The sequence below is a fragment of the Paenibacillus sp. CMM36 genome, from assembly GCF_053570945.1.
The window spans coordinates 461,372-519,042 of sequence record NZ_JBSEDY010000002.1 but is presented as its reverse complement, the minus strand read 5'-3'; the positions used below and the strand labels follow the sequence as shown (position 1 = coordinate 519,042).

General features: G+C 46.3%; 51 protein-coding genes and 1 riboswitch (2 of these 52 running past the window's edge). Of the genes, 37 read left to right on the top strand and 14 right to left on the bottom strand.

Translation table 11 applies throughout. The annotated features are described in order from the left end of the window. The 16 genes from ACWA2B_RS06415 to ACWA2B_RS06340 all read left to right on the top strand — a co-directional run. Positions 1-72, top strand: partial view of a xanthine phosphoribosyltransferase gene (locus ACWA2B_RS06415; RefSeq protein WP_318627752.1) — the 3' end only. 546 nt of this gene lie to the left of the window's left edge; only the last 72 of its 618 coding nucleotides appear in the window; its start codon lies beyond the left edge, outside the window; it ends in the stop codon at positions 70-72. Then, positions 66-1,373 (top strand): nucleobase:cation symporter-2 family protein, encoded by a 1,308-nt coding sequence (locus ACWA2B_RS06410; protein WP_318627751.1) that lies wholly within the window; start codon positions 66-68, stop codon positions 1,371-1,373. Before ACWA2B_RS06415 ends, ACWA2B_RS06410 begins: the two co-directional genes overlap by 7 nt. A gap of 755 nt (positions 1,374-2,128) precedes the next feature. Continuing rightward, a riboswitch (cobalamin riboswitch) is annotated at positions 2,129-2,326 on the top strand. A 214-nt stretch (positions 2,327-2,540) separates the two neighbouring features. After that, positions 2,541-4,121, top strand: a complete 1,581-nt coding sequence (locus ACWA2B_RS06405) for an ABC transporter substrate-binding protein (protein ID WP_318627750.1) — start codon at positions 2,541-2,543, stop codon at positions 4,119-4,121. 15 nt (positions 4,122-4,136) lie between these two features. Beyond that, on the top strand, positions 4,137-5,066 hold the full coding sequence (gene nikB / locus ACWA2B_RS06400) for a nickel ABC transporter permease (RefSeq protein WP_069012274.1): 930 nt from the start codon (positions 4,137-4,139) through the stop codon (positions 5,064-5,066). A gap of 14 nt (positions 5,067-5,080) precedes the next feature. After that, on the top strand, positions 5,081-5,896 hold the full coding sequence (locus ACWA2B_RS06395) for an ABC transporter permease (RefSeq protein WP_318627749.1): 816 nt from the start codon (positions 5,081-5,083) through the stop codon (positions 5,894-5,896). Beyond that, complete coding sequence (locus ACWA2B_RS06390; protein ID WP_449291810.1) at positions 5,896-6,813, top strand: ATP-binding cassette domain-containing protein; 918 nt, start codon at positions 5,896-5,898, stop codon at positions 6,811-6,813. The genes ACWA2B_RS06395 and ACWA2B_RS06390 overlap by 1 nt, the downstream gene beginning before the upstream one ends. Next, positions 6,810-7,586: an ABC transporter ATP-binding protein gene (locus ACWA2B_RS06385; protein ID WP_318627747.1), complete on the top strand. Its 777-nt coding sequence runs from the start codon at positions 6,810-6,812 to the stop codon at positions 7,584-7,586. Before ACWA2B_RS06390 ends, ACWA2B_RS06385 begins: the two co-directional genes overlap by 4 nt. Positions 7,587-7,744: 158 nt before the next feature. After that, entirely contained in the window at positions 7,745-9,370 is a 1,626-nt protein-coding gene (gene nikA, locus ACWA2B_RS06380; protein WP_069012270.1) for a nickel ABC transporter substrate-binding protein, read from the top strand. 46 nt (positions 9,371-9,416) lie between these two features. After that, positions 9,417-10,361, top strand: a complete 945-nt coding sequence (gene nikB / locus ACWA2B_RS06375) for a nickel ABC transporter permease subunit NikB (RefSeq protein ID WP_340957414.1) — start codon at positions 9,417-9,419, stop codon at positions 10,359-10,361. Continuing rightward, on the top strand, positions 10,361-11,191 hold the full coding sequence (nikC, locus tag ACWA2B_RS06370) for a nickel ABC transporter permease subunit NikC (protein ID WP_080658671.1): 831 nt from the start codon (positions 10,361-10,363) through the stop codon (positions 11,189-11,191). Before nikB (ACWA2B_RS06375) ends, nikC begins: the two co-directional genes overlap by 1 nt. Before the next feature lie 20 nt (positions 11,192-11,211). Further along, a complete protein-coding gene (locus ACWA2B_RS06365; protein WP_342434648.1) occupies positions 11,212-12,036 on the top strand; it encodes an ABC transporter ATP-binding protein in 825 nt (274 codons plus the stop codon). A gap of 38 nt (positions 12,037-12,074) precedes the next feature. Continuing rightward, positions 12,075-12,884 (top strand): nickel import ATP-binding protein NikE, encoded by an 810-nt coding sequence (gene nikE, locus ACWA2B_RS06360; RefSeq protein WP_342434647.1) that lies wholly within the window; start codon positions 12,075-12,077, stop codon positions 12,882-12,884. A 143-nt stretch (positions 12,885-13,027) separates the two neighbouring features. Then, positions 13,028-13,837: a transporter substrate-binding domain-containing protein gene (locus ACWA2B_RS06355; RefSeq protein WP_165145665.1), complete on the top strand. Its 810-nt coding sequence runs from the start codon at positions 13,028-13,030 to the stop codon at positions 13,835-13,837. Between the two features lie 30 nt (positions 13,838-13,867). Next, on the top strand, positions 13,868-14,584 hold the full coding sequence (locus ACWA2B_RS06350) for an amino acid ABC transporter permease (protein WP_013312615.1): 717 nt from the start codon (positions 13,868-13,870) through the stop codon (positions 14,582-14,584). Positions 14,585-14,588: 4 nt separating this feature from the next. Continuing rightward, positions 14,589-15,356, top strand: a complete 768-nt coding sequence (locus tag ACWA2B_RS06345) for an amino acid ABC transporter ATP-binding protein (RefSeq protein ID WP_340933681.1) — start codon at positions 14,589-14,591, stop codon at positions 15,354-15,356. Between the two features lie 230 nt (positions 15,357-15,586). Next, complete coding sequence (locus ACWA2B_RS06340; protein WP_209947588.1) at positions 15,587-16,603, top strand: asparaginase; 1,017 nt, start codon at positions 15,587-15,589, stop codon at positions 16,601-16,603. Positions 16,604-16,645: 42 nt separating this feature from the next. Here ACWA2B_RS06340 and ACWA2B_RS06335 read toward each other — a convergent pair whose 3' ends face one another. Then, positions 16,646-17,593 (bottom strand): Gfo/Idh/MocA family protein, encoded by a 948-nt coding sequence (locus ACWA2B_RS06335; RefSeq protein WP_449291809.1) that lies wholly within the window; start codon positions 17,591-17,593, stop codon positions 16,646-16,648. 112 nt (positions 17,594-17,705) lie between these two features. Between ACWA2B_RS06335 and ACWA2B_RS06330 the strand changes: the two genes are divergently transcribed. Next, a complete protein-coding gene (locus ACWA2B_RS06330) occupies positions 17,706-18,665 on the top strand; it encodes a helix-turn-helix transcriptional regulator (protein ID WP_449291808.1) in 960 nt (319 codons plus the stop codon). 42 nt (positions 18,666-18,707) lie between these two features. Here ACWA2B_RS06330 and ACWA2B_RS06325 read toward each other — a convergent pair whose 3' ends face one another. Next, entirely contained in the window at positions 18,708-18,953 is a 246-nt protein-coding gene (locus ACWA2B_RS06325) for a DUF6953 family protein (protein ID WP_069012262.1), read from the bottom strand. Between the two features lie 213 nt (positions 18,954-19,166). Here ACWA2B_RS06325 and ACWA2B_RS06320 point away from each other — a divergent pair, with 213 nt between their 5' ends. Next, entirely contained in the window at positions 19,167-20,567 is a 1,401-nt protein-coding gene (locus ACWA2B_RS06320) for a transcriptional regulator (protein ID WP_069012261.1), read from the top strand. Positions 20,568-20,776: 209 nt separating this feature from the next. Here ACWA2B_RS06320 and ACWA2B_RS06315 read toward each other — a convergent pair whose 3' ends face one another. After that, the gene (locus ACWA2B_RS06315; protein WP_069012260.1) at positions 20,777-22,513 is read right to left on the bottom strand and encodes an ABC transporter substrate-binding protein; all 1,737 of its coding nucleotides are present in this window, start codon (positions 22,511-22,513) and stop codon (positions 20,777-20,779) included. 147 nt (positions 22,514-22,660) lie between these two features. Here ACWA2B_RS06315 and ACWA2B_RS06310 point away from each other — a divergent pair, with 147 nt between their 5' ends. The 4 genes from ACWA2B_RS06310 (at position 22,661) to ACWA2B_RS06295 (ending at position 25,437) form a co-directional block, all read left to right on the top strand. Beyond that, positions 22,661-24,172, top strand: a complete 1,512-nt coding sequence (locus ACWA2B_RS06310; protein WP_029518789.1) for a DUF4153 domain-containing protein — start codon at positions 22,661-22,663, stop codon at positions 24,170-24,172. A gap of 13 nt (positions 24,173-24,185) precedes the next feature. After that, complete coding sequence (locus ACWA2B_RS06305) at positions 24,186-24,752, top strand: hypothetical protein (RefSeq protein WP_029518788.1); 567 nt, start codon at positions 24,186-24,188, stop codon at positions 24,750-24,752. Between the two features lie 9 nt (positions 24,753-24,761). Next, the gene (locus ACWA2B_RS06300) at positions 24,762-24,920 is read left to right on the top strand and encodes a hypothetical protein (RefSeq protein WP_176715748.1); all 159 of its coding nucleotides are present in this window, start codon (positions 24,762-24,764) and stop codon (positions 24,918-24,920) included. A gap of 268 nt (positions 24,921-25,188) precedes the next feature. Beyond that, entirely contained in the window at positions 25,189-25,437 is a 249-nt protein-coding gene (locus ACWA2B_RS06295) for an AbrB/MazE/SpoVT family DNA-binding domain-containing protein (RefSeq protein ID WP_209947591.1), read from the top strand. 84 nt (positions 25,438-25,521) lie between these two features. On the opposite strand, the gene ACWA2B_RS06290 is transcribed toward ACWA2B_RS06295, so the two are convergent. Beyond that, entirely contained in the window at positions 25,522-25,701 is a 180-nt protein-coding gene (locus ACWA2B_RS06290) for an aspartyl-phosphate phosphatase Spo0E family protein (RefSeq protein WP_209947593.1), read from the bottom strand. 810 nt (positions 25,702-26,511) lie between these two features. Between ACWA2B_RS06290 and ACWA2B_RS06285 the strand changes: the two genes are divergently transcribed. Both ACWA2B_RS06285 and ACWA2B_RS06280 read left to right on the top strand, forming a co-directional pair. Then, the gene (locus tag ACWA2B_RS06285; RefSeq protein WP_209947595.1) at positions 26,512-27,042 is read left to right on the top strand and encodes a matrixin family metalloprotease; all 531 of its coding nucleotides are present in this window, start codon (positions 26,512-26,514) and stop codon (positions 27,040-27,042) included. A gap of 17 nt (positions 27,043-27,059) precedes the next feature. Continuing rightward, positions 27,060-27,737, top strand: a complete 678-nt coding sequence (locus ACWA2B_RS06280) for a cell surface protein (RefSeq protein WP_209947597.1) — start codon at positions 27,060-27,062, stop codon at positions 27,735-27,737. Between the two features lie 732 nt (positions 27,738-28,469). Here ACWA2B_RS06280 and ACWA2B_RS06275 read toward each other — a convergent pair. Further along, the gene (locus ACWA2B_RS06275) at positions 28,470-29,855 is read right to left on the bottom strand and encodes a transcriptional regulator (RefSeq protein ID WP_209947599.1); all 1,386 of its coding nucleotides are present in this window, start codon (positions 29,853-29,855) and stop codon (positions 28,470-28,472) included. 327 nt (positions 29,856-30,182) lie between these two features. Between ACWA2B_RS06275 and ACWA2B_RS06270 the strand changes: the two genes are divergently transcribed. Then, on the top strand, positions 30,183-30,620 hold the full coding sequence (locus ACWA2B_RS06270) for a hypothetical protein (RefSeq protein ID WP_165145680.1): 438 nt from the start codon (positions 30,183-30,185) through the stop codon (positions 30,618-30,620). A gap of 73 nt (positions 30,621-30,693) precedes the next feature. On the opposite strand, the gene ACWA2B_RS06265 is transcribed toward ACWA2B_RS06270, so the two are convergent. Continuing rightward, a complete protein-coding gene (locus ACWA2B_RS06265) occupies positions 30,694-31,809 on the bottom strand; it encodes a WG repeat-containing protein (RefSeq protein WP_029518774.1) in 1,116 nt (371 codons plus the stop codon). Positions 31,810-32,139: 330 nt separating this feature from the next. Between ACWA2B_RS06265 and ACWA2B_RS06260 the strand changes: the two genes are divergently transcribed. From ACWA2B_RS06260 to ACWA2B_RS06240, 5 genes are all read left to right on the top strand, one after another. Further along, entirely contained in the window at positions 32,140-32,457 is a 318-nt protein-coding gene (locus tag ACWA2B_RS06260; RefSeq protein ID WP_029518773.1) for a PTS sugar transporter subunit IIB, read from the top strand. Further along, positions 32,450-32,782 (top strand): PTS lactose/cellobiose transporter subunit IIA, encoded by a 333-nt coding sequence (locus tag ACWA2B_RS06255; protein ID WP_013312602.1) that lies wholly within the window; start codon positions 32,450-32,452, stop codon positions 32,780-32,782. The genes ACWA2B_RS06260 and ACWA2B_RS06255 overlap by 8 nt, the downstream gene beginning before the upstream one ends. Positions 32,783-32,866: 84 nt before the next feature. Next, entirely contained in the window at positions 32,867-34,195 is a 1,329-nt protein-coding gene (gene celB, locus ACWA2B_RS06250) for a PTS cellobiose transporter subunit IIC (protein ID WP_029518772.1), read from the top strand. 72 nt (positions 34,196-34,267) lie between these two features. After that, entirely contained in the window at positions 34,268-35,677 is a 1,410-nt protein-coding gene (locus tag ACWA2B_RS06245; protein ID WP_049817047.1) for a glycoside hydrolase family 1 protein, read from the top strand. A 208-nt stretch (positions 35,678-35,885) separates the two neighbouring features. Continuing rightward, complete coding sequence (locus ACWA2B_RS06240) at positions 35,886-36,596, top strand: GntR family transcriptional regulator (RefSeq protein WP_029518770.1); 711 nt, start codon at positions 35,886-35,888, stop codon at positions 36,594-36,596. A 94-nt stretch (positions 36,597-36,690) separates the two neighbouring features. Here the strand turns inward: ACWA2B_RS06240 and ACWA2B_RS06235 are convergent, their stop codons facing one another. Further along, positions 36,691-38,232, bottom strand: a complete 1,542-nt coding sequence (locus ACWA2B_RS06235; protein WP_449291807.1) for a family 43 glycosylhydrolase — start codon at positions 38,230-38,232, stop codon at positions 36,691-36,693. A 344-nt stretch (positions 38,233-38,576) separates the two neighbouring features. Between ACWA2B_RS06235 and hmpA the strand changes: the two genes are divergently transcribed. Beyond that, the gene (gene hmpA / locus ACWA2B_RS06230) at positions 38,577-39,806 is read left to right on the top strand and encodes an NO-inducible flavohemoprotein (RefSeq protein WP_069012254.1); all 1,230 of its coding nucleotides are present in this window, start codon (positions 38,577-38,579) and stop codon (positions 39,804-39,806) included. A 110-nt stretch (positions 39,807-39,916) separates the two neighbouring features. Here hmpA and serS read toward each other — a convergent pair whose 3' ends face one another. Both serS and ACWA2B_RS06220 read right to left on the bottom strand, forming a co-directional pair. Beyond that, positions 39,917-41,206 (bottom strand): serine--tRNA ligase, encoded by a 1,290-nt coding sequence (gene serS / locus ACWA2B_RS06225; protein WP_069012253.1) that lies wholly within the window; start codon positions 41,204-41,206, stop codon positions 39,917-39,919. A gap of 185 nt (positions 41,207-41,391) precedes the next feature. Beyond that, positions 41,392-41,526 carry a hypothetical protein gene (locus tag ACWA2B_RS06220; RefSeq protein WP_275041151.1) on the bottom strand — a complete coding sequence of 45 codons (135 nt, stop codon included), beginning with the start codon at positions 41,524-41,526 and terminating at the stop codon, positions 41,392-41,394. Between the two features lie 203 nt (positions 41,527-41,729). On the opposite strand from ACWA2B_RS06220, the gene ACWA2B_RS06215 reads away from it, so the two are divergent. From ACWA2B_RS06215 to ACWA2B_RS06200, 4 genes are all read left to right on the top strand, one after another. Beyond that, a complete protein-coding gene (locus ACWA2B_RS06215; RefSeq protein ID WP_318627738.1) occupies positions 41,730-44,282 on the top strand; it encodes a DUF2339 domain-containing protein in 2,553 nt (850 codons plus the stop codon). Between the two features lie 162 nt (positions 44,283-44,444). Next, positions 44,445-45,794: a sodium-dependent transporter gene (locus tag ACWA2B_RS06210; RefSeq protein ID WP_013312591.1), complete on the top strand. Its 1,350-nt coding sequence runs from the start codon at positions 44,445-44,447 to the stop codon at positions 45,792-45,794. A 168-nt stretch (positions 45,795-45,962) separates the two neighbouring features. Then, positions 45,963-48,029, top strand: coding sequence for an acyltransferase family protein (locus ACWA2B_RS06205; protein WP_318627737.1), 2,067 nt, complete (start codon positions 45,963-45,965; stop codon positions 48,027-48,029). A 196-nt stretch (positions 48,030-48,225) separates the two neighbouring features. Then, complete coding sequence (locus tag ACWA2B_RS06200; RefSeq protein WP_318627736.1) at positions 48,226-49,173, top strand: polysaccharide deacetylase family protein; 948 nt, start codon at positions 48,226-48,228, stop codon at positions 49,171-49,173. An 82-nt stretch (positions 49,174-49,255) separates the two neighbouring features. Here ACWA2B_RS06200 and ACWA2B_RS06195 read toward each other — a convergent pair whose 3' ends face one another. The 3 genes from ACWA2B_RS06195 to ACWA2B_RS06185 all read right to left on the bottom strand — a co-directional run bounded on the left by ACWA2B_RS06195 (position 49,256) and on the right by ACWA2B_RS06185 (position 53,430). Beyond that, positions 49,256-50,383 carry a glycoside hydrolase family 88/105 protein gene (locus tag ACWA2B_RS06195; RefSeq protein WP_029518761.1) on the bottom strand — a complete coding sequence of 376 codons (1,128 nt, stop codon included), beginning with the start codon at positions 50,381-50,383 and terminating at the stop codon, positions 49,256-49,258. Positions 50,384-50,432: 49 nt separating this feature from the next. Further along, entirely contained in the window at positions 50,433-51,965 is a 1,533-nt protein-coding gene (locus ACWA2B_RS06190) for an MFS transporter (RefSeq protein WP_069012248.1), read from the bottom strand. A 112-nt stretch (positions 51,966-52,077) separates the two neighbouring features. Then, positions 52,078-53,430: a right-handed parallel beta-helix repeat-containing protein gene (locus tag ACWA2B_RS06185; RefSeq protein WP_165145725.1), complete on the bottom strand. Its 1,353-nt coding sequence runs from the start codon at positions 53,428-53,430 to the stop codon at positions 52,078-52,080. A 331-nt stretch (positions 53,431-53,761) separates the two neighbouring features. On the opposite strand from ACWA2B_RS06185, the gene lepB reads away from it, so the two are divergent. Then, complete coding sequence (gene lepB / locus ACWA2B_RS06180; protein ID WP_029518758.1) at positions 53,762-54,382, top strand: signal peptidase I; 621 nt, start codon at positions 53,762-53,764, stop codon at positions 54,380-54,382. 94 nt (positions 54,383-54,476) lie between these two features. Here lepB and ACWA2B_RS06175 read toward each other — a convergent pair whose 3' ends face one another. Further along, complete coding sequence (locus ACWA2B_RS06175; protein ID WP_039271872.1) at positions 54,477-55,307, bottom strand: carbohydrate ABC transporter permease; 831 nt, start codon at positions 55,305-55,307, stop codon at positions 54,477-54,479. Then, the gene (locus ACWA2B_RS06170) at positions 55,307-56,203 is read right to left on the bottom strand and encodes a carbohydrate ABC transporter permease (protein WP_029518756.1); all 897 of its coding nucleotides are present in this window, start codon (positions 56,201-56,203) and stop codon (positions 55,307-55,309) included. The genes ACWA2B_RS06175 and ACWA2B_RS06170 overlap by 1 nt, the downstream gene beginning before the upstream one ends. Before the next feature lie 121 nt (positions 56,204-56,324). Here ACWA2B_RS06170 and ACWA2B_RS06165 point away from each other — a divergent pair, with 121 nt between their 5' ends. Next, positions 56,325-57,671 carry the 5' portion of a cache domain-containing sensor histidine kinase gene (locus tag ACWA2B_RS06165; RefSeq protein WP_449291856.1) on the top strand. Its footprint extends 519 nt past the window's final position, so only the first 1,347 of its 1,866 coding nucleotides appear in the window; the start codon lies at positions 56,325-56,327; its stop codon lies beyond the right edge, outside the window.

Genomic DNA, 57,671 nt, shown 5'->3' with positions numbered 1-57,671 from the left:
CCGGGCGAGGTCCATTTTATAGAGGAAGCTGGCACGGTGATTCCTCCCGTTAAGGAGAATGTGGGATGTTAAGTAAACAAAAATTATTTGCACTGGGCTTTCAGCATGTCATGGCAATGTACGCTGGAGCGATTGCTGTTCCTCTGATTGTAGGGGGAGCATTGCATCTGACGCCAGCCCAGATGGCCTATCTGGTGGCTGCCGATCTGTTCACTTGTGGGATTGCTACGTTATTGCAGATTATGGGCACACGTTTTTTTGGTAGTAGACTGCCTGTCATTTTAGGCTGTACGTTTACGGCAGTAGGCCCCATTATCGCGATTGCTTCGACCTCGAATTTGGCGACAGCGTACGGTGCCATTATTTTGTCTGGTATATTCGTGGTGCTTGCGGCACCGCTGTATGGCAAGCTGCTACGCTTTTTCCCGACGGTCGTTACGGGTTCGGTCGTTACGATTATCGGTCTATCTCTTATTCCGGTGGCGATGAACAATGTAGCAGGGGGCCAGGGCAGTTCAGACTTTGGACAGCCACGTAATTTGCTGTTGGCGCTGGTTACTTTGCTGGTTATTTTGCTTGTGAATCGGTTGGCAAAAGGCTTTATGCGCTCGATTTCCGTGCTCATCGGTCTGTTTGCAGGCACGGTGGTTGCTTATGCGATGGGAATGGTGCATTTTGCTCCCGTGGCCGATGCGTCATGGGTGAGTGTTGCGCAGCCGTTTTATTTTGGTAAGCCAGAGTTTAGCATTATGGCGGTATGTACAATGATTATTGTCAATATTGTCAGCATGGTCGAGTCTACGGGCGTTTATCTGGCAGTAGGCAAAGCGATTGATCAGAAGGTGGAGCAAAAGCAGATCGTCAATGGACTTCGTTCGGAAGGACTTGCGATTATGCTTGGGGGTATTTTTAACGCGTTTCCTTATACAGCTTTTTCGCAAAATGTTGGCCTGATCTCACTCACACGCGTCAAATCGCGGAACGTTATTTTTGCTGCGGGCGGTATCATGGTTGTTCTCGGTTTGCTGCCTAAGCTGGCTGCCTTAACGACAGTGATTCCTAACGCTGTGCTGGGCGGGGCGATGATCGTCATGTTTGGCTCGGTCGCTGCATCAGGCATGTCTATTTTGTCAGAAGTGGATCTGCGAAAGGAAAGCAATCTGCTGATCGCAGCATGCAGTATTGCTGTGGGCCTAGGTTCTGCCGTTCTGCCACAAATGTTCGACCAGCTGCCGAGCTTTGCCAAAATGTTGTTGCAAAATGGTATTGTTTCGGGCTCGATTACAGCGATTGTCTTGAACATCGTTTTGACGAGAAAACAAGGGGAATCGGTCAAAAGCGTGACGATTCAGGAGGTTCCACAGAAGGTTTGATGATTAGAAATAAATAAAGATAGCCGGAGAGAGGACGTATGCCTCTTTTCCGGCTGTTTGGCATGGGGTTATCCAGATAGTAGATCCCCTTGCTGTCTGGGGATATATAGATAAACTGCGGAATGAAATGGGTAGCTCTAATTTGGTGCGTTTTCCAGTTTACTTACTAGAAGAATTTGCTAGAGCAGCGGGCGATATCATGGTATAATTTACCTTATGGATTTTGAATAGTGGTGGATGTTTTCGGACCACGGTGCAGCTTCCCGAAAGGGGGTGAAGCCGATGGTCAACCTTGTGTCGTGCTACGATGTGTTGCGTTGGATGGTTACGTTACTAAGCCTGGTGTTTAGTATTCGTAAACTTTATCGCTGGCTACGTCGGAAATTTCGGAACAAGCGAAAACCCACCGCGTAATTAGGTTGGCCCCTAACGGTGGGTTTCGTTTGCATTAACCATTAGTTATGCAGCGCGCCGTGGGTGATCCACAGCCTTTCAAGTCCTAAGAGTCTTTGCCGTTGGCGCGGCGAAGACTCTTTTTAGTATACGGACACGGTGGTTTACTCTATACCTAATTTTAACACTTCAATTGCGTACACGCAATTGGAGGTTAGGTCTTGTTTCTACCTTATCGTTCAAATTTAAATTATTGTGCAGCCTTTATTGACAAGCCTGTGACAACAAAATAAGATCGTAATGAAAAGAAATAAAGGAAGAAAACAGGTGTGAGCCGGACAACTCTATGTATGGGGTTTCGTAGAGACGATGTACATAGTTGTTGAGCATGTTCACTTAAAAGGGAAGTTCGGTTGATTCCGACACGGGCCCGCCACTGTATACAGGCATCAGCAGGATACTGCTGGAGCTTTCAGAACAGCCACTGGAATTGTGAAGAACCGGGAAGGCCTGAAAGATACGCCTGGAGTCAGGAGACCTGCCTGTTTTGACATCACTGTCAGACCCACGGGATTGCTGGGGAGGTGGTTAGGCGTGCTGCATACGGAATGTCTGAAACCGATCCCTTCTATATTATTAGAGTTGGCTTCGAGGTGAGTTTTGGCATTTTATATTGAAGGCATTTCTGACTGCTAATCAAGTGGTCCGGAATGCTTTTTTTGGCGTTTTACGTTAGGTTTATATGTTTTTACAAGATAGAGGGGGACTCATGAAATGATTAGCAATCGTAGTAGGCGTTCATGGTTCGTATGTACAGGGGTGATGCTGCTGCTAGCAGTTATGGCTCTTTCGGGATGTGCCAGCAATAAGACGGCGGATAGCTCCGGCAAGGGGGAGAACGCGTCAGCACAACAAACAGCGACAGATAAAAAGCTAGTAATGGCGTATACGTGGAAACCGTCAGGCGTTGACCCGCACGGAGATAATAGCTGGGATGTAATGCGATCCGGTGCAGGCGAGACGCTGGTACGTTTGAATGAAAAGCTGGAACCTGTGGCTTGGTTGGCAAAGGAGTGGAAGCAGGACAGCCCTACAGTTTGGACGTTCAGCTTGCAGGATAAAGTCACTTTTCATAATGGAAAAAGTATGGATGCAGCAAGTGTAAAAGCGTCTTTGTTACGCTCTATTGAGAAAAGCCATCTGGCGAAGGATTTACTGAATGTGAAGTCCATTGATGTAAGCGGCCCGCTGGCCTTGAAGATCACGACAAACCAGCCGAATGCGGCGTTGGTGTCTAATCTAGCTGATCCATCGACGATTGTACTGGATGTGGCATCGATGAAAGATGAACAGAGTTACCCAGCGATGACAGGCGCCTTTAAAGTCAAAGCGTTCAACAAGGACCAATCGTTGGTCGTAGAGCGTTATGACGGATACTGGGGCGAGAAGGCACGATTGGCTGAAGCGACGATGAAGTTCATTACGGACGGGAATTCGCGCCTGATGGCACTGCAATCCGGTGAGGTGGACGTAGCAACGGATATTCCGGTTGATAACGCAGAGGTACTGAAAAAGAACGGCAAGCTGCAAGTGCTGTCAGCTCCGTCCTTGCGCACCCATATGATCGTGTACAATATGGAATCGCCAGTATTCAAGGATGTGGCGAACCGTAAGGTGGTGGACAGCCTGATTCCACGCGCATCGATTGTGAGCGCCGTCATGAGGGACTTCGGTACGGAGGCAAGCAGCCCGTTCCCGAGCATTCTTCCCTTCGGTAAAGTTGAGCGTAAAGCGCTGGACGGAACGGCAGAGCAACTGTTGACGAAGGATGGCTGGCAGAAGGACGCCCAAGGGACATGGACTAAGCAAGGCAAGCCGTTCGAGGTTACGCTGCTGACTTTCCCTCAGCGTCCGGAGCTCTCTGTTATGGCTGAGGTCATCCAAAGCCAATTGCTGAAAGAGGGAATCCAGGTCAAGATTCGCAAGGTGGAAAATATCGACGAGGCGTTGACCAAAAACGATTGGGATTTTGCTATGTACAGTATGCTTACTGCTCATACAGGAGAGCCGCAATATTTTATGGACATGTTTTATTCTTCGAAAAGCGAAGCAAATGTAAGCCGTTATAGTTCCAAACCGCTAGAGAGTATTCTTAACAGCTTGAAGCTGGCGAAGGATACAGCGCAGCGTAATGCTGTGACACTACAAGCGCTGGATATCATCAATACGGATTTGCCACAGTCGTTCATTGTGCATCCTGATAATGTGTTTGGCGTGAAAAAAGGGGTGGAGGGTTTTACACCCCATCCGATCGAGTATTACTACATTACGACGCAATCCGATATTGCGGAATAACGAGCTGCGTATCCTATGATTCGTTTTATACTGGAACGTGTGGCGCAGCTGCTTATCATTGTATTCGTGGTATCCACGCTGACTTTTGTACTGATGCGGCTGGCCCCTGGAGACCCTGCTACCATTTTGCTCACCGCGCATAATATCCCTGCCTCTGAGGAAGCCTTGACGACGCTACGAAAGGAACTGGGCTTAAACGAACCGCTTCATATTCAATATGTGAACTGGCTGCGGGATGTGTCCACAGGGCATTGGGGCACTTCGTATGTATCCAAGGAGTCGGTGCTAGCCGAACTGTGGAACAGACTGCCCGCTACTGTGGAGCTAGCTGCTGCGGGCTTCGCCGTCATGACGGTGCTTACGCTGGGGCTGGGGCTGGCTGCCTCGCTAAAAATCAGCGGCCCACTGGATCGTCTGGGCAGGCTGTTCGCCCTGCTGGGATCGTCGATCCCCTCTTTTTGGTTTGGTTTTCTGTTGATCTATCTATTCTCCGTTCGCTTGGGCTGGCTCCCATCCATGGGAAGGGAGGACTGGACACATCTAGTGCTCCCAGCGCTGACTCTTGGCGCAGGTTTGGGAGCTGTGCAAGCACGCGTACTGCGCGCTCAAATGCTGGAGCTGGGTGACCGGAATTTTGTGAAAGCAGCGAAGGCTCGAGGCTTTTCACGTTTGCATATCCTGTTTTTTGAGATATTTAGGCATGCGGTTCTGCCTATAATTACACTGCTAGGTACCAATCTATCATTTATGCTGGCAGGTAATGTGATTGTAGAGACCATTTTTTCATGGCCGGGGTTGGGCAAGTATTTTATAGATGCGATTACACAGCGAGATTATCCGGTGATTCAGGGGTATGTTATTTTTGCCGTATTTTTAATTGTAGGAGTTCAGTGTTTGGTGGATGTGGTCCAGACGGCGATAGATCCGAGGCTGCGTTTGCGTTAAGGAGGAAGCTGAAAATGAAAAAGATACGGCTTTCCTTTCAAGGGAGTTTGCTGGCAGGAGGCGTACTGTTTGGTCTGATCGTGCTGCTTGGGTTATTGGCTCCATGGGTCGCTCCTCATGATCCTCTCCAAGTGGACCTTTTGAACCGTCTGGCACCACCCAGCCGGAAATATCCTTTCGGTACGGATCATCTGGGCCGGGATGTGCTATCACGGCTAATTTACGGGATTCGGATGAGCGTGCTAATCGCATGTGCGATTACTGTAGCTACGTTGTGCTTCAGTCTGCCTATAGGGTTGCTTATTGGTTATGTGCGCGGACGCGTGGACCAGCTGGTTATGCGAGGAATCGACGGGGTACTGGCTTTTCCTGATATTATTTTAACGGTGGCGATTGTCGGTATTTTGGGTCCGGGTTTTGTTAACATGACCCTTGCCATTATTGCGGTACGGTGGGCGGGCTATGTCCGATATATCCGTAGTCTGGTTCAAAAAGCTTGTCAGGAGGACTACGTTCGGTATGCCCGTTTATCCGGCAATTCACACGTACGTATACTGAGTCGTTATGTATTGCCACAAGCGTTGCCGCAGTTGTTGGTTTATACGGTATGGGATATCGGACGCGTGGTGCTGATGATCGCTGGGCTGTCCTTTCTTGGACTGGGTGTACAGCCGCCCAGGCCAGAATGGGGCGTGATGCTGCATGATGCCACCTCATATTTTCAGGTGGCTCCGCATGTCATGATTTTCCCAGGCTTGGCGATTATGCTATTCGTACTTGCCTGCCAGCTTTTGGGTGACCGCTTTTCGGAAAAGGAGGCGGCCAAATAGTGGAGGATCAAACAGCCCTTGGGGGCAAGGATACGATAGAACAAGTGGCAGGTCGAAAACCGTTGTTACACGTGGAACATTTGGAAATCTGCCGCACAGGCGTAGGAGCAAGCAGAAGTGGGAGCAAACCACTGCTGCGTGATGTGAGCTTTTCCATATATTCAGGGGAGATTGTGGTCCTGACTGGACCGAGCGGATGCGGCAAGAGCCTGACCGCTCACGCAATCGCAGGCATGCTGGAGCCAGGTATCGGTGTTACGCATGGGCGTATCTACTATAACGGGGAAGACATTCTCCCGTTCCAGGAACGGCGCTGGCAAAGGCTGCGCCGAGAGGATATTGCCCTGCTCATTCAACAATCGCTGAGCGGGTTAAACCCGATCCGGACTGTCCGCGCCCAGCTGATGGATACGCTTAGACTGCACGGGCGGCGTTGGATGCCGCATGACCAGATGGAGCCGGAGCACGCTGGTGCTGCATTATCCCACAATGCACCGCAGCAAGTCCACCCACTGGGCGTGCTGCCACGGATGCGGCAGATGCTGAGCCGTGTCTTAGAAATAGCCAGAGGAGGCGCTACTCCAGTGCGGGAGGCCTATTTGCGCTCTCTGCTCTGCAAGGTAGGGTTTGCAGATCCTGAGCATACTTTGTCGTCATATCCTTTTGAACTAAGTGGAGGCATGTGTCAAAGGGTGCTGCTGGCTGCCATGCTAAGCTCCGGTCCTCGCCTCTTTATTGCCGACGAGCCTACTACGGCGCTGGATGTGATCAACCGCGACAAGGTCTTGGCATTGCTGCAACAGTTGAGAGAAGACTTTGATCTCACCATATTGTTGATCTCACATGATCGCAAGGGTATGAGTCGCATAGCAGATCGAGTGTTGGAGATGAGCCCGGAAGGAAGGATGCACCAGTGATGCTGGAATTGAAGAATGTGACCAAAGCATACCCTGTCCGCAAACGGAGAAAAGGTTGGTTCAGCACGCAAGATAGCGAACAGGCCGTGAAGAAGGTGAGTCTGGAGATACGACAAGGAGAATGTCTTGGACTGGTTGGAGAAAGTGGAAGTGGCAAAAGCACGCTGGCACAATGTATTCTGGGGCTGGAGTCGTTGACCTCAGGAGAGATTTGGCTGGATGAACAGCCCATTCACACCGGAAAGATGAAGGATGTTCAGCTGTACAAGCGAATCCAGTTGGTTGCACAGGATTCGTCCTCCTCGCTACATCCCCGTATGACCATTCGAGATATTTTAATGGAGCCAATCCACAACTATTTCCCTGAGCGAAAAGCGCAGGCGCTGGATATTTGTCTGTCTCTATTGGAATCGGTAGGATTAGAGGCTGACAGTCTGGAAAAATACCCAGCTCAGCTGAGTGGCGGGCAAAAGCAGCGGGTATGTATTGCCCGAGCTTTGGCGGTGGAGCCAAATATTATCTTGTTCGATGAATCGATCGCCAATCTGGATACGACAACGCAGTCTTCTGTACTGGACATGCTCAAGAGAATGCAGGTGGAACGTCAGTTGTCCTACCTATTTATCACTCACGATCTCCCATCTACTCGTCAGTTTTGTGACCGCGTTGCCGTCATGGTTCAGGGGGAGATTGTGGAAATATTTAGGGAATGGGATGAAGACTTGTTACAGCATGAGTACACGCGTACTCTATTTCAAACGTTGGCGAATTAAGCCATAAGTTTAGGATTTTTCAAAATCCTCATTCTACAAATTCAAAAGAAATAAGAGGGTTGCTTGTCGAATAGTGTTGACAAAATTGAGCGTGATACCTATTCTAAATATGATTATGATAATCATTATCACATATATAGAAAAGGGGAAATACATTGATGTCCGTTCGACACCGCAAGACTGCTACCCTTATGTTGGTGGCGCTCCTCTTATTATCCGTTGTTTTGGGCTGCGCAAAGCAGGAGAACACACCTGCATCCACCTCTACTGACGGAGCTGCCAATGAAAAGTCGATCACGCTATCGTGGCCGCGTGACATTGGCACGATGAATCCTCATGTATACAATCCTTCCCAACTTTTTGCACAATCCATGGTTTATGAGCCGTTAGTCAGCTACAAGCAAGGAGGCAAGCTGGAACCTGCTTTGGCTGAATCCTGGACTATTTCCAAGGACGGTAAGACATATACGTTTAAGCTGCGCAAAGATGTGAAATTTTCGGATGGTACGCTATTTAATGCGGCCATTGTCAAAAAGAACTTTGACGCTATCATGAAAAATGAGAAGACGCACAGCTGGCTTGGTATAGTAGGCGTTCTCGACAAAACTGAAGCCGTAGATGACAGCACCTTCCGAATGACGCTCAAAGAGCCATACTACCCAGTGCTTCAGGATTTGTCTGTCGTTCGCCCGTTCCGTTTTCTGGGTGAAGCTGGGTTCCCGGATGATGGAGATACGTCCAAAGGAATCAAGAAACCTGTAGGTACAGGACCTTGGATGCTGGATGAATACAAGCAAGATGAGTATGCAACCTTTAAGCGTAATCCGAACTATTGGGGTACTGCACCGAAGGTGGATAAAATTACGGTAAAAATCATTCCCGATGGCGAAACCCGTGTGATGGCCTTTGAAAAAGGCGACCTGGATCTGATTTATGGAGAGGGTGTCATTAGTCTGGATGCCTTCAAACAGCTTCGCGACACGAATCAGTATGTTACCACGCTGTCCGAGCCTGTCGGAACAAGAAGTCTGTTGCTCAACTCGTCCAATCCCAAGCTGGCAGACCTTCGGGTACGTCTGGCCCTCCAGCATGGCTTCAACAAGCAGGCAATGGTGGAAGGTGTGACTTCAGGGCTGGAGGAAAAAGCGGATACGGTTTTATCCAAAAACTATCCGTATACGAATGTAAACCTACAGCCTGTTGGCTATGATGTGGAAAAATCCAAAGCGTTGCTGGATGAGGCTGGCTGGAAGCTGCCCGCAGGCGGTACAGTACGGGAAAAAGACGGACAACAGCTGGATTTTGAGCTGATTTTTGATAAAACCGATCCAATCCAAAAGGCGATGGCTGAAACCATTCAGGCTGAATGGGGAGAACTGGGTGTCAAAGTGAACCTGACCGGACTGGAGCTGACGGTTCAAATTAAGCGCCTTAGATCCAACCAGTTTGATCTGTACTTCTGGTATAACTATGGTGCGCCTTATGATCCGCATTCCTTTATTAACGTCATTGCCAAGAAGAGCTTCGGAATTTCCGAGACGCTGAGCGCCCTTCCGATGAAGAAAGATCTGGATCAGCAAGTACACGAGGCGCTCTCATCGACAGATGAAACCAAGCGCCAAGAGCTGTATGCTTCGATTCTGAAGACGCTTCAGGAGCAATCTGCCATTGTGCCTATTTCGTATATTAAGAAAACGGCAGTGTATCAGAAAAAGATTACGAACTTTGTATTCCCGGCCAACCGGGATGAAAATCCGTTTGGTGGGCTTGAAATCGGGAAGTAGTTAAAAACGAAGGGTAACGTTCGTTTACAGGATAGGAGGACAACTCATGATCAGCTATATCGGGAAGCGAATGGTAGCGGTCATTCCTATTGTTCTCTTTGCCACCCTCGTTACCTTTGCACTGATTCATATTTCACCAGTTGATCCGGCCGAGGCCTATTTGACGGCTGCTCATATTTATCCTACTCCAGAGATTCTGGAGCAGAAAAGACATGAGTTCGGGCTGGATGAGCCTTTGCTGACGCAGTATATGCATACACTTCAAAGAATCAGTCAATTGGACTTTGGTACTTCGTATCTGACCAACAAGCCGGTATGGGATGAGGTCAAAGTTCGGCTGCCCGCCACTTTTGAATTGGCTGTGAGCAGTATGGTGCTATCTATTCTAGTGAGTATCCCGTTGGGCGTGCTAGCGGCGATGCGTAAAAATGGCTGGATCGACATGCTTAGTCGAGGAATTTCATATTTTGGGGCGTCTATTCCCCAGTTCTGGCTGGGATATTTATTAATCTTCTTTTTCTCTGTCCGATTGGATTGGCTCCCTGTAGAGGGGCGAGGAACGTGGCAGCATCTGGTGCTGCCCACGTTAACCCTGTCGCTGGTTCTGATTGCTTTATATACGCGCCTGCTGCGTTCCAGTGTGTTGGAGCAGCTGCAGGAAACGTATGTGCAGTATGCCAGAACTAGAGGACTCCGTGAGCGGGTGATCATGCTCAAGCATGTACTGAAAATTGCCATTGCTCCACTGATTACAAGTATGGGTATGAACCTGGGCAAACTTTTGACCGGAACGATTATTGTGGAGCAGGTGTTTTCATGGCCCGGGTTTGGCCGTTATTTTGTGGAGGCGATTTTTAACCGGGATATTCCCGTCATACAATGCTATGTGTTTTTGGCGGCATGCCTGTTCATCGTATGCAATTTGCTCGTTGATCTGGTGCATTTGTATATGGACCCCCGAATTTCATCGAAGGGACGAGCAGAGCAGTGATGATAAGATTGCGTACAATGTTCAAAGGTCAAAAGGTAATCGTGGTCTGCTCTGTCGTACTGGCTGCTCTTTTTATTATTATGGCGCTAGCTCCTTGGCTGGCTCCCCATGATCCGGTTAAAGTCAGTTTACTGCACAAGCTGGAGGGACCTTCCAAAGAGTACTGGTTGGGAACCGATCATTTGGGTCGGTGCAATTTATCCCGGTTGCTGTATGGCGCACGGATTTCGCTAGGCTTTGCAACCTTAATTTTCCTGTCCTCGCTTAGCATCGGCGTTGTGGTCGGGTCGCTTGCGGGTTATGTGGGCGGCTGGGTCGATAGTGTGCTGATGCGGTTTTGCGAAGGTATTATGGCGTTTCCGAATTTGGTGCTTGTGCTGGGCATTGTCGGTATTTTTGGACCGGGCCTCATGCAGGTGCTGCTTGCATTAATGATGGTGCAGTGGGTGTATTATGCCAGAATGTGCCGCAATATGGTCGTCAGTCTGAAAGAACGGAATTTTATAGCTGCCGCAAGGATCAGCGGGTCCTCCTCAGGAGCCATTATCCGGCGGCATATTATTCCGAATGTGCTGCGGCCGATTGTGGTCATTGGTACGCTGGAAATGGGCTGGGCGATCATGGATATTTCCGCGTTGTCGTTCCTCGGTTTGGGCATCCAACCGCCGACTCCCGAATGGGGAGCGATGATTCATGAGGGAACGGGATACATCCGCAGCCATCCGGAATTAATGATCTATCCGGGGGTCATGATTCTGGTGGTGGTGATGGCCTTCAATATATTGGGGGAGGCGCTGTCCGACCGATACGGAATTGCCAAACGTCAGTAAAACAGGAGTGAGTTACAACGATGGACGACAGGACGAAGGTGCTGGAGGTCAGCGGCTTACAGGTGAAGCTCAAAACCGATGCCGGGGCGGTATCTCTGCTGGAGCCAACTCATTTTGAGCTGAAAAGGGGACAAGTTCTGGGTCTTGTTGGCGAGAGTGGAAGCGGCAAAACGGTGACTTGTAAAGCGTTGCTCCAATTGCTGGATCTCCAGACGATGGACGTGGAAGGAAGTGTCCGTCTGAACGGGCGTGAGCTTAACGGAATGGCGGCTGAGGAGATGCGCCGTATTCGGGGCAAGGAAATCGCGTTTATTATGCAAAATCCGATGAGCGCCTTTACGCCAGTGTATACGATCGGAGCTCAGTTTATGGAAACGGTCCGCACGCACACCGGATTAACCAAACGACAGGCCCGTGATCTTGCCATAACGGCTCTGGAAAATATGAATTTGCCCGATCCAGCCAAGCTGATGAAGCGTTATTCATTTCAGTTGAGTGGCGGGATGCTGCAACGAGTCATGATCGCCATTTCCATGTGCCTGCGGCCAGCAGTGGTTATTGCCGATGAACCAACGACGGCGCTTGATGTGGTCAATCAGCTACAGGTGCTAAGAGAGCTGGATCGCTTGCGTACGGAATACAATACGTCCATTTTGCTGATCTCGCATGATCTGGGCGTCATTTCCCAATTGGCGGATGAAGTGGCTGTCATGCAGCAGGGACGTATTGTTGAGCAGGCTGAAGTCCATCAGTTGTTCAATCACCCGCAGGATGAATATACGAAAATGCTGCTGCATGTCAGACCCAAGTTGTTCCTCCGAGGCATAAATCAGGTAGGTGGTTAGTCGCCTGTTCGACAACTACACTTTCAAAAGGGGAGCGAATGCGCATGCTACAAGTGAAGGAAGTAACCCATAGCTATGGAAGGCGCAAATGGCTAGGCCGCTCTGAACCACGTCCCCCTGTGTTGGCTAACGTTTCGCTTACTATAGAGAGTGGATTTTGCCTAGGCTTACTTGGAACCAGTGGAGCCGGTAAAAGCACGCTGGGCAAGATTATTCTAGGGCTGGAGAAGCCGCAGGAGGGTCAGGTTCTGTTCCAGGGACAGGACATTTATAATGCGAGTCCCCAGGTCCTCAGGGGACTGCGACGGGATATGCAAGTCGTATTTCAGGACTGCTACTCTGCTGTAAACCCCCGAATGACCGCCGGGCAGATTATTGGGGAGCCATTGGACAATTACGAACGGTTATCGGTGAAGGAACAAAAAAGAACGGTCGAAAGCCTGCTGGAACGGGTTGGCCTCAAGCCGGAGGATCGGATTAAATATCCGCATCAGTTCAGTGGCGGACAATTGCAGCGGATCAATATTGCACGGGCGATTGCGCTCAAACCAAAGCTGATCGTGCTGGATGAGTCCGTCAGCAGCCTCGATATGGTTCACCAGATGCACATTTTATCCCTGCTGGGAGAACTGAAATCTTCGTTTGGATTGTCATATCTGTTCATCACGCATGATATTCGGGCAGCTTATGCTGTCTGCGATGGCATTGCTGTGATGGAGCAGGGGAGACTGATCGAGCGCTGTGATGAGAAGGATCAGATTTTTGAATCTGCTCATCCGGCTGTACGACGGTTGATCTCGTCCATTTTGCCGGAACATCCAGCAGAGCGTTTTCCGCTTCATGGATGACATTGGACCCGCAAGGGTCCTTTTTTTGTGCAACATATAGCTAAATAATCAATATGAAATTTACTTGTTGTATTATTTGAATAACCCGTTATAATATAAAATCATAGTAAATTACTTGGATATTAAAAAGGGGATGTCATAATATGAAGAAATCTGCTTTGGTAGCAGCGATTGGCCTATCTCTTGTGTTATTAACGGGTGCCTTGAGTGGATGTTCCTCGAAGGATGCGGCATCGGGGGATAAGGTCATCTATGTCGGCACACAAAATGACTACCCACCGTTTGCCTTTACGAATGATAAAAATGAGCTGACCGGATACGATGTGGAAGTAGTCAAGGAGATCGACAAGAAGCTGGACGGGTATAAGATTGAATTTGTACCTTCGGGTTGGGATGCGATATTCCTTGCCCTGGATTCGAATAAAGTTCAGATGATTGCAGATGAAGTTGCCAAAAATCCTGAACGTGAGAAGAAGTATTTGTTCTCGGATGAGTCCTATTTCTCGGCTCAGTCGGTTATTATTGTGAAAAAGGGTAGAACGGATATTCATTCCCTCAAGGATTTGGAAGGCAAGAAGGTAGCAGCCTCGGTAGGCGACTCCTACACACAGTTGCTGGAACAGTATAATGCGAAGAACGGGAATAAAATTATTTTAAAATACAATGATACAGGCACTTCGTCCGATAACCTTCAAGACGTGCAAAATGGCCGAGTGGACGCTTATGTGAATGATCCGGTTATGGCGGCGGCAACGATCAAGAAGGAAGGTTTGCAGGTGGAAGCTGTGGGCGAGCCGGTGCAAAGCGATAACATTAATCTGGTGTTCAAAAAGGATAAGCAGGGCGAAGAGCTGAAAGCTAAAATCGACCCGATCATTAAAGAGTTGAAAACGGACGGAACACTGAAAAAATTGTCTGAACAGTGGACAGGTGGAGAATTTATTCCTCAGTAATAACAATGTAAAGGGTAAAGTGGGGTTCCTATGGAAAAGCTGTTTGATCTTGATTATATGTTGAAAAGCCTTCCCCAGATCGTCGAGTATCTCCCCGTGACCTTATGGATTGCGTTTGTGTCCATGCTGCTGGGTGGGATCATCGGGTTGGCTACGGCCTTAATCCGGATATACAAGGTGCCTGTCTTGGCACCGTTATCTACGTTGTATGTCTCGTACATTCGGGGAACACCGCTCATTGTGCAGCTGTTTCTCGTATATTACGGAATACCCAAGTTTCTGTATTATTTCCAGAGCGAATATGGGTTCTTACAGCAGTTCAATGTCTATGTCATTCCGCCCGAGCTGTTTGCGTTGCTCTCATTTTCATTGAATCTCGGGGGATACCTGTCGGAGACATTTAGGGCGGCGATTCATTCGGTCGATCGGGGACAATTTGAGGCTGCTAATTCCATCGGCATGAGCCAAACACAAATTATGCTCAAAATTGTACTGCCGCAGGCGTTGACGGTGGCTTTGCCCAATTTGGGAAACACGCTGATCAGTACAGTGAAGGATACGTCTTTTATTTTTATGATTGGTGTCGTCGATATGATGGGACAGGCTAAAATTATGGGCGCGCGGGCGCTGGCTTTTTTTGAGGTGTATGTTGCGGTGTCTCTGATTTACTGGTTGGTGTGCATTATTATTGAGCGCGGACTTGTCGTGCTGGAGAAGCGTATTCGAATTTACGAAAGAAGTGAGTAAGGGTATGATTCAACTTCATCAAATTCATAAGCATTTTGGACAGCATCACGTGTTGAAGGGCATAGACCTGACGGTGGGCAAGGGAGAAGTCGTGGTGATCCTGGGCCCAAGCGGATCGGGGAAGTCCACGCTGCTGCGCAGCATTAATTTTTTGGAACAGCCGACCAGTGGTGTCATTGAAATTGACGGTGTAAAGGTAGACGCGGCCAAGGCGGGAAAAAAGGATATTCTCGGACTACGGATGGCAACGGCCATGGTATTTCAGCAATATCAGTTGTTTAAAAATTTGAATGCACTCCACAATGTGATGATTGGTCTGACCAGTGTGAAAAAGCTGGATCGTAAGCAGGCGAGGGAGATCAGTGAAGGCATTCTGGAAAAGGTCGGGTTAAAGGATCGTATGACTTATTATCCTGCCCAGCTTTCGGGTGGACAGCAGCAGCGAGTTGCGATTGCCCGTGCTTTGGCACTAAATCCGCAGGTGTTGTTGTTCGATGAACCGACATCTTCACTTGATCCTGAACTGGTAGATGAAGTGCTGTCCGTGATTCAAAAGGTGGCGAGTGAAGGCAATACGATGATTATTGTCACGCATGAGCTTGGTTTTGCGAGAGATGTAGCGGATCGGGTTGTGCTGATGGAGCATGGCGTGATCGTGGAGCAGGGACCCGTGGAGCAGTTTTTCACCAATCCGAAGGAAGAACGGACACGGCAGTTTCTGGGCAAAGCGTTGGTACAGAGAGTGCCACAGGAGCAGCCTGTATCCCCATAAGAAGTACGTGGATGGCTTATAGGTATGTGCAGCGCTGTAGACTTATTGCACCTATGTAAAAAGCACGTTAGACAAGTCGCAGGAGGAAGGAAAGCCCGCGCTTGTTTGTCGTGCTTTTTTGGCCCCTCATATCTCCGATTCTTTTCCATTGCAAAGTAGCTTATCACACTTATTCATGATAAATTCTAAGAACAATACAGTGAAGATGTAATCGGGAAGGAACATTGGATATGAAAAAGGTTTTGTTCATTAATACCGGAGGGACCATTTCTTCCTCCTATCAGGAAAACGGCCTGACACCGACCCAATCGGCTGAAAATATTTTGGCGGAAATTCCGGAACTGAAGGAGATTTGCGAGATTGATGCCCATAATCTGATGAGCATTGATAGCACAAATACACAACCTGAGGATTGGGCTTCCATCGCCCGGATGGTACATCGTTCGCTCGATCAATACGACGGTATTGTCATTGCACACGGCACGGACACGATGGCTTATACAGCATCAGCCTTGAGCTTCATGTTGGGAACTGTAGACAAACCCGTCGTCGTGACAGGTTCGCAGGTTTCTATTTTGGCGGAGCACAGCGATTCCAAAAAGAATGTAATCGACTCATTCCTGACCGCATGTGGCGAGGTGGCCGGGGTTTTTGTCGTGTTTAACGGCAAAATTATCAACGGTAGCCGCAGTTCAAAAATCAGAACACGCAGCTATAATGCTTTTGAGAGTATTAACTATCCGTATATCGGACTCGTGGAGAACGGTAAGGTGATCTATACGGAGGGCGTATTTGCAAATCGCGGTACCGCTCGTCACCCATACAACGACGGGTATGCTTCGGAGGTATTTCTGCTCAGGCTGATTCCGGGTACGAATCCGGCGATTTTCGATGCCATTCAGGGCTTGGGCTATAAAGGTATCGTCATTGAGGGCTTTGGTATGGGCGGCGTCCCGTTTAAAGAAAGGAGCCTAATCAGCAAAATCGAGGAATTGATGAAGGACGGTATGAGTATTGTCGTGACTACTCAATGTCCTTATGAGGGCGGGGATTTGACGATTTACGAGGTGGGGCAAAAGGTACTGGAGAAGGGTGTTATTCCGGGGTATGACATGACAACGGAAGCGCTGGTGACGAAAATGATGTGGGCGTTGGGGCAGACGACCGATCCGGCAGGGGTAGCCAAGATTATGGCAACGAACTACGCGGACGAAGTTTCCTTGCCTGCGGATACAGCTTCCTTATAGGAAGCTGATTTCCGTAGATGAGGATTTTGCAAAAATACCGGGTTAACGCTGGGCTTGCCCCAGTCTGCTTTTAATCTCAATAGCTACTTTCAGCGCTTGTACAGCCGATTCCAGTGGAATCAGGCTTTCCGGATGTCCACCAAAGCATTCAAGTGCATGATCCAAGCTTTTTTCATATGGATTGGCAGATTCGAGGTTGATTTCTTGCTGTCCTGATACGGTATACTCATATAATGCGGTAGGTATAAGATCGTTTTCGTCGCTTTCATGAAATACCAGCTTGGCCTTTTCAAAATAAGCCTCATAGGCCACTGTGAATGGGTAGCTTCCCGGCAAGTGGGATGAGGCGATGACTTCTGTGAAAGTATCCCGATGCTGAAAGTAAGCCCGAATCTGTGCTTGTTCAGGATGAGTAACTTCTGTACCCCAGACTGTACAAGGATCACAGGGGCCTAATAGCCAGGTCAATAAATCCAGTTCATGAATCATGAACTGAGTAGGAATGGAGCTTAGTCCAAGATCCCCCCACAGAGGAGGCGTTTCTCTTTTCAAAGATAAGGAGATGAGCTTCCCGTATTTCTGTTGGCGGTATGCCTCATACAGATAGGTATAGGCGGGATCAAACTTAATGAACTGGTTGACCAGAATCTTTTTGCCATATTGCTTCTCAGCCTGTTGCATAAGGAGAGCGTCTTCGAGATTAAAGCAAACCGGCGTTTCACAAAATACATGCTTACCGTGCTTCAGCGAATCCACCGCATATGACCTATGTAGGTGGGAAGGTAGGCATAGATCGACGATATCCACATCTGGATCCAGCAGAATATCCTCTATATTTTGTGTGACTTCTACGTTTAGCTCCTCTTTCAGCTTTTGCAGCTTGGTTTCGTTCCTTCCAAATACCATGATTCTGTTTACCTTGGGATGGTTGTTTAACAGTGAGGCATGATACGCGCCGAATCCCGTCCCCAATATTCCAATATTCATCATCCATCACACCCCTTTACTTCTATGATACACACCTATTACTGCCAACAGGGTGTCAACAATCTTTGCATTATCTTTTCAATTCGGGTTAACCATCTATTGTGGAGGAATGATTGTGAGACTGCATCGTTTAATCGCGATTTTATTATGTATCGAATCTAGAGGGAGAATGAAGGCCAAGGAATTGGCGTTGGCACTGGAAACCTCTGTACGCTCCATCTACAGGGATATCGACCTCCTGGCTGAAGCCGGCGTTCCGATTGTTACCGCTTCCGGCCCGAAGGGCGGAATTTATTTAATGGAGGGTTATACGGCGAACCTGAAACAGTTGAATGGCGGGGATGTCATTCAGTTGTATTTAACAGGGATGGGCATTTATACAGGCGGGCCCACGGAATCGGGTTTGAAGTTAAAGAATGCTCTGCTCAAACTGGAACAGACGATGCCAGACTCGTATCAGTCCGATATTAAGAAAGCCAAAGCGCGGTTTTATTTTGATGATACGCCGTGGTGGACGGAACGTATAGCCATTCCTTGTCTTGAGTCCGTAAGAGCTGCGGTGTGGGGGTCCCATAAAATAAACATTCAATATGAAAAAGCTGACGGAATCTGTTCTTCCCGTCATGTGCATCCCTACGGACTTGTGGTGAAAAAAGGAGATTGGTACCTCATTGCCTTCTGTGAAGTTGGGCGGGAGGTTCGGACCTTTAAGTGTGAGCGAATCAAGGAGGTTCAGCCGTCTGCGGAAGTCTTTGAGGTTCCGGAGGATTTTTCGCTGGAGCATCATTGGATGAGACAAGAAACCGCGTTTAAGCAGCTTTGTGCAGAGAAAGAATACTATCCCGTTCTGATCCGAACGAATAAGAAGCAAGCGGAAATCATAGCGAAAAGGATGGAAATCATCCAGTCTGTACAGGAAGGCGCTCATTTCATTCTAACGGTCAACATGTATAGTTATGAAGCGGCCTGCCGCGATGCTATGGATTGGATTGGCAGGGTTGAAGTTGTGGAGCCTGTAATACTCCGACAGTTTGTGAAGGAAGAAATTAACCGACTCCAGAGGATATATGGATAAATCATTAAAAAAACACCTGCCTAGGGCAGATGCTTTTGCTTGTTAAGTCCAGGCCCAGAGAAATCCGTCACGATCCCAGGCGATTCTGCCACCATGAAGCTTGCGAAATGCTTTTTTGATTTCTTTTTCCAGAGATACATGACCATGCTCGCTTATAAACACATACTGCTCTCCATACTCAGAGCGTACATATGCAATTGCATCTTCTTGTTTCAGGGTGCCCACTTCACGGATCTGCGCGACCATCCATTGTGCAATTTCTTGTTCTGCTGTAGGGGTGTTGTCCATTTGTCGTATCCTTTCCTGCGTACCGATTGGGTGTAGCTGCTCGGCTCACCTCCCCGTAGTATACGGCAATTCGGAGAATTATTGAATTTTTTGATATAAATTTACTGGAGCGGTTGGCTAAGCGAGCTTTCTTTTGTATAATTAAGGGAATATTCACGGGAATTTTCTTTTTTTGTATTGTAATCATGCAAGTAATCCCTGGGGGTGCCTGGTTTGAAGGAAACAACCACAATTCGCGCAGAGCTGGAACAGTACATCAGACGAGAAGGAATTACGATTAGTAAGTTTGGGGAGAACACAGGTATTAATGCAGGAACGATCAGTGCCATTATTAACGGTAATCGTCCGATTGCGATGCTGCTGTTGGATAGGATTGGTGCAGGCATGGGGCTTGAAGAAGGGAGCCTCTATGAGTTATACATTGATGAATTTATACGGAATACGGCACCGAATTGGCGACGGGTTCGTCCCTTTTTGCATCGCTGTGCAGAGCTGAACAAACTGGATTGTATTAAGCAAGTCGTGGAGTTTATGATGGACTATCTCATATACGCCCCAGCTTTGTTTGAGACAGCAGAAGAATTATTCAGCGAAGGTAAGCTCGAGGCTGCTGCAATTATTTATAAAAATGTTTCGGAAAGTGAGAAGTACCAACATTCAGAGCGTCTGGCGCTCTGCCAATACCGTTTATTTACGATTGCCGTTGGTGATGACCAGGACGAAAATTTATGGGCAGCCACACATTTCGAAAGCTTTGTGGACCGACTGGGTGAAGCAGACCAACTGGATGCCTTAAGAGACTTGGCTAATACCTATGCCTCCTTGCGGCGTTGGGATAAAGTAGAATGGTATGCTGAAAAAATGGCTCAAAAAGCCAAGGTACAATACGAGCAAAAATACGGAAATACCAGAAGACCGGAGCGTGGCAAGGAACCTAAGGGTCCTTTGTTTATGTATATTGTATATTCTTACGTGCTGCGTGCCGGGGTGTGGGATGAGCGCGGGGATTATCAGAAGGCACTGGAATTTGTATCCCTATACTCTGATTTGAGCTGGGTGCAAGAGGATACGGAAGAAGCTCGGCGTTTGAAGGCCCTTTGTAGCAACTGGGCTGAGGCCAACGGGTATTTATACCAGTTGATGTCCGGCAGTCTGGATGTGATTCCACAGTATGTAGATTATTTGGAAAAAAACGAAGGCGAAATTCTCGTGGGGTTACATAAAATTATGGTAGCGGCCAACCGTTATGATTTTAATGTAGACCATGTACTGCAACGTTTTGAAAAACAAATTGAGGCATTTGCAGATCAGCATGTTAAGGTAGGCACTTATACGGAGCAAATGTCAGCAGATCTCTATGCACGATTTTTGGCAGAGATGGCTTGTTATGATCTCAACAAACACCGTTATACCAAAGGTATGAAATTCTTGCTTGAGAGCCTTTCTTATTCCGTCGTGCTGAATGGTAATCCTGTCACCATCAAATGTGTAGGATTATTTGAAAAGTATCGGCATACTGCCACTTCTCAGGACAAAGAGGAATATAAAAACTTACTTGGAGAGGTAGAGTACATCCATGATAAAAAAGATCGTTTTTTCTCTGCTCGCATTTAATGTTTTTATCCTGTTGAATTTTCCACCCGTTACCCCTCCTATGGAAGATCCTAGCGATGTCCACAGTCATGGGTTGGGGGGATGGGCGCTTTCATCCCTTGAACCATCTACTTGAAAAGGTCTGGATTGTCGTAACCCAAAAGGTATCCTCTTGTGAAAAGAGGATACCTTTTTTTGGTCATCCGATGCGCTTGAATGGACCGCTTGGCTCAAGGCTTGGATGATGGAGGTACAGCAGGTGGAAACCAGACATGACGCAGATCCACCCAGCCCTGACTGTTAAAAGATACGCCGCGCACAGAAGGGAGATAGGCCGTCTGAACGGGTTTTTCATATAAAATATGCAGCTGGTGCTCATCCATGAGCCGAGTTTCGATATGTTCAAATTGCTGCGCCCTAACAGTGTGATCGGCCTCCCGTGCAATTTCACGCAGCAGTCTTTCGATATCCACACGGCTATGAGGCTCAACATGTCCGGATACATTCAGATACAAGTCAAACAGGCGTAATTGCTCATCACGGTCACGAAAGAGAGAAAAGATGATTAAGTCTGACTCCATACGGATAGATGAGCTTTTGAATTCATTCATAGATGCGGCCACGATGTTACAGGTATACCCACAGGATTCGAGCTGAGCCGCAACCCGGTCTGCGTCCGCTTTATACTCGGGAATGGTAGCAATTTGCAGTGCCGCCAGTGGTTCAAAAGAATCGTTAGATGAATTTACTGCTGGAGGAAGGGAGCGATGATCCAGACATGCTACAATGCGGGCACGTATTTCTGGGTTACGCAGCGGTCCATCCTTGTGTGTATTACATGTGATAAATTTGCGTACCGAAGCCGCTGAGTGAATCTGGCTCCATGCGGTATCCGTATCTCCCGCCGATACGGGATTATGGATAATGTGAAAAGAAGAAGCGGTGTCTTCCGTATCCGGCGATTCCAGCTTAGTCGCCCACGGGAGTTGGACAATTTCCACTCGGTCCAGATGAGCTCGGCCTTGAAAATAAGGTGCGAAAGCCTCCAGTGTACACAGGCTCTCGTTCATTTCCGTGACTTTGAATGCCCCTGTACCGACAGGGTGGATGCCAAAGGCGGCTTCACCCACCTGATTAAGCTCACGCGGCACAATCGCAGCCCGGCTGGTACACAGGAAGGATAGAAATAGCTCGTTTGGCTCCTTTAGTACGAAACGTACCATCGTCGGACTTAACGCCTGGACGTGCTGAATTTGCCGGACGATAAAATGGTAAAGTCTCCTTCCCGGGGCCCGACTCAGTCGCTCAAAGGTATAGACGACGTCTTCAGCGGTGAGTATTTTTCCGTTATGAAACAGCACTTCTTTACGCAGGAAAAAAGTCCACTGTGTACGAGTGGTGTCCACCTCCCAAGCGTGCGCCAATCCCGGCAAAATCTCGCCGCTTTCGTTCGCCCGACGGGCCAGGCCATCAAAGACGTGGCTGGATACGAAGGACTCGGCAAGCCAGTTCAAGTACAACGGGTCCAGCGTATAAAGTTGCTGGCGAATAGGCAGACGCAGCGTGTCGATCTGCTGCTGATCACTGCGCACCTCCGCGTGGTGCCCAAAATAATTTAGCAGCCAGCCTTGCAAATGCTCTTGCATGGTGGAGGAGCGCGAATGAACTCGGATCTCATCCAGCGCGCGTTTGATATCATGGCGGTCTATGGCTTGCATCATGGATTGCACGGCAATGTCTTCCGGCTGAATAAGGAAGCGCAGACTGGAGCGGCGGCCTCTGCCTCGGCGGGGAGTCCATTGTATCCAGTCATGCTGCTCCATTTTCTGAATGATCATCAAGGCGTTGCGGTGAGTACAGTCAAAAATAGCTGCTAGCTCATCCAGCGTCGTCTCTATAGTATGGTTTTCGTCCTTGTCGTCAGCTGCGTGTGAGTGAAGTCGTAAAAATTGGGCATGGAGTTTCATTCAAGGTTGCTCCGTTTCCCCTATATTTGATTAAAAGCGTAGCCACTTTTATAAAATAGGAAATTTTGTTTGAATTAATTTCTCTTTATCTTCTTATTTTATCATCTACAATAAGGGTTATAAAGCATATTTGCGGAGGTATTTATCATGCATGACAAGATGAATGGAACGTCTTTGCCGAAAACGTCGTTTCTGTCTGCCTTTGCTGGCGCAATTGTGTTGGCGCTGGTTCATCAATATCTGTTCTTCGGACATGGGCTGGGCGTGTCTATGCCCATTTTTGTTATTGGGTTTTACGCCTATATGTATGCCTTTAATCGAGATCGTTTCCAGCTCAAATCATGGATAGGGCGTTTGCTGTTTGTGATCATTTTCATGCTGGCATTGACATACGTGCTGTTCAATAATCCGATCCTATATGTGTTAAATGCGCTGGCGATACCTGCTCTGATTAGCGTACATATGGTGCTGCTGTTCGGGGAGAAAAGGCATGGCTGGTCAGAACCCGGTATTATCGGTCAGGCGCTAAGCCATTGGTTTTATCAAAATTTTCGCCATATCGTGACTCCGTTTCGAATGTTTAAGACGGCAGCCTTTCGGAATGTAAAGGATGAGCGTAAGCGTGTATTGGGTAAAGTGATAATCGGTCTACTTATTGCCTTGCCGTTGCTACTCATTATTATATCTCTGCTGGCTTCGGCAGACGGGATGTTCGAAAAGTTGTTATCTGGCATACCCGAATGGATTGGCACATTGACCTTTGGGAGTGGTTTGCCGCGGCTGATCTGGATCTGCTTTTTCACCTTCTGTTTCTTCTGTTACTTGTGGGGATTTGTACAGCCTGCTCCGCGTAATACGCAGAGAGAAACTCAGTCATCAACAGTACCTTACCACGAGCCGGTTGCGATCAAGTTTGATCCTGTAATTACCGCTACGGTGCTGATTGTCATGAATTTGGTGTATGTTGTGTTCGTCGTGTTGCAGTTCGGATATTTGTTTGGTGCATGGGAAGGTGCTCTGCCCGAAGGAACCTCGTATGCCGAATATGCGAGAAGAGGATTCGGGGAGCTGGTTATGGTAACAGGTATCAACTTTGTGCTGATGATCAGTGTATTGAAGTGGACTGAATTTGGCTCAGGTATAGTGCAAAAAATGAACAGCGGCCTGCTGTACATACTCGTGGGTTGTTCGGGTGTGATGCTGTATTCGGGATATACCCGGCTGGTTATGTACGAAGAAGCATACGGCTATACGTACACCCGCTATTTGGTACACGCGTTTATGATTTTTCTGGGCTTGCTACTGCTTATTGCAGCAATGCGCATTCATTTCCGTCAACTGCCGTTGGCGAAATATTATATTGTACTCGCTCTGGTCGCCTATGTCGTCGTGAACTATGTGGGCATTGATATACGGATTGCTGAAAATAATCTCGAACGGTATCGCACGACATCGGTGATAGATAAGGAATATTTGAGTGAGCTATCGGCGGACGCGATTCCGCTGCTGATTGACTTTAGCCGTAAGGAACATGGAGCGCTGGATGAGTTTTTACAAGCCCGTTTGACGAGCATGACGAGAGAAGAATCGGCTTGGTCTGAATTCAATTGGGCAAAGTATCGAGCGCAACGAGAATTGCACAACTATATTTTGGAATGAGAGGTGTTTGGGAATGATCGGAACAGATACAGTGGAGGGTATGGTATTGGAGCTACAGGATGAGATGTCACAGTATCAGCATCAATTTGGTGTAAGACGAAACCATTTTCTTGCGGAGGCGATGTCCTACGGAATGAGTGAGGAGGAAGCTCGGTCTTATGCTATCCAGAGTATCGGTCCGGTCGTTCCCGTCGCCTATATGCCTACGTTGGCCCCGGGTAAAACCCGACCGCTCAGTCCGATGCTGGCAGCGCGGTACCGATATGCGGGGGATTGGAAGGACATCGACGAGCACCTGCTCCTGCCGGATGAGGTGCTGCGGATCGCAGGTACAGAGCAGTTTCGCAGCTGGATCAGCGATATGCGGAATTACTGGGTGGAATCGGCTCCATACCGATTCGGGGATGATCGTCTTTCGCTGCTGTCGGTTGCAAGCGAGGAAGAGGGTCACTTTTCCATGCTCGTCTGGAAGGAACCCGGTGAAGAGCCTGAAGTATGGACGTATGCTTTGCAGCATGAATACCGATTCAGTCATCTGCTCCATTGGTTCAAGTGGCTGAACGGGCGAAGTGAAGAATGAGAGGTACAGATGATAAAAAAGAATCGTAATTGGATCGTGCTATTTATCGGCATCGCTCTGATGGTGGGGGCAGCAGACTATTTAACACAAGCTAAGCCTACGACTACTCCTGAGCTTATCGTTCCAACCGTAATCAGTGAAGAAAGCCTTCAGTTAAGTGATGATTAGGCTTTTTCTTCTGCCCGCTCGTATCGTTGGATATTCGGGAGGGAGTCTCGCTTATTAAGGCAAAAAGCATGAACGTACCTATGATTCTCCTTTAGCGCGTAACTGTGCGCTTTGCTGGGAAGTTTCCCCCGGCAAGGCGCTGTATATTTTCTCCATGTTGAACACGGTTTTTTCCGGTTCTTTCCATGTGATGATAAATATTTCCTTATTTCAAGCATTTATGCCTATTTTTGAGCTACTGATATTTTTGAAATAAGGAGGTTGTTTTTTGGATCGCGTAGGAATGGTCAGGGACTTGGATAGCTTAGGTCGGATTGTCATCCCCGTGGATATAAGAAAGCGTCTGGGGATTGGCAAGCATACAGCGATGGAGTTTTGGATGACGGAGAGTGGTTTGATCATGCGACAATGCACGGGGAAAGTTTGTACCTTATGTGGCGAACCTCAACATCTTACATATTTTAAAAATGCTTGGATCTGTATCTCTTGTATGAATGAATTGAAAAATAAACGATAAAGCTGGCAATCGGATTATTTGGCATGTATGTTACAATAAAAGGGCGAGTGACCCACCACAAGTTTCTCGCCCGGTCGATTGCCTTCAAGCAATCGGCTTTTTTAATTTTGCATAGTATATCCGATTGTATTGATTAATCAGTTCGTCCAAGACCATAGATTGACGGAGTACATAGATATGCTCTAGTCCATATTTCGCTTGCAAATCATAGAGCCGCTGTCGATTTTTCTCCAATCGTTGTTGCAAAGTTTCTTCACTTCCCATCATACACCCCTCCTTAGGTGATACTTATTTTAGGATGCCATGTGTATTTATGGGAAAAGTGAAAGTACATGAGGAATATCTTTTCTAAAAATTAAAAACCAGCTTTAGGAGCTGTAAGACGATCTAATTGTACGGTTGCCCGTGACGATCCCGCTTACCGTGCCTGGATTTATGTCTGCTACCAGACCGAATGGGTAATGTTTAACCCAAGAGTTGAATATACGGGAGGTTTTATCCTATTTGATCATGGAAATACCTAGTTGGAACCGATGATTTGGGCTACCAATCCCATCAATCACTAAAGGAACATTCAGATTTTTTTGAATTAATATTTTTAAAGATTACTGAATATAACCCAAAGTACGACTACTCTTTTAAACTCAAATTATTATAAAAGGCTTGTTGCATCAAGCTTGGATGGAATTACCTGCATACGTTCAGACGGATAATAGAGCATAAAACAAGGTACATAAACATGTCATATATTTTGGTATTTTCATAGTTTTATAGTCAATGACATAAAGAGGTGTTACTGCTATAGTTTGGGATAAGGGGCGATTTAATCCTCTCCGCTCACCTTAGAACTACAACAATGAGTGTCTAATGAATAGAGGGACTCAAAGGGCTGTGTGCAAACCTCATGCATCTTAATGGGAGCACACCATAAAAGGAGGTGTTCATGTATGGAAAATTAGAGGTATGGGGCTAACTATAAACCTCAACGTTTTAAGAAATATATAGTTCAAATTTAATCTATAAAATCATTTTGTGAAAAAAGTAGATTATATTAAAATTTAGGGAGGATATAGAATGAAGAAGGGGAATATTCGCAAAGTTACGACTAAAAAAATTGTTACAATTGCTGCACTTACTATTTTATCATTACACAGTTCATTGTTTTTTTCTTTGCAAGCATCTGCTGCTACCACATCCTTATTGTCGTGGGATTTAGTTGATTCTACTAAGCACCTAGAATGGGGAGGAAGTACAGCTTATCAAAATTCATTTAATGCAGGAGTAAATTCTTGGGAAAATTATAAGTTTGGTATTATTAGGCCAGACTATGTATCAACTATTGAAGATGTTACATTATCCGATTATTACGAAGTCAGTACAACTGCCGGTGTAACTTCTTCAGCGGGTACATTGAAATTCAATGAATATCGAATGAATACCTATAGCTCTAATCAAAAGCAAAATGTTGCTACTCATGAGCTTGGTCATGCTCTTGGATTGGGTCATAATACAAGTAGTGATGTAATGTATATGTATGTTACGTCTATAACAACGCTCAGCGCTAATGATAAAGCTTCATACGATCTCGCTTATAAAAAATACTAATTAAGGAGGTACAATCAATGATAATTAACATGAAGAAAAGTTTTATTTTCTTGTCTCTTTTCGCAATGATTTCCATGCTGGCTTCCGGTTGCTCCAATAGTAATGTAGACAAGAATATAACGAAGGCTGGCGAGGTTCCAACCAGTTATTTACATGCTTCATTTGATATAAATGTAGATAACCCTAAAGAGGTTGTAGGTTTTGCAGATTATGTATTTGTAGGATTTGTAGAAGAAATGACTGGAACTGATTATAAATTTCCTGTAACGAAAGAAACGGAAGATGGGCCAAAAGAATTGAAAAGTCCCTATACGAATTATTCCATTAAAGTGCTTGATAATATAAAGGGTAATCTAAAGAAAGATGTTTCCATTCCTCTTCAAAAGTCCGGGGGATTGAGTGAAGATAAGAGCACATATCTTTTATATGAAGATGACTTTCTCCCACAAAAAGGGAAGGCATACGTATTTACTGCTGCAACTCAGCCCGATGGTTCGTTGTTAGTATCAGGGCCAAATTCTAATATAGAAGTAAAAACAGATTTCTTTTCGAAAAACAGTATCCAGAAACTTAGTGAAGAGAGCATTGCTAATGAACTAACCAAAACAGATGAGTATAAAAAGTATCAGGATGCGTATAAAAACGAAATTGATAAAGATCGAAAAAGATTTACTTCCAAGTATGAAGCTTCTTAATATGAGCATTCTGCATAAATTTCCGGAGGGACTTCAATCGGATGATGCGAAACTCTGAATACCAATTTGTGATATAGATTTTTGTAAAGCAGTCTAAACCTCAAATATAGGGGATTTAGACTGCTTTAATCTAAAAACCTAATTCAGCTACCCGCCTTGAACCACCTTCAAAAGTAACGAAGGCAACAATTCTACAGGAGAACTAGAGGGCAATTTAACTGTAAGTCGATCAGGCTTATATAGATATTCTCGATAGAAAGCGCCCAAGGATTGAAGAGGGAAGCCCCGTTTCTCGAAGCAGTTCATTTGTTACCATAAAAGATCCTCTTCAATAAAAACAAAAGATTAGCTCAAATGAAAAAGCTAAAATGAATCATTTAGGACGCCTTCATTGGAAATCCAATCTCTTAGTTAAGACGCTTTATGTTATTCTTTGAAGATGCAATATAAAATTGGCGTGTAGTTCTCAATTATGGCCCGCTTACTAGCATTACTATTCACCATTATTTTTCTAAAAAGAGTAGGTTATAAATCCTATATAAAAAACCCAGCTCAAAAAGCCGGGCTTACATTATAAAGGATTTTTGTATGCTTATATAAATCCATCCGCAATAAAATAGATCTACTTACAAGAATGGTCTTAAAATTAATTAGCCACCATGTTGTTCCATAAGCTGTTGGGTAGGTAATTTTTCTTGGGGATGTATTGGGATGAACAATCCCCACACAAAGCTAGTTGCTAGAAGAATTATTCCTAGTTTTTTTTTCATCTTTATACACCTCATCAATCAGATTTTGGTAGGTTGCTATAGTTTCAGAAGATGCATGCTTTCTAAAACGTTCAAATACTCCTACGCACCTAATTATACATTCTTTACTTTTCAGCTTAGAAGATTTTTCTAGACTACTTAAAACAAAGTCTAAACCCACGCTATACATACCTTTACGTAAATAGTAATCAGCTAATTCATTTAGATAACGAGCAAAACGTTCTGAAATAAATTGTTTAGTATACACACGTTCATCTTTATGCTGTTCAGCTAATGTTTTGATCTCAATTTTGAATTTCTGTAATATATGATCCACATTAATATCAAATCGATTGGCTGCTTCTATTATATTTAATAAAGCAGGAAGCAATTCATCTTTTTTAGATTCAATATACGCTACATATTCAGGAAGTATACTTATATCTCCAGATAACAGCTTATTTACATAAGTATTAGCTTGTGCCCATTCTTTAAATCGGTTTATCCAATATTGAGTTTCCTTATCCTTCTCCCTCACCCAACTTAAATCGCTATAAGCGTAAGTATGTTGTAATGCCTGCTTATAATCCCCAGTCGCTTCACTAACACAAGCACGTAGTAAATGCGGAAGGGCGCGATAGAAGAATAACGGCATTTTGGATTTTTTTCTTGTTTCGCGTTTCTCATTCAATGAATATTGAATTTCGGCCTTACTCTCCAATACAGGTATCAGTTCCTCTAGTTTGTTAAATAATCGCAATGAACGGTATGTGTTGGCTAAATCTCTTAAGGCATCCAATTGATCTATGTCATCCAGACGTTCGATGAAAGGTTCAAACTGAGTAGCAGCCTGATGGTTTTTCTGTTGATCGTCTCCTTGCTTTGCCATAAAAATGCGGTACTGACAAAGGGCTAGTCGCTCGGAGTGCTGCTTTTTCTCACCAACGGCTACGCTCTCATAAAGACTGATGGACGCTGCAAACTTTCCTTGTTGGAAAAAGTCCTCAGCTATGGTAAACAGGGCATCGCCGTATGCCAGCTTTTCCATGAGCAGGTTAACGACCTGCTCAATGCAGTCCAACATGTTCAATTCTGCACAATGATAGAAAAGGGGCCTGACTCTACGTATGTTAGGGGTTGTTGCACTCAAAAATTCCTCAATATAATTCTTGTAAAAATGTCCTTTGGGGTGACCCAACGTGGCTGTAATACGATCTAATTGTTGAACGGAAAGTGTACGGTTGCCTGTGACGATCCCGCTTACTGTACCCGGGTTTATACCTGCCACCAGACCGAATTGAGTAATGTTTAACTCGTTCTGTTTCATGAAGTTTTCCAATTCTGCGCGTATCGTGGTTGTAGGTTCCAAGTGTAACAACCCCTTTAACGTAACATTTTATGTATTCCGTTAGATAGCGATCTATAAGGATATTTATTGGGACAATCCGATGCTAAAATATAAATCCATTCTGGGAGATATTATACCATCTTATGGATGTATTATATATACTTTTCTACTAATTACTTTTTTGTGAATTAGGATTATTTCCTTGCGTATTGCGTTGTTAAAGTAAGGCGGAAATCACCCTAATAGTTGAGAGGGAATGGAGGCCAACATCAATTGAATGTGGAGCCATTCAGATGTTCAAGCGACTCCGTTCATTTCCTCTACAACTTATATTCAGGGGGAATTTCAATGGCTAGAAGTGCAAGTACTTACGCATCTGTAATTGACGGTTTTAAGGTAGAAACGAACAAGAAGTATTCGCCAGTAGGTGGAACGAAATGTAATATTTTCGCTCAAGACGTGATGTCTGCGATGTCAGCACCCTTGCCAAGCGGCTTAGCCAATCAAATGGCTGATGCTTTACTGAATAAAAAAGCGCCGGGCTGGTACTCTGTAACCTTTCAGGATGCTCAAAAAAGAGCTAATCTCGGGTATCCTACGATCGGGATCAAAAAAGAGGATGGACATGGTCATGTAGTCGTTGTCAGACCGAAGGGTTCATCGATTACGATTTTGAAAGAAGTACAGGTTGCTCAGGCGGGGACCAAGAATTATAACAGTAACACCATTAACTATTCGTGGGTGGCAGCAGATCTGCCTGGAGTGAAATTCTACACACACGACTAATTATATTCGATATATTGGAAATTTAATGACCCCGGAAGCAGATCCACTCGATCTGTTTCCGGGGTCGTCTTTTTTATTTTGAAACGGAATGTTTAGATACAATGAAAGCTTTGCCTGGCTTGATAAAAGCAACAGCATAGCCATTGGAGAAGGAGGAGGATTCCGCTCTGTACTCAAGTTTAGTCAGCAGTTGCCCTTGACGATTGATGTAGCCAAATTTGCCGTCTGAGACGGATGATTGTGTTTGTTTACCGACTAAAGCAAAGCCTTCTTTGAACGGAGAGGTAACATCATATTTAAGTTGATATTTAATGACCAGCGTTCCGTTTTTATCAATAAATCCGATTTCGTTTTTTGCATTTTTCACACTCGCCAGGCCTTCACTAAAATTCTGAGCATCCGTAAATTTAAAGGGAATCACGACTTTCCCCTGTTTATTGATGAATCCCCATTTCCCCTTGGTATTTTGCACCGGGGCCAATCCCTCCGAGAAGTCTCCGCCAGATTTATATTGAAGAGGAATGACTTCTTTCCCTGCTGTATTGATATACCCGTAGAGCTCTTTGCTATTTTGAACAATAGCCAAGCCATCCGAGAAACCACGACTGTATTTGTATTTATAAGGAATCGCTAGTTGACCAGAGGCATTCACAAAACCGATCTTGCCAGTGTTGGGGGCGTAGGCAAGAGCCAGACCGTCCGTAAATATATATTCTGAATCCACATTTTCTTTAAAATGAGAAAGGATTTTTCCCGTTCGATCTATAATTGCATTTTCTTTGGTGTCTGCTATGGTGACCTTGGCTTTTCCTTCTGAAAAGAAATTGGCTTCGGTATATTGGCAAGGGATGACTAGTGTTCCTTTGGTGTTCATGTACCCATAGAGATTGGTTTTTGTATTTTTGACGACGGCTCGCTGCTCATGAAAATCGCCAACGGGTTTAAGCTCGGCGGGAAGTGAGAAAGCTTTTGCTCCTTTGGTATTGTAATACACAAGGTTTCCAGCGGATGTTTCAGCGGCCAATAAGCCATCATGAAAAGCACCATCGCTCAGCGGGCGAGCAATGTTGTAATCCAGAGCAGTTTTAGAAACTTCAATGGTTGTTGTGCTGGATGCGGCCCAGCCTGTTCCAATAACGGAGAGGCTAGTAACCAGAATCAATGCAGCTAATCCTAACTTTTTTAACATGCATAAGCTCCTTTATGAGTTGATTTTTTAACTTTGGGCTTCGGAAAATCTTACCCTCATACGTAAGGTCTTCCATAATATAGACGATAAAAATGTAGGAATGTTTCTTGATATTCTAAATTTTTCTAATTTTCAGCTATTACTGAGAGATTAAAGATAAGAGATCACGTTCATTTTTAAGAAAAAAAGTGGAGAAGTCGTGTCATTTTAAAAAAAGTCTATACATATAACCTAAATGTATAGACAAATCAAAAGACTGGATTTATAATTACGCTGTAAACGTTTTCTAGTACTTAACATCCAATAATACCTTGAAGGGAAGGAATAATCATGAAAAAAATTTTACTGGCGTGCAGCTCAGGTATGTCTACAAGTTTGCTGGTTACTAAGATGCAGGAATATGCTAAGTCCATTGGGGACGAGGCTGAAATTTGGGCAGTAGGTCAAGATCAGGCGGCAGAAGACATGGCTAAGGCTGACGCGGTATTGATTGGACCACAAATGAGTTTTCTGAAAGGACAACTGGAAAAGGAAGCAGCTCCATATGGTATTCACGTAGAAGTGATCGACATGATGGCCTACGGAATGGTTGACGGTAAGAAAGCCTATGAACAGGCCGTGAAGCTGGTGGAACGCAAAAATGGATAAAGTCAATATAGCTGAACTGACGGAAGAACAGATTAGTTTCCAACTTATTCTTCATAGTGGAAGCGCTCGCAGTAAAGTAATTCAGGCGCTGACCGAATACCGAAATGAGAATGTAGAAGGTGCGGACGAACTGCTCAAACAAGCCAAGCAGGATTTACGTGCTGCACATGATATCCATTTTCAAATGGTTAAGAAGGAAGCGGGAGGTACCCAAACTCCCTTCTCGCTCCTTCTGATGCATGCCGAGGATCATCTGATGTCCACGGTTACCATGAAAGACCTGGTTCTAGAATTGCTGGAGCTGTTCAAATCCAGAAATTTATAACGAAACATATAAGTATGTGAAATTGAGGACATGAAAAGCTTGCAACCCTATTGATGCAAGTCACTTCGCGGGGAGGAATAGGCTTTGTTTGAGAAATTAAGCCGGATACTGATACCTATTGCCGGTAAACTGAACAACAACCGCTATCTTACTGTACTGCGTGATGCATTTATGCTGTCATTTCCATTAACAGTTTTTGGCTCCATCATTGTCGTTATTATCAATCTGCCGTTTCTAAAAGGTTGGATGGGCGACGGTAATTATGCGACTTTTAACAGTCTGCTGAACATTGCGCCGAGTGCGACCCTGAACATCATGACCTTATTCGTGGTTGTCGGGATCGGCTATTATTTATCCCGAAGTTATAAGGTCGAGCCCATATTCGGCGGCATGATCGCGTTGGTCAGCTTCTTGATGCTCACCCCGTTTGTGCTGACACAAGAAAGCGGTGCCACGATTGCTGGTGTCATTCCGTTGGATCGGATTGGGGCCAAAGGCATGTTCCTTGGCATGATCGTTGCTTTTATAGCTGGTGAAATTTACCGAAGAGTGACACAGCGGAACATTATTATCAAAATGCCTCCAGGCGTTCCGCCGGCAGTTGCCAAGTCATTTGCCGCTTTGCTTCCGGCATGTATTACATTGGGCATATTTTTGATCATTAATGTTGTAGTTACACTGACCCTTCATAATAACCTGCATGATCTGATTTATCATGCCGTACAGGCACCGCTGGTACATTTGGGCAGTGGCATTATCCCTACATTGATTGCTATTTTCTTTGTTCAGCTTTTATGGTTCTTTGGTCTTCATGGTCAAATCATTATCAACTCGGTTATGGAGCCGATCTGGAATACGCTGGCACTTGAAAACTATGAAGCATACTCCAAAGGAGCGGAACTGCCGCATATTATCACCAAGCAGTTTGTGGATATTTATACCGTAGGTATCGGTGGTACAGGTATGACACTGGCAGTCGTGCTCACGATTCTGATCTTCCTGAAGAGCAAGCAATTGAAGCAGGTCAGTAAGTTGGCCATTGGACCAGGTCTGTTCAATGTCAATGAACCCGTCATTTTCGGTTTGCCGATTGTGATGAATCCGCTTATTTTTGTCCCATGGGTCATTGCTCCAATGATCGTTACGCTGATTACTTACTTCGCGATGTCCACCGGGCTTGTACCACCGCCTAACGGAATACAGGTCCCTTGGACGATGCCGTTGTTCTTTAGTGGAATGATGGCTACGGGATCTCTAATGGGAGGCGTACTGCAGTTGTTTAATATGGCTGTCGTTTTTGTCATTTGGTTCCCATTCCTGAAATTTATTGATCGGATGAACGTTCGTAAAGAGCAGGAAGAGGAGCTTAACCAAGCAGCCATTGCAGGTAAGGATCAAACTGTTGGAATGTAATGTGAATAAGCTGCTGGATTAGCAGCTTATTCATGCAAAAGAGAGAGGAGTAGAGCTGTGAATCATACCGAAATGAAAGATATCGAGCAGCAAACCATTCAATACCGTTTTCCATCCGACTTCTGGTGGGGCTCATCGGCCTCGGCTACCCAGACAGAAGGAACCATGGAGGGAGACGGCAAAGGACCGAACATTTGGGATTATTGGTTTGAGCAGGAGCCGAACCGTTTTTATGACGGGGTTGGACCTGGCGAAACGTCCCGTTTCTATACCCGTTACAAAGAAGATATTGCACTCATGAAAGAGCTTGGTCACAACTCCTTCCGGTTCTCTATTTCCTGGTCGCGTCTGTTTCCAGCGGGAAGGGGTGCGATGAACCAGAAGGCGGTTGATTTCTATAATGCCGTCATTGCAGAGTTGCATCAGGCGGGGATTGAGCCATTTGTGAGTTTGTATCATTTTGATTTGCCGATGGCTTTACAGGAAAAAGGAGGATGGGTGAACCGGGAGACGGTCGAAGCTTACGTAGATTACGCTAACACTTGCTTTGGGCTATTCGGAGATCGTGTGGCCAAATGGTTTACGCATAATGAGCCGATTGTCCCAGTGGAAGGCGGCTATCTGTACGATTTCCATTATCCGAATGAAGTGGATTTCGGTAAAGCTGTACAGGTGGGATACCATACCCTGTTATCGAGCGCGAGTGCCATTAAGGCATACAAAGAGGGAGGCTACAAGGGCAAAATCGGAATTATTTTGAACCTGACGCCGACCTATCCGCGTAGTCAGCACCCGGCAGACGTGCAGGCTGCTGAAATATGCGATGCGTTCTTTAACCGTTCCTTTTTAGACCCATCTGTGACGGGAGAATTTAACCCTTTGCTCGTGGAACTGTTGCGCCAAGAGGGCTTTGTACCGCTGATGGAAGACGGGGACCGGGAGATTATACGTCAAGGCACGGTGGGCCTGCTGGGGATTAACTATTATCAGCCTCGCAGAGTCAAGGCCCGCGAAAGTCTGCCGAATCCGGACGCGCCTTTTGTGCCGGAACGATTCTTCGATTATTACGCTATGCCTGGCCGTAAGATGAATGAGATGCGGGGCTGGGAGATTTATGAGAAGGGCATTTACGACATTCTGACCAATGTCAGACTGAATTACGGCAACATTGAATGCTTCATTTCAGAAAATGGGATGGGTGTTCAAGGCGAGGAAAAATTCAGGGATGAGCACGGCATGATCCATGATGACTATCGCATTGATTTTATCCGTGAGCATCTCAAATGGGTTCAACGGGCCATCTTGGAGGGCTCCAATGTGAAAGGCTATCACTTATGGACGTTTATGGACAACTGGTCCTGGACGAATGCTTATAAGAATCGCTATGGTTTTGTGTCTGTCGATCTTCAGGACGGCGGCAAAAGATCCGTTAAACAGAGTGGGCACTGGTTCAAACAAGTGATCGAAAATAACGGATTCTAAGGTGGTGGGTGGTCCTCTGGACCGCCTTTTTTTTTATCACCGTGCCAAGTTACTCTGTATACTGCTGGTGAGAAAGTATATTGTTCGGTATACTTACTTATACCGTAATACCTCGATGTCCCCGCCTGCAGAACCAAAAGAACCAGCGCTACCGATTTTTTTGGTAAAATGCTGACATAAAACAAATTTTAGTACAGGTGGTAGACAGATGAATAAATACGAACGGATTGCACAAGAGGTCAAGAAGCGTATTATAGATAAGACCTATAGCAGTGATGATCCGATTCCCGATGAAATTTCACTGGCCAGTGAGTTCCGGGTAAGTCGGATGACGATTAAGCGGGCATTGGATACGTTGGTGTCGGAAGGGCTGTTGAATCGTAAAAGAGGACACGGAACCTTTATCGTCAAATCGGTCTACAATGTCCCGGTTAATGTCGTTGTGAATGAAATGCTGGGGCTGACAAACGTACTGCGCGGGAAAGAAATCAAAAGTAAAATCATAGCGTTTGACGTTCAATTTCCATCTGAAGAGGTAGCGGCGCATCTATTTATTGATGCCAATTCTCCTGTGTATCATGTCGTCCGTCTGCGTATTGTAGAGGGCGAGCCCTATGTGATAGAGCGCACATACATGCCTACCAAGCTGATCAGCGGTATTACCGAGCAGGTGTTGCACGGCTCAGTGTACAAACATATTAAGGAGGAGCTGGGCCTTAATATTGTCAGTTCACATCGTACCATCCGCGCGTCCAAGTCGACTGAGCTAGATTGGGAGTATTTGGACTGTGGTGTGGATGATCCGGTTTTAGAAATTGAGCAGGTAGGTTATCTGGATACGGGTATACCGTTTGAATACTCATTCTCACGGCATCGGTATGATAAATTTGTGTTTACCACAGTAAATCGGATACGTTGAGCGAATGAGTACGAAACAGGTGGTAAAGCAAGCATGGCAGAAGAAGCCTATTTGATATGGGATTCTCCTGTCATGTTCTTTTTAATGAAGCAAGTTAATGGCCAAGCAATCTGACTTCATGCACTGTCGGGGTATACCAGTTGTTCGGATTATTGAATAGCACTGCATTTACAAGGTTGATTCGCACGTAGCGAGCTTGAAAATTGACTTTGTCACTGGTAAAACCATATGTGGTATTACCTGTGCGATCAATCGTGGAGTAGTTGACTCCATCCATGCTGTATTCAATTTTGTATTTGTAATACGCTTCAGATCCTTTGTACATAAACCATGAAATACCCACTTCGCGGATGGTCTTGGAACTGCCCAAATCGACCTGCCACCATGCAGGCCAGGATGCGGAAGTAGCCTTCCACGAGGTTTGGGCGTTGCCATCGTTCGCCAGTGAAGCTGGAGAACCGGATGCGGCTGAGCTAGCAGTCGCTGTTTTGCCCTGTGCATGATTCACAAGGGACGGTAGAATTACTGCGCCTGTCGCAGCATCCAGATCCCAGCTACTGTACCAGTTCAGGGTTGCTGTTTTGTTGGCGTCATTCAGAGTTAGTGGCAACCAGATGAATTTGTGGTCGCTCAGATTGAGCGGGTTCCAGCGGTCGCCCATATAGATGTAGCTGGTTCCCACGCTACCCGTAATCGTGGCGATGGAGTGGATTTGCGATCCATAAGCCGCCGGATCACCGAAGGGCGATAGAGCAGACCAGCTTCCCGTCATGGAACTGGCGGTTGCGTAAGCGCCCTGATTCGGATACCAGCCGGATGCCTGCGAGGTGAACAGGTAGTAGGTGTTGTTCTTTTTCACAACAGCAGGAGCTTCGCGATAGCCATTTTCAAAAATCCAGCCAACAAACGACTGCACGCCCGTATAATCAGCTGTCAGCTTGAAGATCGCCATCGTATCGTTGGCGCCGCCATTTTTACGGGAAGCTGTAATAAGGTAGCCGCTACCGTCAGTATCCGTGAACACCGTCATATCACGAGATTCGTAATTCAGCGGGCGAAAGCTGCCTTGGTAGGCAAAATTTCCGTCGGGTGTATCGCTGGTAGCGACGGCTACACGACCTAGGGAGTAGTCCGTGCCATTTTCATAGTGCGCCCATAATACATATTTTCCGGTGGTTTTGTTGTAGATGACTTTGGGACGTTCGATTTTGCTCGAATTTAGCTCAGGGGCGGAACCTTTGGTGAGAATAGTGCTGCGGAAGGACCAATTTTTCAGATCGGTTGAGGTATACACGTTCACTTTTTCAAATTTCCAGTTTTCGGCGTGCTCGCCGTACCAATAATAAGTGGAACCTACTTTTAGGATATTACCGCTGTTCGCCTGAATGGGGTTACCTGCGGTGTCTTTCCAATCCGTTCCGTTCGTAATGGCCGTGCTTGCTGTTGCGCTCAGGGATAGTTCGGCATTGGCGACGTCCAAACCATTCAGCGCCTGGTTCACTTCGGTCCCGTAGGTTGCTTGCGTAACTCCTGTTGTATGGGCATGGGCTACGTCGGGTTGAAGACCCGCACTGGACACTGCGAACAGGATACAAATCCATGCGGCTAACCATTTGCTGCTGTGGATCCACTTCACGATATCATCTGCCTCCTTTAACACGAATAGGATGGGCCGTAACGGCTTGTCCGGCACCTCATCTTCGATTTTATCCCAATTGGAAGCGTTTACAAGTGGAATAAATTGAAGTCTTTAGAATGGTGAAACTGTTGTTAGGGGAAAGTGCGTTCGTTATATCGGAATTGTTTTTAAATGTGCGTTTTGTCATTGACATGTTCGAATAATTCAAATTTAAAGTGACTAGAATCACATAAACGGTTACTTTAGTTGGGTATACTTGCTTTAAATTGAGGATTAACAAATGGGGCATATGTTGATACACCCTTTGTTGATCTTATTTTGGAGAGAAGAGGGATACAAAGATGCTAAGTGAGCAAACCATTGCAACGATCAAATCGACTGTACCTGTTTTGGAGGTACATGGAACTACAATCACCAAGCGTTTTTACCAGATGATGTTTGAGGCCCATCCCGAGCTTCTCAATATATTCAATCACGCGAATCAGAAGCAAGGACGTCAACAAGGGGCGCTGGCCAATGCTGTATACGCAGCTGCACAGCACATTGACCGTCTGGAGGAAATTATTCCGGTGGTACGTCAGATTGCACATAAGCATCGCAGTTTGGGAATTAAGCCCGAGCATTATCCAATTGTCGGAAAATATCTGCTCGCTGCGATCAAAGACGTACTGGGAGATGCGGCTACAGACGAGATCATTGCCGCATGGGCTGAGGCCTATGGTGTGATCGCTAATGTATTTATAGACATGGAAGCTGAAATGTACAAGGAGGCTGGACAGCAGCAGGGAGGCTGGTCAGACTTTAAGAGCTTTGTTGTGCAGAAAAAGGTTAAGGAAAGCGACCAAATTACGTCCTTTTATTTGGTGCCGCAGGATGGACAGGTGCTGCCTGAATTCGAGCCTGGGCAATATATCAGCTTAAAAATGGAAATTCCGGGCGAACATAATACCCATATTCGTCAATACAGCCTTTCGGATGCACCGGGCCAATCCCACTACCGGATATCTGTAAAGCGCGAGGATGCCGTAGAGTCACGTCCGGCAGGTAAAGTATCCGTATATCTGCATGAGCAGGTACAAGAGGGCGATGTGCTTCAGGTATCTGCACCGGCGGGTGATTTTACGCTGGATCGGGCAGATCGCAGACCTGTCGTGCTGATCAGCGGCGGGGTCGGGCTAACCCCAATGGTCAGTATGCTGGCTTCCTTGGTGAAATCTGCTCCGCATCGGCCTGTCACCTTTGTCCACGCAGCAGTCAACGGAGATAACCATGCTCTGCGCAATGAGGTGGAAAAGCTGGTCGCCACACATGCACAGGCTGCAGTTCGTTGGTGTTACAGCAGACCAACGGAGCAAGATCGGCTGGCACAGGCTTTTCACAAGGAAGGTCGTTTGGATCTGGCCTGGTTGCAATCCGTGATACCGGAACGTAACGCACAATATTACTTTTGCGGCCCTGAGGGATTCATGCAATCGGTATACGGCCTGTTGAAGGAGTGGAATATCCCTGCTTCGGATATCCACTATGAATTCTTTGGCCCTGCCAGCGCTTGGGAAGCAGAAGCACAATGACACAATGAAACATCAAAAAGACGAAGGATATTTGTCCTTCGTCTTTTTTGCGATGATACAATGGGAAATCCTGCTCATGGGGTACTACTTTTCAAAGTGCACTCCTGTTTTCATAACAAGGGAGTACGCAAAAATTCCATACCTCGCGGCATATATGGACGTAAAGCCTCCGGAATACGGATCGAACCGTCCTCTTGCTGGTGATGCTCCAGCAACGGAATCAAAATCCGGGGCGAAGCAACCGCTGTGTTGTTGAGCGTGTAACAATATCGCAGCTTGCCGTCCGCATTACGGTAGCGGATGTTGGAACGACGCGCCTGAAAATCAAGCAGTTGCGACGACGAATGTGTCTCGCCGTAAGCTTGACGGCTAGGCATCCATGTCTCAATGTCCACCTGCTTGTAGGTTTTTTGCGCCATGTCGCCTGTACAGACAGCCATCTTACGGTAGGGCAGTTCCAGCAGTTGAAGCAGGTCCTCCGCATTGCGCGTAATCTCCTGAAACATCTGCTCTGAAGCGTCCAGGCTGGCTTCACAGATGATGACCTGCTCGACCTTGGCAAACTGGTGCACACGATACAGTCCGTGCACATCTCTTCCGGCCGAGCCGACCTCATTGCGGAAGCATACGGACACGGCTGCCAGCCGAATCGGGTCCGTAACATCCACGATCTCACCGCTGTAATACGAGACCAGCGGCACTTCCGAAGTGCCTACAAGCCACTGATCCTCTCCTGTGATGCGATACGTCTGATCCAGTCCGAGCGGGAAGAAACCAGTGCTGCGCATCGCCTCTGCACGTACCATCAGCGGAACATCCAGCAACTGAAATCCGCGTTCAGTCAGCAGATCCACCGCAAGCTGCTGCACAGCCCGATGCAATGCAACCCCTGCTCCCGTCAGATAGTAGTTACGGGTACCGGCTGTTTTGACACCCCGAGGGACATCGATAAGCTTGTGAAGCTCACCAAGCGCCATATGATCCTTTGGCTCAAATCCGAAGTTCGGAACCGTTCCAACCCTCTCCAGCTCTACATTATCCTCATCTGATCTCCCCCGTGGTGTATCTGGCGATACGATATTAGGCATCAGAAGCAAAAGCTGTTGAAACTGTTCTTCTACTTCCTGTTGCGGGGCCTCCAGAAGATCTAGCTGTCCGTTAATTTCTTTGACCTGATGCTTTGCTCCTTCGGCCTGCTCACTCTTACCAGCATGGATTAGCGCACCAATATCCTGACTACACTGATTTCGCTTCTGCCGAAGCTGTTCCACTTCCTGAAGCAGCTGTTTTCTCCGCTCATCCAGAGTCAACAGCTCTGCGACCGATACTTGTATTCCTTTGCCGTCTGCTGCCGTCTGAACCTGTTCTTGATGCTCTCTGATCCATTTGATATCCAACATGACACCGCACTCCTTTTCGGATAAAAATACAAAAAGCGCCCTCATCCATAAGGGACGAGGAGCGCTTTGATCTCGCGGTGCCACCCAAATTGACCGGACAGCATGACAGATGTCATGACTCTCCAATCCACTTTGCTCCGCTGTAACGGGCGGGTCCGGTTTACTTAGGTACATATCGCCATATCCTACGCTAACGTATGGTCCTTGGCGTAAACGCCTCCGAGTTGGATGCTCTTCACAGGCATAATATCGTTTGCTTTTTTGTTAGTATACTGATTTTCGGCAGGGTAATCAAGGGCATGACTCTGCAACACATCCATGCGGGTTTCATGTTTGCGAAGGGAAAAGGTAGGCTTTATTTCTTATGTATATTCGTCCTGCTTTTTTTGTGATGATGAAACTGGAAGAAAATTTAAGTAAAAGCACCAATTTAACGCTCAAAATAGGCTATAGTCTCTATAATGCCTTTTTAATTTCATGTAAAATGTAATGATTACCAAAATGGACAGCGATGGAGGAGAACATGGAGGATTTTAAAGATCGTTTACATACGATCCGCCAAGAACAGAACAAGCTGCTCAAGGAGTATCAAACATTAATCGCAGACTATGAAGCCTCAGATATCATTTTGGAGAATGAGGTTCTGCGAAAAAAGTTCGAGGATTATCAGGCTCGCTGCATTCACTTGGAAGAGCGAGTACGACATATTGAGCAGGAAAATGGAAAATTGCGCACTGCGCTGACGGAGCAAATGCTGAGCGAAAAGGCGAATATGATTCGCATTTCGCGTGAAAAGCTGGAGACCTATTTTGCTTCCAGAACCACAGAAGGGGAAAATCGGCTGACATCCTTTGAATATGGGGCTAAAAACCGAGTGGACCAGCTTATTCAGCAAACTACGCATGAGCTTAAAGAAGATCAGGACGAGATCGTCGCCCGATTACGACTGTTCTCAGAGGAGATACGAGACCGAATCATGGAGCAACGCAGGCGGTTTCAGGAGGCCGAGCGCAAATTGCTTCATCAGACGGCAAGCGAGTTCCAGCAGTTCGGAGAAGAAGAGATCAGCGAAGAAACGATGCAGAAGCGCATGAAGCAAAATCAGTTTGAAATGAAGTTAGGCTTGAACTGGATCAACAAGCTGGGGATTTTGCTCATTATATTGGGTGTAGGAGCCGCATTTAAATACTCATACTCGAACTGGTTTACAGGAAATATGAAGGGCGTTGCCTTCTTTCTGCTAGGAGCGCTGATGCTGGGCGGCGGCGAATGGCTGTACCGCAAGCAGAAGCAGACCTTTGCGCTCGGTATTTTGGGCGGCGGTATTTCTGTACTGTACGGATCGATTTTTTACAGCTACTTTTTGTTAGAAATCATAGGAATGTATACAGGCATAGGCTTGTCCGTACTCGTTACAGTGACCGCTGTGCTACTGTCATTAAGGTATGAATCCCGAACGATATGCTCTTTTGGTTTAGTAGGGGGATATCTTCCGCTCTTTTCCTATATGGCAGCGAACGGGCTGGAAGGGAACGCCGTGTATATCGCCATGGGCTATTTGTTCCTGTTAAACTTGCTGATTCTGCTTGTATCCTTCCGCAAACGGTGGGTCGTCGTGCAATATATCAGCTTTTTGCTTAATACGCCCTTGATGATTGTGCTGGCGTGGTTATCGGAAAGCGCCGTAGCGAGCATGCTGTATGCAGTCATTACATTTGCGATGTACCTCGGGATGACACTGTGGGTGCCGTTCCGTTTAAAAACAAAACTGTCATGGCTGGATTTCTCCCTATTGGCTCTGAATACAGTCGTGAGCTGTTCCGTTCTGTATTCTCTGTTCGGTGATGCAGGCCTGGATGATTATAAAGGCTTGTTGGCTCTCGTCTTTTGCTTGGTGTACGGGGGTCTGGGACAATGGGTCCGTCGATATATTCCAGAGGAGAAACAAACCAAAATATTATTTTATGCGACTTCGTTGACCTTTGCCATCCTTATGATTCCGTTCCAGTTTGGAGTTAGATGGTTATCCATGGGGTGGTTGATTGAAGCGGTTCTTCTTACATTATATGGCCACCGTTACCGGTTGAAGGAATTGGAACGAGCTGGCTGGGGCATTTTATTACTGTGTCTGGGCGCATTCTTTTTCGTCGATTTCCCTATATATCTGTTGTCAGGATTTGAGACGGATTATTTTGGACTCAAATATACGCTCATTACACTGGGAATGTTGGTCGTTACCGTCTTCTATGCGATTGAATTCAGCCGTCCGAATGCTTTCAAAAACAATCGGTTGTACGAAATGCATATCATGCAAGGATTTAAATATGTAGCTTTGGTGAACGTGTATTTCTACCTTTTGTATGAAGCCGGGCATTGGTATAACATCGTTGTATCCGACGAGTTTGCCCATTACACCTTGTACAAAGTATTGTTGTACACCTGCGTATCGCTGGTGTTGGCTTATTTCCTGCCTAAAGTGAAGCTGCTGTACGATCGGGTGATTAAATACTACAGCTTGGCGTTGTACGTCATAGGCTATGCGCTGGCACTGGTGGCCACCATAGCGATTCCAACTTTGCATGAAAATTATGCGCAAAATACGGCTGCTGATTATGTGGCGTTGGTGGTACTTGCAGCCTTTAATGTGCTGGTATTCTTCAGCAGTAGGGATTTCCTGAACGCACTGATGACCCGACATTATAGAAGTAATGAGCTGTATCCGGTCATTATGGGTGTATATTTGCTGGGCATCATAACCGCCTTCCTCGGAGTTCAGTTCCGCCTGGGGGATGCTGGTCTTGTGTTCAGTCTGGTGTATTTACTGCTGGCCATTTTGTATATTGTATACGGCTTCCTCAAGCGAGTGGTCTACATTCGCAGATTTGGATTGGGCTTGACCTTGCTGTCGACAGGTAAGCTGCTGTTGTATGATCTGCATCTATTAACGACAGGAAGTACGATTGTAGCCTACTTCTCTTTTGGTGTTGTACTGTTGGCGATTTCGTATATTTATCAAAAAGTATCTAATCGCATGGGAGAGACCATAATAAAGAAGGATGTTGAAGAAAATATGTAGTTTTCTGTTGTATTTTGTAGATACCGAACATTATGAAAATAAATCCGGTAATAGTGAAAAATTATGCATGACCTTACATCCTACTTACGCTATAATGAGTAAAAATTATTTATGTACGCATGCTCATGTTTATGCGTAAGTAGAGAGAATGAGGGGGATATAATGAATTTGAGCAAGGGGCAGAATAGCCTGTCTGATAAAAATGAACGCTTCTCGTCAGCTGGATTTATATTGGCGGCGATCGGAAGTGCGGCAGGACTAGGTAATATTTGGAAATTTCCGTATATTACAGGACAATATGGCGGAGCTGCATTTTTCTTATTGTTTATTGTCTGCCTGTTGCTTGTTGGTTTGCCTGTACTTTTAGCAGAGCTTGCGCTTGGTCGTGCAGGTCGAGGAAGTGCTGCTTCTGCAATGGTAAAAGTAGGCGGTCATCCGATTTGGGGCAAGATGAGCATCATGTTTGTTATCGTGCCGTTTGTTATCTTGTCGTTCTATGCCATTGTAGGAGGCTGGACACTGCATTATGCCGTAGAGGCATTTAGCGGAAATCTGTTTTCAAATAATGATTTTGCTGGACAATTCGCTTCTTTTTCCTCCGGCTATGCGCCGTTGGTTTGGCTGTTAGTTGTTTTTGCATTTACAGCAGTCGTGGTTACGCTTGGGGTATCGAACGGGATTGAAAAGTTTAATAAAATTTTGATTCCTGCCAAGGTCATCCTGCTGCTCGTGTTGATGATTAACGCTCTTATGCTGCCAGGTTCTGGTGCGGGCGTATCCTTCTTTCTGAATCCTGACTTCTCTAAGCTAAGTATAGAGTCTGCATTGGTTGCTTTGGGACATGCCTTCTTCTCACTCTCACTGGGGATGGGGATTATGATCACGTACGGTGCATATGTGGATCGCCGTCAATCCCTGGGGGGAGCCATGCTGGCCGTTGGTGGTGGAGATTTAATCTATGCGTTTATCGCAGGTATGATTATTTTCCCTACAACCTTCTCCTTCGGAATTAATCCAGCTCAAGGACCATCGCTGGTTTTCATTGCTTTACCGGCTGCATTCTCGGCAATGCCTTTTGGTGCATTCTTCGGCGGTTTGTTCTTCGTACTGCTGGCGGTTGCTGCGTTAGGTTCTATGGTATCCTTGCTGGAAGTTCCAGTAGCCTATGTCATGGAGCGTATGCGTTGGAGCCGGGTTCGCTCCGTTATCGTCGTATCGGTCCTGTGCTTGATGCTGGGCGTCCCTTCTGCATTGTCCATGGGGCTGGTGCCAGAGTTAAAAGTGGGGGATAAATCATTCTTTGATTTCGTAGATTTCACTGCGTCCAACATCTTCTTACCGTTAGGCGGTTTGTTGATTGTTATATTCACAGGTTACTACTGGAAGACTGCGGCTGAGCATGCGAACATCAAACCCTTCTGGTTCAATGTTTGGTTATTCGGTCTTCGGTATGTTGCACCGATCCTGATGTTGTTGGTCTTCCTTCATACCTCAGGTATCATCAAATTTTAAGAGAATAGAATCCGAATAAAGAGGCATTTTCTTCCTAAGGGAAGAGATGCCTTTTTTTGTATATCTATCAGTGGTTACCTAACTGTGGAAAGGAATGATATAATAAAAACATTGTCATTAATTTTAACTTCAATGAAATCATTACGATTATGAAGTTTTATATAATGAATGAAAAGGCTACAAGGCATCGCACAGACGATGTGCAGGAGAGGGAAAGGGCAGAAGAGCATTGAAACAGACAGGGAGCTTGAATTTGCAAGAAGGACGGCGGCTGAAATGAAGTCTAATCGGTTGTCGTCACAACGTCGTTATATGCCAGGTTTGGATGGTTTAAGAGCGCTGGCGGTCATCGCAGTCATTGTGTATCATCTGAATCCGGATTGGTTGCCGGGTGGTTTGTTGGGTGTAGGCGTGTTTTTTACGTTGTCGGGGTATCTGATTACAGATATTTTGGTTAGTCAGTGGGATACATATCATAGTTTTAAAATGAAAGATTTCTGGCTGCGTCGTGCCAGAAGGTTGCTGCCTGCCATGTTGACGGTTGTGGCTGTCATCGTCCTGTGCTCGTTGCTCTTCGATCCGTCACGGCTAACGGCCTTGCGCGGAGATGTTCCTGCCGCATTGGTGTATATGAGTAATTGGTGGTTTATTTTCCATCAGGTTTCGTATTTTGAAAGTTTCGGCCCCCCTTCTCCGCTTGGGCATCTGTGGTCACTGGCGGTGGAGGAGCAGTTTTATATCCTGTGGCCTTTACTGCTGGCGCTCGGGCTAAAATTCATGCCCAAGCGTATTGTGCTTGCAGGCTGGGTGACTTGTCTGGCGTTAATATCTGCGCTCCTGATGGCCGTGATTTACGTACCGGGAAGCGACCCGAGCCGGGTGTATTACGGCACGGATACGCGTGGATTTGCTTTACTAATTGGTGCAGCGCTGGCCTTGGTGTGGCCAAGCGGCAAGCTGAAAGAGCAAGCTTCTGCTAAGGCGCGTATGCTTCTGGACAGCATCGGTGCGATAAGCTTGCTACTGCTTTGTCACTGGGCGTGGGCCTCGAATGAATACGACCCATCTCTGTACCGGGGCGGCCTGCTGGGCATAGCCTTGGTCACTGCTATTGTGGTCGCAGCGTTGGCTCATCCGGTAAGCCACCTTGGTCGTCTCCTTGGAATCAAGCCGCTACGCTGGATTGGAGCCCGTTCCTACGGTCTGTATCTGTGGCATTTTCCGGTTATTACGCTAACGACGCCTCAAGTAGATACCGATGGCGTACATGTGACGCGTATCATTTTACAATTGCTAGCTACCGTATTGCTGGCGTCTCTCTCGTTTAAATATATCGAGGAGCCGATTCGCCATGGAGGATTCCGCCACTGGATTACAGAAATCCGTTCAGCGGTTCGTAGACAGGCGCGGTGGAGATGGATGCCTACAACTACAGCGGCTGTGCTTTTTGCGGGTATTCTCATGGGTACCGTCCACCTGTACGTGGCTTCTCCTGATGCAACGATTCAGGCGGCATCAAGTGATGAGAAGCCAGTCGCAAAGGCAAAGGCGATGCCGCCACTTCACGGAACGGTATCCGTGGCTTCCAAGGAGCCCCAAGCCACCAAGCTGCAAGGATCCGAGGGCAGCAAGGCGCAGACCCCAGCCCTGTCTCAAGCCCAGACGCCTAAAAACACGGCGGTCCAGGTGGGTACTACGGATGATGTTACGAAACCATCGGAACCTTCGGACAAACCCAAAGAAGATACGCCTATGACAGGTGATGGGTCGAGTGTGACCGCCATTGGAGACTCTGTCATGTTAGATGTACAGTCGTACCTTCAGGAATCCTTCCCGGGAGCTGTTGTAGATGGGCGGATCGGTCGTCAGATGGCCGAAGCGCCTGCCGTACTGGAGCAGCTAAGACAGAACGGACAGCTAGGTAAGACAGTTATCATTGAGCTGGGCACGAACGGCGCTTTCACCAAGGATCAGTTGGCGAATTTGCTCGCCAGTCTGAAGGATACGAAGCGTATTATACTCGTGAATACCCGTGTGCCTCGGCCATGGGAGAGTATTGTGAACAAGCATCTTGCCGAAGCTGCATCCCAAGACCCACGAATTACAATGATTGACTGGTATGCAGCAAGCTCTGGTAAAAATTCATATTTCGAGCATGACGGAGTACATTTAAAACCTAAAGGTGCTAAAGCTTATGCGTCCTTGTTAGCTCAGGTCCTAACGAAACAATCGTAATAAACTGCAATGATACTCGTAATTATGCAAATGCAAGACAAGAAAGCCACCGGGAGTAGGTTGTCCTCTGGTTGAAGTGCATCCCTAAATTTTCACCGGCTTAAACCTAAGGGTTTTTCCAATGTCCATTCTAAGGTGTGTACATCCACCCTGATCCGGTGGTTTTTCTTATTTTAGTGTGGAGGTACATAAGCTAATGGAAAAGGGCTATTCACATAGTAGAACAAGTGAGCACCGCTTGAAGAGGAACAGAAGAAGGCTGATACTGATTGCTATTATATTATTTGTGGCAGGCTGCATTACTTTCATTGCGATAAAGGTTTCGGATAGTAAGCCACACGCGCCGACCCAGGAGCTTGCTAAAAAAACGGATTCCGGATCATCAAACGTTAAATCCAGCGCAGGGGCAAAGGGTAAAGCGGCCTCTCCAAAAAACGATCCCGATGTAGAAGACGGTGCCTTTGTTGAAAAATATTTAAATCAGCAAATGCTAGGACAAATGCCCGATGGTGCTGATGGTAAAAAAGTGGCCTACTTATCCTTTGATGACGGACCATCCGTGACGGTCACACCTCAGATATTAGATATTCTGAAAAAGCAGAAGGTCAAGGCAACTTTTTTTATTGTAGGTAAAGAAGCCAATGAAAATGAGCATACCAGGAATCTTATCAAAAGAATTGTCAAAGAGGGTCACGCGATAGGAAACCATACGTACTCACATAATTATAAATATTTATATCCGAACAGACGAGTAAGTACGGATCATGTTATGCAGGAGATCGAGAAGAACAATCAGGTTCTAAAAAGTATTCTGGGGCCAGAATTCTCCACCAGAATGATCCGCTTCCCTGGGGGGCACATGACATGGAACAGAAGAGATCCACAGGGAATGGCTGCTCTGGATAAGGTTTTGCGTCAAAAGGATTACCATCAGGTGGACTGGAATGTATTAACGAAGGATGCAGAGGGAAGATCCAAGAAAGCACCGGCACTAATCAACCAGTTTATAAGGTCAGTCAAAGGTCGAGAAAAAGCAATTATACTCATGCATGACACCTATGGTAAAGAAGAAACAGCCAAAGCATTGCCGCAAATCATAGAATATCTGAAGAAACAGGGATATGAATTTAAAGTTATGAAGTAAGTAAGATAGGCATAAATGAGGAAAGGACGGGGCTGATCGCCACCGTCCTTTGTGCTATCTAAGAGTATATAGTCCGCATCGTTTAGATGCGCTCCGCTTCACCCATCGCCTGAATGAAAGCGCCAATACCTTTGGGATCGTTAGTTATAATCGGCTCACTGATATAGTAAGCGAAGGTACCGTCCCGACGATCTTTACCACCCAAACCGCTTACTTGCACCGTTTTGTTCAGATTCACGAGTCCTTCTTCAGTAATCGTGATAAATTCATCGATAATTCCCTTACGGATGATTTCTGCCTCTTGACGATATTGCTCTGGCAGATAGCCTTTGCGAACGCCCTTGGCAATAGCATAAAGAATCATGCAGGAAGCAGAGGCTTCCAGATAGTTGCCTTTCACATGGCCCAGGTTGAGCACTTGATAAAAGACTCCACTTTCTTTATCACGCACTTTCAGCAGGGCTTCCAGTGTTTCCGTCAGCATATCGATCAGGACAGGACGGTCTGCATGATCCTCTGGAATATAGTCCAGCACGTCAACGAGTGCCATAACGAACCAACCCATCGAGCGTCCCCAGAAATTTTTGGAACAGCCTGTTTCCGGGTTGCACCAATGCTGCTCACCCTTCTCATCCCAAGCATGGTAGAGCAGACCCGTTTCAGGATCACGCGTATGCTTGTAGCAAAGCTTGAATTGTAGGGTCACATCGTCAAACTCTGACGGATCTCCGAATTCGCGGATAAATTCAGCGTAGAACGGGGCACCCATGTACAAGCCGTCGAGCCAAATTTGATACGGATAAATTTGCTTATGCCAGAATGCGCCCTCGCTTGTGCGTGGGTGTTTTTCCAACTGACTGCGTAATTGGTAGGCTGCCTTTTTGTATCGTTCATCTCCTGTGGCACGATACAGCGAGAAGAGCAGCTTGCCGTTATTCACGTGGTCAATATTGTACTCATCTACTTTATAGCGCTGAATTACGCCATTATCGTCAACAAAATGATCCATATGTTTTTTTATAAATTCCATGTACTTGGGATCGCCTGTCAGTTCGCCGACCCATTCCAGACCTCTGTAAATCACGCCATGGTCATATTCCCATTTTTCATAAAATTCCGGGCTCCGTTGTAGAACGGAATCGCTCATACGTACAGCCCAAGAATCTGTTTTTGTAGGGCTGGGGGTTGGTTGTGATGTTGGATTTGCCATGATACAGTCACCTCTTTAGTAAATGTTTAATCTGTAATTGTTATTGTTGTTACATAGATGGAGTGTGTGTCTTAGGGTCAACGGGTTTGTTCTTGAAGCCCACATTATTGTTACCCCAGCACCGATCGTAATGGAAACCTGTCAGTTCCTCGAATACCTTCCGGGCTTCCGGTTTAGCTGATTTCATGGAACCACCGTTTTTGAGGCGGTCAATTTCGGCGATTAGCTTCTTGTGGCTGTCAATATCCAGCTTCATCACGACAGAAGCAATCATACCGATGATCGCGAGAACGATGGTACCGACCACGAGTACATAAAAGATGGCGTGCTGAGCAGCGACGGGCTGACTATCAGCCCCGGATACAAAGCCAAAGTGCTGTAACACCCAGCCGAGAATGAAGACGACAACGGCCCGCACCATTTTTCCGGCAAAAGTCATCATACCTGCATAAATTCCTTCCCGTCGACGGCCAGTCAACGCTTCATCCACATCGGCAAGGAACGTATATTGATTCCAAGGGATATAGTAGACGCCCCCTGTACCAAGTCCCATGAACAGTGTGATGACATATAGCCATACCATCGTATTAGAGGCTCCCGTTATATAGAGCAGGCCATAGCCTGCTACGCTAAAGCAAACGACAACGAGTGCAGCGATGAATGGCATACGGAATCCTTTACGCACACAGAATTGGATGAAGAAATAGGTAGAAATCAATTGAATGACAGAGTTAAAGCTATTCAGATTGGACACCATCTCCGAGCTTTGAAACAAGGAGAAGACAATAAAGTACGTAAAAGCAGAAGTAAACAGCCACTCAGCTGAAAAGCCGCCCAGGTACATCCCGAGATGATGACGGAACGTCTTGACCCGGAAGGTAGAGGAAATGTCGATAAACAACTTTTTCATCGAATCTATAAAGGAAAGCGGAGCTTCACCTTCCAGTTCCTTTTGCAGTTCCTCACTTGGACGTTCCCAGGAGTTTTTGTACAAGAATGCCATCGCAATCAGCAAAATAGCTGCAAAAACGAGACCGGTATAAAAGAAAGGCAATGGAGAGTCTTTGCCATACTCAGCAATAAAGCGACCAGGGATAAAGGCAGCGGCAAAATTGGCAATTTTGCCAAACATGGCCTTCCATCCAGTTAATCTGGAGCGTGCGCCGAAGTCGCGGGTCATCTCTGACGCTAGTGCTTCATACGGCACCATGACTGAGGTATACACCAGTTCAAACAGCACGTACGTACTCAGGTAATACCAGAAGCCCAACCCATCTACCCAAAGCATCGGATACACGAGCATCAGCGGGATACCCATCATGATGAAAAAGCGTCGTCTGCCGAATTTACGGCCCAAGCGGGTCCGGTGAAAGTTATCGCTGATAAAGCCCATGACCGGATTGCTGACTGCATCTATGATGCTAGCAACAGAGAAAATGGCCGCGGCCTGAACGGGAGACAGTCCGCAAAAGGTTGTATAAAAGTACATTAACCATGCACCGCTAATCGCAAGTGCGCCACTTCCCAGCATGTTACCGCTTCCATAGGCGAGTGTATGTTTCAGTGTGATTCTTCGTTCCATGATCTGTTCACCTCATATTTTGTCTGGTTATGAGGACAATCACCGGTCGCTATATTATGCAGAATTGTCTAAGTTGGTAGATGGGCCAGGGCGTCCTGATTAAGCTGGGCTTTTAACGTGCCCCTATATTTTTTCCGCTCGGAGTACCCGAGCCGATCAGATCGCTCCCTTTGGCCAGCTTAAGGAAATCACCTAGCTGGATGGAACCGTCTGCACCTCGAGTGATAGAAGGCGTGAGACTAACAAAGTCGTCTGCACTGACTACCAGACCTTTGGCATTCGTCGATTTTTTGTTTTTCCACCAAACGCTAGAGTTGTCTTGATCTGTACCGCTTGTTTTGTCACTGGCGCTTCCCTCAAAGGAAAGATTGTTAATGAACACGTGATCACCCTTGTCAAAAGCAAAATTACTTTGTCCATTGTCCCACGAGGTATTATTGGTCAACGTAATGCTGCCGGGGTTGCTATTGTAGGTGAAGCCGTGTTTTTTGTTCTGGAAAGCAATACTGTTTTTCACAATATGGTTGACTTTGATTTTGTCTCCACCCAGCTTAAAGCCATTGCCGTCGCTGTTCGCGGTAGACGTTCCATCTGCGGTCTGCCCGTTGTGGTGGGCCACACTGTTCAAGATGGTTACCTCACCGATAGGGCCTGTTTCTGTTTTGCTATACAAATCCCAACCATCGTCTACGTTGTACGCAGCCAAGCAGTTATCAAACACATTGCCTGATCCTACAGTCAATTTGGCCGCGAAGCCATCGGCATCCTCACCATTATCGGGATCAGCGTTATCATGAGAGTAAGAATTCAAAATCAAATTATTCGAAGGCCACTCACTAGTGGAAGCGTTAGGAGAGTAACGCCCAAGCTGAAGTCCAGTATCCCGGTTGTGGTGGGTTTCCACGTTTTCGATTCGGTTATTGCTACCGCCGATATAGATACCATTATCTCCGGCACCCTTTACTTCAAGGCCCTTTACCAGCCAAAAGTCTCCGTTAAGCTGAAGTCCACGATTGGCTGAACCAAAGGCTTGAGCAGAGAAATCAAGTACCGGCTTTTCACTACCGTAAGCGACCAACCCTTTGAGTGAGCCGTTATTGCCGCTATTTTCACGCTGAATTGTAATCGTTGAGGAGTAGGTGTAGTTGCCACCGCGCAGGTAAATGGTTTTACCAGGAGCAATTTGTGTAAGAGCTGCTTCGAGTGTGGTAGGACTAGATATGGTGCCCGGATTGGACACGTTACCATTTGGCGCCACATACAAATCTCCTGCCGCTAACGTTGTGGAGACGGTGGTTGAGTCAGTTGTACTAACTGCCTCTTCTGTGAGTGCGGAAGAAGGGGTGTCGTTGGGTAACGTATCTGCGTAAGCGGTTCCAATAATACAAGAAGAGGCGAAAACAAAAGAAACACTGAGTCTTAGAGCGTTAAATCCGTTTTTTGGACGATCATTCCGTTTAAACATGTAAATTCCTCCTCATTTGAGTTCTTATTTTAAAAGAAGATAGCATATATAAAAGTGGCTCATGCTGTCTTACCAGTAAAAACAGGACACCTCCTGGGGTGACAGATTGATCTAACCTATGTCTAATACGCTCTATGAAGTATATGCACAGTGTAATATATGTTAACGTTTGCATCAACAGTTTTTTACTGTTTTTTTAATGTTGTGAAAAAAAGTTCACACTTTTGTTTCAACTAAAAATGCACTTTTGTCAGACTGGGAAAATTTGATTATACTTAAACATTATACATATAATAGGAATGAAGACTGTGGGAAAGGGTGGTTTTAGCGCATGGAGAGTGGAAATCATTTGACAGATTCAACTGTCGAACAATTGCAGGAAAAGCAGCCAAGAGTGAAAAAGGAGATGATCGATTGGCTTAAGGCCATTATTGTAGCCATTGTGCTCGTGTTCATTATACGTTGGCTATTATTTGCGCCATTTATTGTTGAGGGAGCGTCCATGGAACCGAATTTCAAGACAGATGAACGAGTAGTCGTGAACAAGGTGATTTACGATTTTCGTGATCCCAAGCCGAGTGAGGTTGTTGTATTCCATGTGAGAAAGGAACAAAGAGACTTTATTAAGCGTGTTATTGGGGTGGCTGGCGATACGATTCGGTATCAAGGCGACAATCTTTATGTGAACGGTAAGAAAGTAGAGGAGTCATACATTCAGGGAGCTATTCAGGATGCGCACGCCAAGGGAGAACTATATAACAATGTGGACTTTCCAAATGGAACCATAACCGATTCCAAGGTACCTGAGGGGTATATTTTCGTGATGGGCGACCACCGCAATAATAGTAGGGATAGTCGTGCTATTGGCTTTGTTTCTATTAAAGATATTGTTGGCCGTGCGGATGTGATTTTTTGGCCGGTGGATAGCGCGCAATGGGTTAAGCATAAATAAGGCCAGAGTACAGGCATGGACATCACGAAGACAAGAGGACTTGCGTAAAGTTTACGCAAGTCCTCTTTGGGTCATCTGTAAGGGTGTAGTTGAATCAGCCTTTGACGGCTCCGGCAACAACGCCTTTGACAATGTATTTTTGCAGAAAAATAAATACGATAATCGAAGGCAGCACAGCCATTACCATCGCGGTCATGGCGTATTGCCAGTCGGATGTGTACTGTCCGACGAAGGTATAGGCGGCCAGCGTCAGTGTCTTAGTGCTGGGCGAGCCGTTAACCATGAGTAACGGAAGCAGAAAATCGTTCCAAATCCACATCACGTCGATAATGACAATGGTGGCGGTGACTGATTTCAGCAAGGGGAAAATTACGGAAAAGAAAAGCCGGAAGCCCGAGGCCCCATCGATTTTGGCGCTTTCGTCAATCTCGACCGGAATGCCCTTCACAAAGCCGTGATAGATAAACACGGCCAGCGGAGCGCCGAAGCCCCAATACAGCAAGCCAAGTCCCCAAGTGCTGTCTGCCAGATTTAAGTCTTTCGCTAGTCGCAAGACAGTGAGCATGATGGACTGAAACGGGATCAGCATCGGCATAATGCACAGCATGTAAATCACGGAGCTCCATTTGCTCTTGGTTCTTGCCAGCTTGTAGGCCGCGATGGAAGATATCAGTACGATACCTGCCAGTCCGACGACGGTAATAATGGTGTTATTCAGAAATAGGCGTGGATAGTCAATGAATTTCCATACATATACGTAATTATCCAGCGAAAGCTGCTTAGGCAGGGCAATGACGTCGGTCATGACCTCAGCGAAGCTTTTGAACGAATTGTTAATGGCGAGAAACAGCGGGTACAAAAATAACAGTGATAATACAATCATGCCCGCTTCTAGCAAAATACGTCCTGTACGGCTGCGTTGCATCAGGCTTCAACCTCCCTGCGTTTGAAAATAGACAATTGAATAATCGTAATGATCAGGACTGCAACGAATAAAATCAATGCTTTGGCTGTTCCGTAGCCATACAGATTGTTCTGGAACGTGTCCCGGTAAATATCATACGCAATGCTGTATGTCGTACCTCCCGGCCCACCGCCGGTCAGAGATAAAATGACGTCAAACACTTTGATTGAGTTGGTCAGTGCCATGAAGACTGAGATCGTAATGGAAGGTGCAAGCATCGGTAGAATAATACTGAAAAATCTCCGAATCGGCCCCGCGCCATCGACAATGGCAGCTTCTTTTAGATCCTCTGGCACAGATTGCAAGCCTGCAATATAAATGACCATGTAAAAGCCAATGGATTGCCAGATCGATACCGCCAAAATGGAAACAAACGCGAGCCCTTCCTCACCTAGCCAACTGAGCTGGAAGATGCCCCAGCCTGTACTGTGTCCCAATGACTCAAAGCCTTGCATGAAGATGAATTTCCATATGAAGCCAACAATCACGAGACTGAGGATATAAGGGATAAAGAAGGCCGCTCGCAACCAAGCCGAGCTTTTCAGTTTCATATCGAGAACGAGCGCCAGCAAAATGGCCAGCACATTCACCAATACAATGTACAGGATGGCATACTTGACGGTAAACCAGGCTGCATGTGCAAAATTGGCGTCTCCAAGCAAGATTTGCTTGAAGTTATCCAGACCTACAAATTTCGGATGTTTGGATATGCCGTTCCACTTGGTCAGGGAATAGCGTATCGTCATCAAAAACGGAATATAAAATGCAATCGTAATGCACAAGATTACGGGCAGTGTGAATAAACCGAATTCCAGTTTACTGCCCTTGTCGCCCCGGGTTCCCCTTTTTTTCAGCATAACGCACCTCTTTTTCTCAACATTTTCCGCTCTTACGTTCCAAGCTGTTTAAGATATAATGAAAGTATAGGATAGCTCTAGGGCCGGACCAATGGATTTAAGAAAACAGTTGAGGGTAAAAATGTGTACGCTTTCAAAAGGGGCGATTATCATGATGTCAGAGCGTGTAAGAACGTTTCTTCGCTCTATGTGGAGGAGAATCACGCAAAAATTAGTGAACAAGCTCATTCTACTTTTTACCTCGGTGATTATTCTGGTGGTGGGCTCACTCACAATTATTTCCTATCAGATGATTGAAAAGGAGTCGGTTAACCATAGCATCGCCAGCACGACCAATAATCTGCTGCTGGTCAATCAGAATTTGGAGGATTACTTGGAGGGAATGCAGCAGTTGGCTCTTCCGCAGCTACGTTACAACGATATCATGAACGCGATTGCCAATGAGAACCGGGACTATGCTTCGAGAATGGTCATTGAGAATTACTTGCGCAGCATGTTTTATTCGCGTACCGATCTGGAAGCGATCTATCTGTACGTGGCGGACCGACATCAATACTATGTGGTGACCAGGGAGACGTATAACATTACGGTGCGCAAAGGAATAAACACGGATATTCCCAAGCTTCCTTGGTATAAAGAGGCGATGGCTAGTACCACGAACGAATCATTTCAATCCTTTGTGGGGTCCCGCTCTGATATGGGCTATGTGGCGCCACAAGCCAGCTTTATGGCATACCATCGAGTGTTGAGGTCGATTGCATCCCGTCACCCGCAGGCGGTGCTGTCCTTTTATTACAATACGAGCACCGTGGATGAAATCATGCAGAACATTCCACTGGGCAAAGGGGACCAATTGATGCTAATGAGCCCTAAAGGGGTTCCCTTTTATGTGAACAGCTTTCCGCTATATGAGCGGATGCGTGATTCCGGAGTGTTGGCACAGATCGGCAAGGGAGGAAGCGGGCGAGTAACGTGGTCTGATCGCAGTGGCAATCAGGAGTATTTGGTCGTCTATGATGCTGGCGAAAAAGATGGGTGGCAGCTCATTAAGCCCATCCCATACCGCCAGATTTATGAAGCAGCTACGACAACACGGAATTGGAGCTATGCCATCGGGGCTTTATTTTTAGGCGTGTCTATTATATTAGTGACACTGACCTCGAACGCCATTACCCGACCTTTACATAAGCTGTCCACCCAGATGAAGCGGTTTAGCACCGGAGATTTTGGAGCAACAGCTCCTGTGAAGGGACATGACGAGATTGCATATTTGTCGCTGCATTTTAACGAAATGGTTCAAAGAACCGAAGAGCTTATTAATGAGCGCTATCGCATGAAGCTGGTCGAAAAGAACGCCATACTCAAGGCGTTGGAGGCTGAAATTAATCCTCATTTTCTGTACAATGCCCTGCAAGCCATATCCACACAGGCATTAAAGCGGGAGATGTTCGATATGGCGGATATGGTG

Excerpts from the sequence above, each read along its gene's own strand:
- ACWA2B_RS06265 (WP_029518774.1), bottom strand. The coding sequence starts at position 31,809 with ATGTTAAAAAAGTTAGGATTAGCTGCATTGATTCTGGTTACTAGCCTC.
- hmpA (WP_069012254.1), top strand. The coding sequence starts at position 38,577 with ATGCTAAGTGAGCAAACCATTGCAACGATCAAATCGACTGTACCTGTT.
- ACWA2B_RS06220 (WP_275041151.1), bottom strand. The coding sequence starts at position 41,526 with ATGGATGTGTTGCAGAGTCATGCCCTTGATTACCCTGCCGAAAATCAG.
- ACWA2B_RS06200 (WP_318627736.1), top strand. The coding sequence starts at position 48,226 with ATGGAAAAGGGCTATTCACATAGTAGAACAAGTGAGCACCGCTTGAAG.
- ACWA2B_RS06210 (WP_013312591.1), top strand. The coding sequence starts at position 44,445 with ATGAATTTGAGCAAGGGGCAGAATAGCCTGTCTGATAAAAATGAACGC.
- ACWA2B_RS06315 (WP_069012260.1), bottom strand. The coding sequence starts at position 22,513 with ATGAAACTCCATGCCCAATTTTTACGACTTCACTCACACGCAGCTGAC.
- ACWA2B_RS06245 (WP_049817047.1), top strand. The coding sequence starts at position 34,268 with ATGAAAGATATCGAGCAGCAAACCATTCAATACCGTTTTCCATCCGAC.
- ACWA2B_RS06365 (WP_342434648.1), top strand. The coding sequence starts at position 11,212 with ATGGACGACAGGACGAAGGTGCTGGAGGTCAGCGGCTTACAGGTGAAG.
- ACWA2B_RS06405 (WP_318627750.1), top strand. The coding sequence starts at position 2,541 with ATGATTAGCAATCGTAGTAGGCGTTCATGGTTCGTATGTACAGGGGTG.
- ACWA2B_RS06350 (WP_013312615.1), top strand. The coding sequence starts at position 13,868 with ATGGAAAAGCTGTTTGATCTTGATTATATGTTGAAAAGCCTTCCCCAG.
- ACWA2B_RS06345 (WP_340933681.1), top strand. The coding sequence starts at position 14,589 with ATGATTCAACTTCATCAAATTCATAAGCATTTTGGACAGCATCACGTG.
- ACWA2B_RS06185 (WP_165145725.1), bottom strand. The coding sequence starts at position 53,430 with ATGTTTAAACGGAATGATCGTCCAAAAAACGGATTTAACGCTCTAAGA.
- ACWA2B_RS06190 (WP_069012248.1), bottom strand. The coding sequence starts at position 51,965 with ATGGAACGAAGAATCACACTGAAACATACACTCGCCTATGGAAGCGGT.
- ACWA2B_RS06270 (WP_165145680.1), top strand. The coding sequence starts at position 30,183 with ATGGCTAGAAGTGCAAGTACTTACGCATCTGTAATTGACGGTTTTAAG.
- nikB (WP_069012274.1), top strand. The coding sequence starts at position 4,137 with ATGATTCGTTTTATACTGGAACGTGTGGCGCAGCTGCTTATCATTGTA.
- ACWA2B_RS06305 (WP_029518788.1), top strand. The coding sequence starts at position 24,186 with ATGATCGGAACAGATACAGTGGAGGGTATGGTATTGGAGCTACAGGAT.
- ACWA2B_RS06255 (WP_013312602.1), top strand. The coding sequence starts at position 32,450 with ATGGATAAAGTCAATATAGCTGAACTGACGGAAGAACAGATTAGTTTC.
- ACWA2B_RS06395 (WP_318627749.1), top strand. The coding sequence starts at position 5,081 with ATGAAAAAGATACGGCTTTCCTTTCAAGGGAGTTTGCTGGCAGGAGGC.
- nikB (WP_340957414.1), top strand. The coding sequence starts at position 9,417 with ATGATCAGCTATATCGGGAAGCGAATGGTAGCGGTCATTCCTATTGTT.
- serS (WP_069012253.1), bottom strand. The coding sequence starts at position 41,206 with ATGTTGGATATCAAATGGATCAGAGAGCATCAAGAACAGGTTCAGACG.
- ACWA2B_RS06280 (WP_209947597.1), top strand. The coding sequence starts at position 27,060 with ATGATAATTAACATGAAGAAAAGTTTTATTTTCTTGTCTCTTTTCGCA.
- ACWA2B_RS06195 (WP_029518761.1), bottom strand. The coding sequence starts at position 50,383 with ATGGCAAATCCAACATCACAACCAACCCCCAGCCCTACAAAAACAGAT.
- ACWA2B_RS06215 (WP_318627738.1), top strand. The coding sequence starts at position 41,730 with ATGGAGGATTTTAAAGATCGTTTACATACGATCCGCCAAGAACAGAAC.
- ACWA2B_RS06355 (WP_165145665.1), top strand. The coding sequence starts at position 13,028 with ATGAAGAAATCTGCTTTGGTAGCAGCGATTGGCCTATCTCTTGTGTTA.
- ACWA2B_RS06325 (WP_069012262.1), bottom strand. The coding sequence starts at position 18,953 with ATGGACAACACCCCTACAGCAGAACAAGAAATTGCACAATGGATGGTC.
- ACWA2B_RS06205 (WP_318627737.1), top strand. The coding sequence starts at position 45,963 with ATGAAAAGGCTACAAGGCATCGCACAGACGATGTGCAGGAGAGGGAAA.
- ACWA2B_RS06410 (WP_318627751.1), top strand. The coding sequence starts at position 66 with ATGTTAAGTAAACAAAAATTATTTGCACTGGGCTTTCAGCATGTCATG.
- ACWA2B_RS06290 (WP_209947593.1), bottom strand. The coding sequence starts at position 25,701 with ATGGGAAGTGAAGAAACTTTGCAACAACGATTGGAGAAAAATCGACAG.
- ACWA2B_RS06310 (WP_029518789.1), top strand. The coding sequence starts at position 22,661 with ATGCATGACAAGATGAATGGAACGTCTTTGCCGAAAACGTCGTTTCTG.
- ACWA2B_RS06335 (WP_449291809.1), bottom strand. The coding sequence starts at position 17,593 with ATGATGAATATTGGAATATTGGGGACGGGATTCGGCGCGTATCATGCC.
- ACWA2B_RS06260 (WP_029518773.1), top strand. The coding sequence starts at position 32,140 with ATGAAAAAAATTTTACTGGCGTGCAGCTCAGGTATGTCTACAAGTTTG.
- lepB (WP_029518758.1), top strand. The coding sequence starts at position 53,762 with ATGGAGAGTGGAAATCATTTGACAGATTCAACTGTCGAACAATTGCAG.
- ACWA2B_RS06340 (WP_209947588.1), top strand. The coding sequence starts at position 15,587 with ATGAAAAAGGTTTTGTTCATTAATACCGGAGGGACCATTTCTTCCTCC.
- ACWA2B_RS06170 (WP_029518756.1), bottom strand. The coding sequence starts at position 56,203 with ATGCTGAAAAAAAGGGGAACCCGGGGCGACAAGGGCAGTAAACTGGAA.
- ACWA2B_RS06285 (WP_209947595.1), top strand. The coding sequence starts at position 26,512 with ATGAAGAAGGGGAATATTCGCAAAGTTACGACTAAAAAAATTGTTACA.
- ACWA2B_RS06240 (WP_029518770.1), top strand. The coding sequence starts at position 35,886 with ATGAATAAATACGAACGGATTGCACAAGAGGTCAAGAAGCGTATTATA.
- nikE (WP_342434647.1), top strand. The coding sequence starts at position 12,075 with ATGCGCATGCTACAAGTGAAGGAAGTAACCCATAGCTATGGAAGGCGC.
- nikC (WP_080658671.1), top strand. The coding sequence starts at position 10,361 with ATGATAAGATTGCGTACAATGTTCAAAGGTCAAAAGGTAATCGTGGTC.
- ACWA2B_RS06175 (WP_039271872.1), bottom strand. The coding sequence starts at position 55,307 with ATGCAACGCAGCCGTACAGGACGTATTTTGCTAGAAGCGGGCATGATT.
- nikA (WP_069012270.1), top strand. The coding sequence starts at position 7,745 with ATGTCCGTTCGACACCGCAAGACTGCTACCCTTATGTTGGTGGCGCTC.
- ACWA2B_RS06300 (WP_176715748.1), top strand. The coding sequence starts at position 24,762 with ATGATAAAAAAGAATCGTAATTGGATCGTGCTATTTATCGGCATCGCT.